General features: G+C 61.3%; 46 protein-coding genes and 1 pseudogene (2 of these 47 only partly in view). 26 read left to right on the top strand and 21 right to left on the bottom strand.

Features of this window, described 5'->3' with window-relative positions; genetic code table 11:
• Nucleotides 1-643 carry the start of a sigma-54-dependent transcriptional regulator gene (locus tag M8Q45_RS04795; protein WP_249873778.1) on the bottom strand. 917 nt of this gene lie to the left of the window's left edge, so only the first 643 of its 1,560 coding nucleotides appear in the window; it begins with the start codon at nt 641-643; its stop codon lies beyond the left edge, outside the window.
• Nucleotides 644-1,075: 432 nt separating this feature from the next.
• Here M8Q45_RS04795 and phhA point away from each other — a divergent pair, with 432 nt between their 5' ends.
• The 3 genes from phhA (at nt 1,076) to M8Q45_RS04780 (ending at nt 3,510) form a co-directional block, all read left to right on the top strand.
• Nucleotides 1,076-1,861 carry a phenylalanine 4-monooxygenase gene (gene phhA / locus M8Q45_RS04790; protein ID WP_249873777.1) on the top strand — a complete coding sequence of 262 codons (786 nt, stop codon included), beginning with the start codon at nt 1,076-1,078 and terminating at the stop codon, nt 1,859-1,861.
• A 99-nt stretch (nt 1,862-1,960) separates the two neighbouring features.
• Entirely contained in the window at nt 1,961-2,317 is a 357-nt protein-coding gene (locus M8Q45_RS04785; protein WP_030141118.1) for a 4a-hydroxytetrahydrobiopterin dehydratase, read from the top strand.
• Nucleotides 2,317-3,510, top strand: a complete 1,194-nt coding sequence (locus M8Q45_RS04780; RefSeq protein ID WP_249873776.1) for an amino acid aminotransferase — start codon at nt 2,317-2,319, stop codon at nt 3,508-3,510. Before M8Q45_RS04785 ends, M8Q45_RS04780 begins: the two co-directional genes overlap by 1 nt.
• A 163-nt stretch (nt 3,511-3,673) precedes the next feature.
• On the opposite strand, the gene M8Q45_RS04775 is transcribed toward M8Q45_RS04780, so the two are convergent.
• Nucleotides 3,674-4,237: an NAD(P)H nitroreductase gene (locus M8Q45_RS04775; RefSeq protein ID WP_249873775.1), complete on the bottom strand. Its 564-nt coding sequence runs from the start codon at nt 4,235-4,237 to the stop codon at nt 3,674-3,676.
• A 154-nt stretch (nt 4,238-4,391) separates the two neighbouring features.
• On the opposite strand from M8Q45_RS04775, the gene M8Q45_RS04770 reads away from it, so the two are divergent.
• Nucleotides 4,392-5,846: a TrkH family potassium uptake protein gene (locus M8Q45_RS04770; protein ID WP_249873774.1), complete on the top strand. Its 1,455-nt coding sequence runs from the start codon at nt 4,392-4,394 to the stop codon at nt 5,844-5,846.
• On the opposite strand, the gene M8Q45_RS04765 is transcribed toward M8Q45_RS04770, so the two are convergent.
• Complete coding sequence (locus M8Q45_RS04765; protein ID WP_249873773.1) at nt 5,803-6,858, bottom strand: AraC family transcriptional regulator; 1,056 nt, start codon at nt 6,856-6,858, stop codon at nt 5,803-5,805. The two genes, M8Q45_RS04770 and M8Q45_RS04765, sit on opposite strands and share 44 nt — an antisense overlap.
• Nucleotides 6,859-7,174: 316 nt before the next feature.
• On the opposite strand from M8Q45_RS04765, the gene M8Q45_RS04760 reads away from it, so the two are divergent.
• Nucleotides 7,175-7,486, top strand: coding sequence for an Mpo1-like protein (locus M8Q45_RS04760; RefSeq protein ID WP_249873772.1), 312 nt, complete (start codon nt 7,175-7,177; stop codon nt 7,484-7,486).
• A gap of 11 nt (nt 7,487-7,497) precedes the next feature.
• Complete coding sequence (locus M8Q45_RS04755) at nt 7,498-8,088, top strand: HD domain-containing protein (RefSeq protein WP_249873771.1); 591 nt, start codon at nt 7,498-7,500, stop codon at nt 8,086-8,088.
• A 128-nt stretch (nt 8,089-8,216) separates the two neighbouring features.
• Here M8Q45_RS04755 and M8Q45_RS04750 read toward each other — a convergent pair whose 3' ends face one another.
• Complete coding sequence (locus tag M8Q45_RS04750; RefSeq protein WP_249873770.1) at nt 8,217-9,032, bottom strand: UDP-2,3-diacylglucosamine diphosphatase; 816 nt, start codon at nt 9,030-9,032, stop codon at nt 8,217-8,219.
• 135 nt (nt 9,033-9,167) lie between these two features.
• Between M8Q45_RS04750 and M8Q45_RS04745 the strand changes: the two genes are divergently transcribed.
• Together M8Q45_RS04745 and M8Q45_RS04740 are read left to right on the top strand one after the other, a co-directional pair.
• Nucleotides 9,168-9,917, top strand: a complete 750-nt coding sequence (locus M8Q45_RS04745) for a helix-turn-helix transcriptional regulator (RefSeq protein ID WP_249873769.1) — start codon at nt 9,168-9,170, stop codon at nt 9,915-9,917.
• A 92-nt stretch (nt 9,918-10,009) separates the two neighbouring features.
• Nucleotides 10,010-10,900, top strand: coding sequence for a DMT family transporter (locus M8Q45_RS04740; RefSeq protein WP_249873768.1), 891 nt, complete (start codon nt 10,010-10,012; stop codon nt 10,898-10,900).
• Between the two features lie 6 nt (nt 10,901-10,906).
• Here M8Q45_RS04740 and M8Q45_RS04735 read toward each other — a convergent pair whose 3' ends face one another.
• Nucleotides 10,907-11,194 (bottom strand): Rdx family protein, encoded by a 288-nt coding sequence (locus M8Q45_RS04735; RefSeq protein WP_030141128.1) that lies wholly within the window; start codon nt 11,192-11,194, stop codon nt 10,907-10,909.
• A 71-nt stretch (nt 11,195-11,265) separates the two neighbouring features.
• Here M8Q45_RS04735 and M8Q45_RS04730 point away from each other — a divergent pair, with 71 nt between their 5' ends.
• On the top strand, nt 11,266-13,467 hold the full coding sequence (locus M8Q45_RS04730) for a patatin-like phospholipase family protein (protein ID WP_249873767.1): 2,202 nt from the start codon (nt 11,266-11,268) through the stop codon (nt 13,465-13,467).
• A gap of 136 nt (nt 13,468-13,603) precedes the next feature.
• Here M8Q45_RS04730 and M8Q45_RS04725 read toward each other — a convergent pair whose 3' ends face one another.
• The 3 genes from M8Q45_RS04725 to recQ form a co-directional block, all read right to left on the bottom strand.
• Nucleotides 13,604-15,586 carry a FimV/HubP family polar landmark protein gene (locus M8Q45_RS04725; protein WP_249873766.1) on the bottom strand — a complete coding sequence of 661 codons (1,983 nt, stop codon included), beginning with the start codon at nt 15,584-15,586 and terminating at the stop codon, nt 13,604-13,606.
• Nucleotides 15,587-15,697: 111 nt separating this feature from the next.
• Nucleotides 15,698-16,132: a MarR family transcriptional regulator gene (locus M8Q45_RS04720; protein ID WP_030141131.1), complete on the bottom strand. Its 435-nt coding sequence runs from the start codon at nt 16,130-16,132 to the stop codon at nt 15,698-15,700.
• 117 nt (nt 16,133-16,249) lie between these two features.
• Nucleotides 16,250-18,376 carry a DNA helicase RecQ gene (gene recQ, locus M8Q45_RS04715; protein ID WP_249873765.1) on the bottom strand — a complete coding sequence of 709 codons (2,127 nt, stop codon included), beginning with the start codon at nt 18,374-18,376 and terminating at the stop codon, nt 16,250-16,252.
• A 414-nt stretch (nt 18,377-18,790) separates the two neighbouring features.
• Between recQ and M8Q45_RS04710 the strand changes: the two genes are divergently transcribed.
• The gene (locus M8Q45_RS04710; RefSeq protein WP_249873764.1) at nt 18,791-19,378 is read left to right on the top strand and encodes a UPF0149 family protein; all 588 of its coding nucleotides are present in this window, start codon (nt 18,791-18,793) and stop codon (nt 19,376-19,378) included.
• Between the two features lie 8 nt (nt 19,379-19,386).
• Nucleotides 19,387-19,782 (top strand): YbaN family protein, encoded by a 396-nt coding sequence (locus M8Q45_RS04705; RefSeq protein WP_249873763.1) that lies wholly within the window; start codon nt 19,387-19,389, stop codon nt 19,780-19,782.
• A 485-nt stretch (nt 19,783-20,267) separates the two neighbouring features.
• Here the strand turns inward: M8Q45_RS04705 and M8Q45_RS04700 are convergent, their stop codons facing one another.
• Nucleotides 20,268-27,380: a retention module-containing protein gene (locus tag M8Q45_RS04700; protein ID WP_249873762.1), complete on the bottom strand. Its 7,113-nt coding sequence runs from the start codon at nt 27,378-27,380 to the stop codon at nt 20,268-20,270.
• A gap of 453 nt (nt 27,381-27,833) precedes the next feature.
• Between M8Q45_RS04700 and M8Q45_RS04695 the strand changes: the two genes are divergently transcribed.
• The 3 genes from M8Q45_RS04695 to M8Q45_RS04685 all read left to right on the top strand — a co-directional run bounded on the left by M8Q45_RS04695 (nt 27,834) and on the right by M8Q45_RS04685 (nt 32,948).
• Nucleotides 27,834-29,192, top strand: coding sequence for a TolC family outer membrane protein (locus M8Q45_RS04695; protein ID WP_249873761.1), 1,359 nt, complete (start codon nt 27,834-27,836; stop codon nt 29,190-29,192).
• A 19-nt stretch (nt 29,193-29,211) separates the two neighbouring features.
• On the top strand, nt 29,212-31,371 hold the full coding sequence (locus tag M8Q45_RS04690; RefSeq protein ID WP_249873760.1) for a type I secretion system permease/ATPase: 2,160 nt from the start codon (nt 29,212-29,214) through the stop codon (nt 31,369-31,371).
• A 212-nt stretch (nt 31,372-31,583) separates the two neighbouring features.
• Nucleotides 31,584-32,948: an HlyD family type I secretion periplasmic adaptor subunit gene (locus tag M8Q45_RS04685; RefSeq protein ID WP_249873759.1), complete on the top strand. Its 1,365-nt coding sequence runs from the start codon at nt 31,584-31,586 to the stop codon at nt 32,946-32,948.
• 149 nt (nt 32,949-33,097) lie between these two features.
• Here M8Q45_RS04685 and M8Q45_RS04680 read toward each other — a convergent pair whose 3' ends face one another.
• A complete protein-coding gene (locus M8Q45_RS04680; protein WP_249873758.1) occupies nt 33,098-33,694 on the bottom strand; it encodes a tRNA-uridine aminocarboxypropyltransferase in 597 nt (198 codons plus the stop codon).
• A 2-nt stretch (nt 33,695-33,696) separates the two neighbouring features.
• Nucleotides 33,697-34,590, bottom strand: a complete 894-nt coding sequence (locus tag M8Q45_RS04675) for a LysR family transcriptional regulator (protein WP_249873757.1) — start codon at nt 34,588-34,590, stop codon at nt 33,697-33,699.
• Nucleotides 34,591-34,979: 389 nt separating this feature from the next.
• Here M8Q45_RS04675 and speB point away from each other — a divergent pair, with 389 nt between their 5' ends.
• The 4 genes from speB (at nt 34,980) to M8Q45_RS04655 (ending at nt 39,556) form a co-directional block, all read left to right on the top strand.
• The gene (speB, locus tag M8Q45_RS04670) at nt 34,980-35,930 is read left to right on the top strand and encodes an agmatinase (RefSeq protein WP_249873756.1); all 951 of its coding nucleotides are present in this window, start codon (nt 34,980-34,982) and stop codon (nt 35,928-35,930) included.
• A 9-nt stretch (nt 35,931-35,939) separates the two neighbouring features.
• Complete coding sequence (locus M8Q45_RS04665; protein WP_249873755.1) at nt 35,940-36,347, top strand: YybH family protein; 408 nt, start codon at nt 35,940-35,942, stop codon at nt 36,345-36,347.
• A 51-nt stretch (nt 36,348-36,398) separates the two neighbouring features.
• Nucleotides 36,399-37,904 (top strand): purine-cytosine permease family protein, encoded by a 1,506-nt coding sequence (locus M8Q45_RS04660; RefSeq protein WP_249877264.1) that lies wholly within the window; start codon nt 36,399-36,401, stop codon nt 37,902-37,904.
• Nucleotides 37,905-38,167: 263 nt separating this feature from the next.
• Nucleotides 38,168-39,556 carry a sodium:solute symporter family protein gene (locus M8Q45_RS04655; protein WP_249873754.1) on the top strand — a complete coding sequence of 463 codons (1,389 nt, stop codon included), beginning with the start codon at nt 38,168-38,170 and terminating at the stop codon, nt 39,554-39,556.
• Nucleotides 39,557-39,797: 241 nt separating this feature from the next.
• On the opposite strand, the gene M8Q45_RS28370 is transcribed toward M8Q45_RS04655, so the two are convergent.
• Nucleotides 39,798-39,926, bottom strand: a complete 129-nt coding sequence (locus M8Q45_RS28370; RefSeq protein ID WP_256222727.1) for a PA1414 family protein — start codon at nt 39,924-39,926, stop codon at nt 39,798-39,800.
• A gap of 138 nt (nt 39,927-40,064) precedes the next feature.
• Nucleotides 40,065-40,958, bottom strand: a complete 894-nt coding sequence (gene ptrR / locus M8Q45_RS04650) for a putrescine utilization regulator PtrR (protein ID WP_249873753.1) — start codon at nt 40,956-40,958, stop codon at nt 40,065-40,067.
• A 103-nt stretch (nt 40,959-41,061) separates the two neighbouring features.
• Between ptrR and M8Q45_RS04645 the strand changes: the two genes are divergently transcribed.
• On the top strand, nt 41,062-42,234 hold the full coding sequence (locus M8Q45_RS04645; RefSeq protein WP_249873752.1) for an MFS transporter: 1,173 nt from the start codon (nt 41,062-41,064) through the stop codon (nt 42,232-42,234).
• On the opposite strand, the gene M8Q45_RS04640 is transcribed toward M8Q45_RS04645, so the two are convergent.
• Nucleotides 42,235-43,689, bottom strand: a complete 1,455-nt coding sequence (locus M8Q45_RS04640) for an NCS1 family nucleobase:cation symporter-1 (RefSeq protein WP_249873751.1) — start codon at nt 43,687-43,689, stop codon at nt 42,235-42,237.
• Nucleotides 43,690-44,092: 403 nt separating this feature from the next.
• A complete protein-coding gene (locus M8Q45_RS04635; RefSeq protein WP_181287474.1) occupies nt 44,093-44,929 on the bottom strand; it encodes a CvfB family protein in 837 nt (278 codons plus the stop codon).
• Between the two features lie 330 nt (nt 44,930-45,259).
• Between M8Q45_RS04635 and M8Q45_RS04630 the strand changes: the two genes are divergently transcribed.
• From M8Q45_RS04630 to M8Q45_RS04620, 3 genes are all read left to right on the top strand, one after another.
• Nucleotides 45,260-45,448: a PFL_1563 family small protein gene (locus tag M8Q45_RS04630; RefSeq protein WP_018607615.1), complete on the top strand. Its 189-nt coding sequence runs from the start codon at nt 45,260-45,262 to the stop codon at nt 45,446-45,448.
• Nucleotides 45,449-45,645: 197 nt separating this feature from the next.
• Nucleotides 45,646-46,356 carry a TorF family putative porin gene (locus M8Q45_RS04625; RefSeq protein ID WP_249873750.1) on the top strand — a complete coding sequence of 237 codons (711 nt, stop codon included), beginning with the start codon at nt 45,646-45,648 and terminating at the stop codon, nt 46,354-46,356.
• A 225-nt stretch (nt 46,357-46,581) separates the two neighbouring features.
• Nucleotides 46,582-47,448: a DUF6279 family lipoprotein gene (locus M8Q45_RS04620; protein ID WP_249873749.1), complete on the top strand. Its 867-nt coding sequence runs from the start codon at nt 46,582-46,584 to the stop codon at nt 47,446-47,448.
• A gap of 124 nt (nt 47,449-47,572) precedes the next feature.
• Here the strand turns inward: M8Q45_RS04620 and M8Q45_RS04615 are convergent, their stop codons facing one another.
• The gene (locus M8Q45_RS04615) at nt 47,573-47,965 is read right to left on the bottom strand and encodes a hypothetical protein (RefSeq protein WP_030141150.1); all 393 of its coding nucleotides are present in this window, start codon (nt 47,963-47,965) and stop codon (nt 47,573-47,575) included.
• A 189-nt stretch (nt 47,966-48,154) separates the two neighbouring features.
• Here M8Q45_RS04615 and M8Q45_RS04610 point away from each other — a divergent pair, with 189 nt between their 5' ends.
• Nucleotides 48,155-48,886, top strand: coding sequence for a DUF899 domain-containing protein (locus M8Q45_RS04610; protein WP_249873748.1), 732 nt, complete (start codon nt 48,155-48,157; stop codon nt 48,884-48,886).
• Nucleotides 48,887-48,985: 99 nt separating this feature from the next.
• On the opposite strand, the pseudogene M8Q45_RS04605 reads toward M8Q45_RS04610, so the two are convergent.
• Nucleotides 48,986-49,266: pseudogene (locus tag M8Q45_RS04605) on the bottom strand (HigA family addiction module antitoxin).
• Between the two features lie 678 nt (nt 49,267-49,944).
• Between M8Q45_RS04605 and M8Q45_RS04600 the strand changes: the two are divergent.
• The gene (locus M8Q45_RS04600; RefSeq protein ID WP_249873747.1) at nt 49,945-50,217 is read left to right on the top strand and encodes a hypothetical protein; all 273 of its coding nucleotides are present in this window, start codon (nt 49,945-49,947) and stop codon (nt 50,215-50,217) included.
• A gap of 301 nt (nt 50,218-50,518) precedes the next feature.
• Here M8Q45_RS04600 and M8Q45_RS04595 read toward each other — a convergent pair whose 3' ends face one another.
• A complete protein-coding gene (locus tag M8Q45_RS04595; RefSeq protein WP_249873746.1) occupies nt 50,519-51,682 on the bottom strand; it encodes an RHS repeat-associated core domain-containing protein in 1,164 nt (387 codons plus the stop codon).
• Nucleotides 51,683-52,489: 807 nt separating this feature from the next.
• Here M8Q45_RS04595 and M8Q45_RS04585 point away from each other — a divergent pair.
• Nucleotides 52,490-52,765: a hypothetical protein gene (locus M8Q45_RS04585; protein WP_249873745.1), complete on the top strand. Its 276-nt coding sequence runs from the start codon at nt 52,490-52,492 to the stop codon at nt 52,763-52,765.
• A 219-nt stretch (nt 52,766-52,984) separates the two neighbouring features.
• Here the strand turns inward: M8Q45_RS04585 and M8Q45_RS04580 are convergent, their stop codons facing one another.
• Nucleotides 52,985-54,331 (bottom strand): DEAD/DEAH box helicase, encoded by a 1,347-nt coding sequence (locus M8Q45_RS04580; protein WP_249873744.1) that lies wholly within the window; start codon nt 54,329-54,331, stop codon nt 52,985-52,987.
• A 191-nt stretch (nt 54,332-54,522) separates the two neighbouring features.
• Between M8Q45_RS04580 and M8Q45_RS04575 the strand changes: the two genes are divergently transcribed.
• Nucleotides 54,523-55,821: a mechanosensitive ion channel family protein gene (locus tag M8Q45_RS04575; RefSeq protein ID WP_249873743.1), complete on the top strand. Its 1,299-nt coding sequence runs from the start codon at nt 54,523-54,525 to the stop codon at nt 55,819-55,821.
• Nucleotides 55,822-55,944: 123 nt separating this feature from the next.
• On the opposite strand, the gene M8Q45_RS04570 is transcribed toward M8Q45_RS04575, so the two are convergent.
• Together M8Q45_RS04570 and M8Q45_RS04565 are read right to left on the bottom strand one after the other, a co-directional pair.
• On the bottom strand, nt 55,945-56,811 hold the full coding sequence (locus tag M8Q45_RS04570) for a carboxylate/amino acid/amine transporter (protein ID WP_249873742.1): 867 nt from the start codon (nt 56,809-56,811) through the stop codon (nt 55,945-55,947).
• A 339-nt stretch (nt 56,812-57,150) separates the two neighbouring features.
• Nucleotides 57,151-57,671: the 3' portion of an FMN-dependent NADH-azoreductase gene (locus M8Q45_RS04565; protein WP_249873741.1), read on the bottom strand. 79 nt of this gene lie beyond the right edge of the window; 521 of the gene's 600 nt are visible here — the last part of the coding sequence; its start codon lies off the right edge, out of view; it ends in the stop codon at nt 57,151-57,153.

Here is a 57,671-nt window from a genome sequence, read left to right as displayed (position 1 = left end):
CCATCACTTTTGAACTCTGGAAGATACTGTCGAAGCCGCGCAGTTCCTGCTTGCGCACGTTGTAGATGCGTTCGCCGACCCGATCAGCGCGGTGCAGGGTCAACACCGCGCCGGCCATGGCCTCGCTGTCGTCATGCTCCGATTGCAGCGGCGCGATGTCGGCCAGGAACACATCGCCCTTGACCTTGACCCGCAGCCCATTGATCCGCGACTGGTTGGCGCGCACCAGCTCCGGCAGGTCGAAATCCTCGGCGTAGCGGGACAACGGGATTCCCGGCACCTCGTCCACCCGCACCCCGAGCAACTGCGCCGCCGCCCGGTTGGCCGCGACGATGGAGCCGCCCATGTCGATCGACAACACCGGGAACTCCAGGGCGCCGAGCAAGGCGTTGAGCTCCATGTGCCGACGCTCGCTGGGCATAAGGCCTACGCGCTTGACGCCAAACACCCCGGCAATGCCTTCGAATTTCGGACGCAACGCCTGGAACTGGATGTTGATCAGGTTCGGGCAATGCAGGTAGATCGCGTTGCCATGCTCGCCCCCCACTTCACCCCGGGCGACGTTGATGCCGTATTCCACCAGCAGGTTGAGGATGTCCCGCAGGATGCCGATGCGGTTCTGGCAATGGACTTTGATGCGCATAAGAGGCCCGATGTTTGTTGGAAATTCGTAGCGAGGTTGCTTCCGCCCGTAGGCGCTGCCGAACGAAGCGAGGCTGCGATCTTTTCGCAGACAGTTAAATCTCAAGCGAAAAGATCAAGATCAAAAGATCGCAGCCTTCGGCAGCTCCTACACGGTGCGGACCGGTTGCTCGCCATGAGGTTTTTTTTGCATGGCGACGGAAATAATCGTCAAGATTATGTGACAGTTGTAGGAAGTTTCCCAAGCGAAAATGCCTGAGACGGCGTGACACCTCGCGAAACGTAACGAAAACTTTACGATATGAGCCCTGGCGCACCGCCGGTCCTCGGAAGGGCCTGCTGCGAACACCTCTGCTTCGGGTTATCTCTAATGCATCGCTGGACATAACAACAAACAAGTCATCCCCCTGAGGGAAATCAGCAGGAGAGCAGCATGAAGCAGACGCAGTACGTGGCCCGCGAGCCCGATGCGCAGGGTTTTATCCACTACACCGCTGAAGAACATGCGGTGTGGAACACGCTGATCACCCGCCAGCTCAAAGTCCTCGAGGGCCGTGCGTGCCAGGAATACCTGGACGGCATCGACAAGCTGGGCCTGCCCCACGACCGCATTCCGCAGCTGGGGGAAATCAACAAAGTCCTCGGCGAAACTACGGGCTGGCAGGTTGCCCGGGTGCCGGCGCTGATCCCCTTCCAGACGTTCTTCGAGTTGCTCGCCAGCAAGCAGTTTCCGGTCGCGACGTTTATTCGCACCCGTGAAGAACTGGATTACCTGCAAGAGCCGGACATTTTCCATGAGATCTTTGGCCATTGCCCGCTGCTGACCAACCCCTGGTTCGCTGAATTTACCCACACCTACGGCAAACTCGGCCTACAGGCATCCAAGGAAGAGCGTGTCTATCTCGCTCGCCTGTATTGGATGACCATCGAATTCGGCCTGGTCGAAACCTCGCAAGGCCGGCGCATCTACGGCGGCGGCATTCTTTCGTCGCCCAAGGAAACCGTGTACTGCCTGTCGGACGAGCCGGAGCACCAGGCCTTCGACCCGCTGGAAGCCATGCGCACGCCGTATCGCATCGACATCCTGCAGCCGGTGTATTTCGTGTTGCCTGAACTCAAGCGCCTGTTCGACCTGGCCCACGAAGACATCATGGGGATGGTCAAGCGCGGCCGGGAACTGGGCCTGCACGCGCCAAAATTTCCACCGAAAGCGGCGTGAACCGCCATTTTTGATCTCAATTGAGTCTGTTGCACGACACGGCTTTGCTTTAGCGTGGGTGCATCGACGTTTTTCAAATATTCGATCCGGGAACACACCATGAACACTCTGAACCAAGCCCACTGCGAAGCCTGCCGCGCCGATGCACCGCAAGTCAGCGACGAAGAACTGCCGGTACTGATCAAGCAGATCCCGGACTGGAACATCGAAGTTCGCGACGGCGTCATGCAGCTGGAAAAAGTTTTCCTGTTCAAGAATTTCAAGCACGCCCTGGCGTTCACCAATGCGGTCGGTGAGATCTCCGAGGCCGAGGGGCACCACCCAGGCCTGCTCACCGAGTGGGGCAAAGTCACCGTCACCTGGTGGAGCCACTCCATCAAGGGCCTGCACCGCAACGACTTCATCATGGCCGCTCGCACCGACGAAGTGGCCAAGACCGCCGAGGGCCGCAAGTAATGCATTTCGATGCCATCGGCCGGGTGCCCGGCGACCCGATCCTCGGCCTGATGGAGGCCTACGGGGCGGACAGCAACCCTGGCAAGTTCGACCTGGGCGTAGGCGTCTATAAGGATGCCCAGGGCCTGACGCCCATTCTGCAGTCGGTGAAACAGGCCGAGCAGCGACTGGTGGATCGCCAGGTCACCAAGACCTACATCGGTGGTCATGGCGACGCCGCGTTCGGCCAGTTGATCAACGCACTGGTCCTGGGGGCGGACTCACCGCTGATCGCCGACAAACGCGCCGGCGCCACCCAGACCCCGGGCGGCACCGGCGCCCTTCGCTTGAGTGCCGACTTCATTGCCCAATGCCTGCCGGGCCGTGGCGTCTGGTTGAGCAACCCGACCTGGCCGATCCACGAAACCATCTTCGCCACGGCCGGCGTCAAGGCCAGCCATTACCCTTATGTAGGCGCTGATAACCGCCTGGATTTCGAGGCCATGCTGGCAACCTTGGGCCAGGTGCCGAAGGGTGACGTGGTGTTGCTGCATGCCTGCTGCCACAACCCGACCGGCTTCGACCTGTCCCACGACCAATGGCGCCAAGTGCTGGACGTGGTGCGCAGCCGCGACCTGCTGCCATTGATCGATTTAGCCTACCAAGGCTTTGGCGATGGGCTGGAGCAGGACGCCTGGGCCGTGCGGTTGTTTGCCGAAGCGTTGCCCGAAGTGCTGGTCACCAGCTCCTGTTCGAAGAACTTCGGCCTGTACCGCGACCGAACCGGTGCGCTGATCGTCTGCGCCCGCGATGCCGAAAAACTGACGGACATTCGCAGTCAATTGGCCAACATCGCCCGCAACCTGTGGTCGACGCCGCCGGATCATGGCGCGGCGGTGGTGGCGACAATCCTCGGCAATCCGGAACTCAAGGGTTTATGGGCCGACGAAGTGGAAGCCATGCGCCTGCGCATCGCGCAACTGCGCAGCGGGCTGCTGGAAGCGCTCGAACCCCACGGGTTGCGTGAGCGCTTTGCCCATATCGGCGTGCAGCGGGGAATGTTCTCCTACACCGGCCTTGCCCCGGAACAGGTCCGGCACCTGCGCGAGCGCCACAGCGTCTACATGGTCGGCACCGGCCGGGCCAACGTGGCGGGTATCGATGCCACGCGCCTGGATGCGCTGGCGGTGGCGATTGCGGATGTTTGCAAGTAATCGGAGCACACGTTGTAGGAGCTGGCGAAGCCTGCGATCTTTTGATCTTGATCTTGATCTTGATCTTGATCTTTCGCTCACGACTCAATGAGCAGAGGAAAGATCGCAGCCTCGTTGCACTCGGCAGCTCCTACGCAGCTCCTACGCAGCTTCTACGCAGCGCCTACAGGCCTGTCCACTCCCGGACAAACAGCCCGATATCTTCCTGCGGCGCCGTGCGCGCCTCTTTCTGCGGGGTACCCAGGTAGAGGAAGCCAATCACCTCTTCGCCTTCTTCAAGTCCCAGCCCCCTGGCCACATGCGGCGAGTAAGCCAGTTCACCCGTGCGCCAGACCCCGCCGATTCCCTGGGCATAAGCCGCCAGGAGGATGCCATGGGCCGCGCAGCCGGCCGCCAGCAGCTGCTCGGATTTCGGAATCTTGAAATGGTCCTGCAGGCGGGCGATCACCACCACGACCAGAGGCGCGCGCAACGGGCCGTTAAGCGCCTTTTCCACCACGGCTTCGGCCACCAGCGGGTCGTTGAAGCGTGCCGCTTCGGCCAGCAGTTCACCCATGCGATGGCGCGCCTGCCCTTCGACTGTCAGGAAACGCCATGGCCGCAACTGACCATGGTCGGGCGCACGCATCGCGGCGGCGAACATCACTTCGCGCTGCTCCGGCGTGGGCGCCGGGTCCACCAGGCGCGGGACGGAAACACGGTTGAGCAAAGCGTCGAGAGCCTGCATCGGCCACCTCCTGGAAAAAATGTTCGGCTATTCTAGGGCTTGTACCGCCAGTTCGTTAGTTCAAATTCAGTTACAAGCGACACCGGACGCCGGTTTACATGCCACCTGTCGCAGGTAGAATGGCGCCCTTTCCTCTTCAGCCCGAGCGGACTTCATGGCGTTGCCGACCCTGCGGATCATTGGTTTCATCATCGGCATCTTCCTGATCACCCTGGCGATCTTCATGGTCGTGCCGATGGCGACGCTGCTGGTCTTCGAACGCACCAGCGACCTGCCCTCGTTCCTCTGGTCGAGCATGATCACGTTTGTCGCCGGCCTGGCCCTGATCCTTCCCGGACGCCCGGAACACGTGCACCTGCGCCCCCGGGACATGTACCTGCTGACCGTCAGCAGTTGGCTGGTGGTGTGTGTCTTCGCCGCGCTGCCCTTTTTGCTGACCCAACACATCAGTTACACGGATTCATTCTTCGAAAGCATGTCGGGGATTACCGCCACCGGAGCGACGGTATTGAGCGGCCTGGACACGATGTCGCCGGGCATCCTGATGTGGCGCTCGTTGCTTCACTGGCTCGGCGGTATCGGCTTTATCGGCATGGCCGTGGCGATCCTGCCGCTGTTGCGCATCGGTGGCATGCGGCTGTTCCAGACGGAATCGTCCGACCGCTCGGAAAAAGTCATGCCGCGCTCGCACATGGTGGCGCGACTGATCGTGGCGTCCTACGTGGGCATCACCATCCTCGGCACCCTGGCGCTCTGGTGGGCCGGGATGAGCCTGTTCGATGCGATCAACCATTCGATGTCGGCGATTTCCACCGGTGGTTTCTCCACCTCGGACCTGTCCCTGGCCAAATGGACCCAGCCAGCGGTGCACTGGGTCGCGATCGTCATCATGATCCTCGGCAGCCTGCCGTTCGCCTTGTACGTTTCGATGCTGCGAGGCAATCGCCGGGCGCTGATCAAGGACCAGCAAGTCCAGGGGCTGATCGGCGTGCTGCTGATTACCTGGCTGGTGCTTGGCACCTGGTATTGGGCGACCACCGACCTGCATTGGCTCGACGCGCTGCGACACGTGGCGCTGAACGTGACATCCATTGTCACCACCACCGGTTTCGCCCTGGGGGACTACAGCCTGTGGGGCAATTTCTCGCTGATGCTGTTCTTCTACCTGGGATTCGTCGGCGGCTGCTCGGGCTCGACCGCCGGCGGGATCAAGATTTTCCGTTTCCAGGTTGCCTATATCCTGCTCCGGGCCAACCTTAATCAACTGATTCACCCGCGTGCGGTGATCAAGCAGAAGTACAACGGCCATCGCCTCGACGAAGAAATCGTGCGGTCGATCCTGACCTTTTCGTTCTTCTTCGCCATCACCATCTGTGTGATCGCCTTGCTGCTGTCCCTGTTGGGCGTGGAGTGGATGACGGCGTTGACCGGCGCGGCGAGCACGGTCTCTGGCGTCGGCCCGGGGCTCGGCGAGACCATCGGCCCGGCCGGCAACTTTGCCCCGCTGCCGGACGCGGCCAAGTGGATTCTCTCGGCTGGCATGCTGCTGGGCCGATTGGAGATCATTACGGTGTTCGTGCTGTGTATTCCGGCGTTCTGGCGTCACTGACCGGCTTGGCCACGCCCCGTGCCCGGTATTCGCCGGGCGTGGTACCAAACCAACGGCGGAAGGCCCGAAAAAAGTTGCTCGGGTCGGCAAACCCCAACAGATAAGCGATTTCCAGCAAGGTCATGCCCGGCTGCGCCAGGTATTGCTCGGCCAGCTCGCGCCGGGTGTCGTCCAGCAGACTCTGGAAGCTGGTGCCCTCTTCCTGCAACCGCCGCTGCAAGGTGCGTTGCGACAGGTGCAGCGTCTGCGCCACCACGTCACGCTTGGGCTCGCCCTGGGGCAGCAGCCGACACAGCACTTGGCGCGCCTGGTGAGTCACGCGACTGCCGGAGAACCGCGCCAGGTATTCCCCCGCAAACCGGTCATGGAGCAGCGCCATGGCCTCGTTGGCGGTGGGCAACGGCGCCTCCATGTCGCCACGCTGGAAAATCAGCGCGTCGCAGGAAGCATCGAACACCAACGGCGCGCCAAAGGCGCGTTGATAAGGTGCAACGTCAACAGGTTCGGCGCCCTGGAACAGAACCTTCACCGGATGCAAGGGCCGTCCGGTCAGCCAGTTGCACAGGGCCAGCGCGCAGGCCAGCGACGCTTCGGCGCTTTGCCGGGTCGGAGGCAGATGATCGCCATGGACCGTCAGGATCAACCCGTAGCCTTCTTCCAAGCGACGGAAGCTCAGGTCTGCACTTTCGGCAATGATCCGCTGATAACGCACTAGCCGCTGGAACCCTTCGGCCAGCGTCCGACTGGACATCAACGCGTAGCCGACCACATGGAACGATGCCGGGCGCACCACCTTGCCCAGGTTCAGGCCGATGGCCGGGTTGCCCGACAACTCCACCGCCAATTGCCAGAGCCGCGTCATCGAGTCTTGGGGGAAACGCGCGTCGGGATCGTCCAGCGCCTCGAAATCCAGCCCCAATTGCTTGAACAGCGCCCGACAGTCCAGGCCGTCCATTTCCAACGCCTTGACAATCCCCATCGCCCAGCTTGAAGAAGTGGTTCGTTCGCTCATGACGTTTACTTGCATGACGAGCCGCAGGGTACGGCTGGATTTGCGAAGGATATCAGTGTCCTGTCTTATGAATACGTTCCTTTTTGACGAGTGGCTGTTGTCGTCAGGCAAGGCGCCGCGACAAGTCATAGCCCGCTATGGCGAGGAGCGGCAACGCAGCATGGCGGCAACAGACCCCGTCCAAAAGGAACAGTATTTGTAAGACAGGACACTAGAGTGGCGCTGATTGTCACTGGCTGTTGCGAATGACCGCTCTAAACTCAGATCCGATGCCGCTGAAACATCGGTTCACAACAAAACCAAAGAGCCTGCAATCTTGGAAAACACCAAACGATTCAACACCTTCGCCGAGTTCTACCCGTATTACCTCAGCGAACATCGCAACAGCACCTGCCGACGCTTGCATTTCATCGGCACCTCGCTGGTCATCCTGGTTCTCGCCCTGGCCCTGGTCATCGGCGCCTGGTGGCTGTGGGTCGCCTTGCCAGTGGCCGGCTATGGTTTCGCCTGGGTCGGGCACTTTTTCTTCGAGAAAAACCGTCCTGCCACTTTCCAACATCCGTTCTACAGCCTGCTCGGTGACTTCGTCATGTACCGCGACATGCTGCTGGGCAAGGTGGCGTTCTAGGAGGATTGCCGGTGGACGCTCACGCACGTTTCACTCACATGCAGGACGGGACCCGGGAAGACTGGGCGATCATTGCGGAGGACTTCAGCGCCTACGCGCGGCAGTTGCCGGGGCGGGTTCTCGCCCATCTGAAATTGCTCGACGGCGATTTTGGCGGGTTCCCGGTGGATCGCCTGACCCACTCCCTGCAAACCGCCACCCGCGCCTGCCGCGACGGGCGGGACGAGGAGTACGTGGTCTGCGCCCTGCTCCACGACATCGGTGACACACTGGGCAGCTACAACCACCCGGACATCGCCGCGGCGATCCTCAAGCCGTTCGTCAGCGCCGAAAACCTGTGGATGGTGGAGAAACACGGGATTTTCCAGGGTTATTATTTTTTCCATCACCTGGGCATGGATCGGCACCTGCGCGAGCAGTTTTCCGAACATCCGCAGTACCAGGCGACCATTGATTTCTGCGCAAAATACGATGCCGCGGCGTTCGATCCCGAGTACGACACGCTGCCGCTGAGTTTCTTCGAGCCGATGCTGGAAAGGGTCTTTGCCGCGCCGAAGCAATCGATCTACAAGGCGGCGATGGCGGAGCAGCCGGCCCTGTAGAAGCTGCGGAGCTGCCGTAGGAGCTGCCGTAGGAGCTGCCGAGTGCAACGAGGCTGCGATCTTTTCCCTGACGCTTGAGTCTCAAGCGAAAGATCAAAAGATCGCAGCCTCGTTGCACTCGGCAGCTCCTACGCAGGTTCGGCGACTTTGAGTGTTTTCAATTGCGCCTCCCGCGCCTGGGCGTCCGCCAGACGATACAACTCGATCGTTCCGTCCCAATGCTCGATCAGCGCGGTGCAGGATTCGACCCAGTCGCCGCAGTTGAGGTATTCCACTTCGCCGACCTGACGGATCTCGGCATGGTGGATGTGCCCGCACACCACGCCATGCAGTTCTCGCTTCACACATTCATGGGCGATGGCTTCTTCAAAGTCGCTGATGAAACTGACGGCGGTCTTGACCTTGTGCTTGAGGTACGCCGACAGCGACCAATAGCCATAGCCATAACGGGCCCGCCAGTGATTGAGCCAGCGGTTCAGCGTCAGCGTGAATTCGTAGGCCGAATCCCCGAGGAACGCCAGCCAACGGTGATAACGGGTGATCACATCGAACTGATCGCCATGAATCACCAGCAGATGCCGGCCGTCGGCGGTCACATGCACCGCTTCGTCCACCAGTTGGATATTACCGAGGATCAGCTTCGAATAACGCCGCAGGAATTCGTCATGGTTGCCGGTGACATAGATCACCTCGGTGCCACGCTTGCTCATGGTCAGCAAGCGGCGAATGACGTTGGTGTGGGCCTGGGGCCAATACATGCCGCCACGCAGCTTCCAGCCGTCGATGATATCGCCCACCAGGTAGATCTTGTCGGCGTGGTAGCCCTTGAGAAAGTGCGACAGGTGCTCGGCCTGGCAATCCCGGGTGCCCAGGTGCACATCGGAAATCCACAGGGTGCGAACACGCTGCTTGCGGCTGGGTCTGGCGAGCTCGGCGCTGGTCATTGGGCAACCCTCTGATCGTTTTCACCACAGTGCACCCCAGCGGTTAATGCCCCATGACAACAATAAGTCGATTGCATGACAGCGCGAGGCGCCGCGCCCTCGGTGTAGACTGACCGCCAGCCACGGGAGACTGCGATGAGACCGATCCTCACGCTACGCCACTACAGCCACGACCTGATTGACCACAGCCACGACCACGCGCAACTGGTGTTTGGCTTGTCCGGCGCGCTGGACTTCGAAGTCGAAGGGCGTGGCAGCCAGGTGGTGCAGCAGAGTTTCGTGGTCGTGCCGGCGGGCGCCCATCATGCGTGCGGCAGCCCACAGGGCAGCCGCTGCCTGGTGCTGGACGTGCCGGACGATGAGTGGGTCGGGCAATGCCTGGGCGATCATGCCGACGCGAGCCGTCGCTTGCTCGACAGCAATACTCGCCTGCTCCTGGATGCAGGGCAAAGCCAGTTGGTCAGTTGGCTGGCCGGCAGCCCGGTGCACGACCCGGTGATCGCCCAGCAAGGCGCGGTATTGTTGCTCGCCAGCCTCAACGGCGGGCGCCAGGAAACCACCGGTGGCCGACGCCTGCCCTATGCCGCACTCAACGCCCATATCGATCAATATGCCGCCTACCCGCTGCAAGTCGCGGACCTGGCGCAGGTCGCCGGGCTTTCCAGTGCGCGCCTGCATGCCCGTTTCGTCGCCGAATGCGGGCAGACGCCGATGGAGTACATCCGCAGCCGCCGATTGCACAAGGCCGTGGCGTTGCTGCGTGACTCGCACCTGCCGATCGGCGAAATCGCCCAACGGGTTGGCTACAGTTCGCAGAGCGCCTTTGCCGCGGCCGTGTTGCGCGAATTCGGCGTCTCGCCGGGCAAGCTTCGGCGGCCACGCTAGTCTCGCGCTAAAAATCGCTAGGATCGCGACAGACAAAAACGGCTGGCGACGGGCTTAATAGCCAAACGTCCAACCGTTGAACAAGGATTGCAATGACACCCCGTACCGCCCTCGGCGCCCTGCACATCGGCGCACTCATGTTCGGCCTGACCGGCGTCTTCGGCAAACTCGCCGCTGCCTCGCCCGCCGTGATCGTGTTTGGCCGCGCGGTATTCGCCGTGCTGGCCCTGGCGGCGTTTGCCCGATTCGCCAGCCCTACCCGCTGGCAAAAACTCCAGGGCCGGGACCTGCGCCGGTTGCTGCTGGGCGGCCTCTTGCTGACCGGGCACTGGGTGAGTTTCTTCATTTCAGTGAAAGTCGCCGGCGTCGCGATCGCCACGCTGGGATTCGCCAGTTTCCCGGCCTTCACCGTACTGCTCGAAGGGTTGGTTTTCCGCGAACGAATCCGCGCCAACGAAATCCTCCTGGTGGTCCTGGTGAGCATCGGCCTGGTACTCGTCACGCCAACCTTCGACCTGGCCAGCGGCGCCACCACCGGCCTGCTCTGGGCGGTGGCCTCGGGGCTGTTGTTCTCACTGTTGTCGCTGACCAATCGCGCCGGCTCCGCCCGTGTACCACCGGTACAGGTCGCGCTGTGCCAGAACGTCGTGGTCGGCCTCTGCCTGTTGCCGATGGCTGCGCCGCAACTGAGCGACGTTCGCCCCCTCGACTGGTTGTGGATCGGCCTGCTGGGCGTGTTCTGCACCGGCCTGGCCCACAGCCTGTTCGTCGCCAGCCTGGCGGTGATCAAAGCCCGCACCGCCGCCGTGGTGTTCGCCATGGAGCCGGTCTACGGCATCACCATCGCCTGGCTGCTGTTCGATGAAAACCCGACGCTGCGCATGTTGCTCGGTGGCGTGCTGATCATCGTTGCGATCGTGGTGTCGAGCCAACTGGACGGCACGAAGCAATCCAGCGCCGGCGCCCAGGCACCGTCCCACTGATCCCGTTCATTGAATTCTGTCGTTGTGCCCCAGGTCGCGCGCCGGGTCGATCTGGTCACGGACCCGCTGCTTGAGCACCTTGGCTTCGGGGAATCCGCCGTCGGCCTTGCGCTCCCAGATCTGCGTGCCATCGCAGCCAATATGAAAAACCCCACCGGTGCCCGGCACCAGGGACACCTTGCCGAGGTCGTCGCCGAATGTGCTGAGCAGTTCCTGGGCCAGCCAGGCGGCTCGCAACAGCCATTGGCACTGGGTGCAGTAAGTGATGATGATTTCCGGTTTGTGTGCGCTCATTGCGGCTGAACTCCTGGTTCCAAAGGCGTCGTTATACTACTCGCCTTTGATCGCCCGCTCCGAGATCGACCATGCGCCGCCTGCTGCCTTGCCTGCTTCTTTTGCTATTGCCCTTGCTCGGCCATGCCAACGAGCCCGCCGTTGAGACACCGCGCCCGAAGATCGGCCTGGTACTGTCCGGTGGCGCGGCCCGTGGCCTGGCCCACATCGGCGTACTCAAGGCCCTGGAAGAACAAGGCATCAAGATCGATGCCATTGCCGGCACCAGCATGGGCGCAGTCATCGGCGGGCTCTATGCCTCGGGCTACAAGATCGATGAACTGGAGAAGCTCGCCCTGGACATCGATTGGCAGCAAGCCCTGTCCGATGCCCCGCCGCGCAAGGACGTGCCCTTTCGGCGCAAGCAGGACGACCGGGATTTCCTGGTAAAACAGAAACTGAGCTTTCGCGACGACGGCAGCCTCGGCCTGCCGCTGGGAGTGATCCAGGGACAGAATCTTGCCCTGCTCCTGGAAAGCCTGCTGGCCCACGCCAGTGACACCCGGGATTTCGACAAACTGCCGATCCCCTTCCGCGCCGTGGCAACCGACATCGCCACCGGCGAAAAAGTCGTGTTTCGCAAAGGCCATCTCCCCAAGGTCATCCGCGCCAGCATGTCGATCCCCGCCGTATTCGCCCCGGTGGAACTGGACGGTCGCCTGCTGGTGGACGGCGGCATGGCCGACAACATCCCCCTGGACGTGGCTCGGGAAATGGGCGTGGACGTGGCCATCGTAGTCGACATCGGCACACCGCTGCGCACCCGCAAGCAACTGGTCACAGTGCTGGATGTGCTGAACCAGTCGACGACACTCATGACACGACGCAACTCCGAAGAGCAGTTGGCCACGTTGGGAAAAGAAGACGTGTTGATCCAACCGGCCCTGGCAAGCTTCGGTTCCACCGACTTCGGTCGGGCGCAGGAAATTGTCGACGCCGGTTACCGCGCCACACGGATACTCGAAGCGCGCCTGGCGCACTTGCGGCCCGCCGAGCCGACCGACGCCGTGCTGATGGCGGCGCGTACACCCAGCGAGCGCACTCCGATCATCACCGCGATCCGGGTGGAAAACGATTCTAAAGTCGGCGATGACGTGATCCGCTATTACATTCGCCAACAGATCGGCGAACCGCTGGACTTGGGCCGCCTGCAGACCGACATGGGCACGCTGTACGGCCTGGATTACTTCGAGCAGGTGCAATACCGCGTCGTGCACAAAGGCGCGGACAACACGCTGGTGATCAATGCCCGAGGCAGACGCACCGGCACTGATTACTTGCGCGTGGGATTGAGCCTGTCGGACGACATGCGCGGTGACAGCGCGTTCAACCTCGGCGCCAGTTACCGGGTCAACGGGATCAATCGCCTGGGCGCCGAATGGCTGACCCGGGCGCAGATCGGCGACAAACAGGAGCTGTACAGCGAGTTCTATCAGCCGCTGGACGTCGGCTCACGCTACTTCATCGCGCCTTACGGGGAGTTCGAATCACGTAACGTCGAGTCGATCCTCGATAACGATCCGGTGGCCCAATATCGGGTCGAGCGCTATGGCTTCGGTCTGAACCTGGGTCGCCAGATCGGCAACAGCGGAGAGATCCGCTTCGGGGTTGGCCAGGCGTGGGGCAAGGCGGACGTGCGTATTGGCGATCACGACCAGCCCAGCGAAAACTTCAACGAAGGCTTCTACGAGCTCAAGTATTCGTTCGACTCCCTCGACAGCGTCTACTTCCCCCATGAAGGTGAAGACATCGGCCTGTCATGGCGCCAATACGAACCTGGCCTGGGGTCCGATCAACGCTATCGCCAGTGGGAATTCAAGCTGGACAAGGCCCTGAGCAGCGGCCCGGACACCTTCATCCTGGGCGGGCGCTACGGTCGAACGCTGGACACGGCCGAAGTCGTGACCTCCAGTTTCGTGCTCGGCGGCGCGCGGCAGTTGTCAGGTTTTCGCGAAGATGGGATATCCGGCCAGAACATGAGCCTGATGCGCGCCGTGTATTACCGCCGGCTCACGCCTCGGGCCTACCTGCCGTTGGACTTTCCGCTGTACATCGGCGGCTCGCTGGAGCGCGGCCGGGCGTGGAACAACGACAACGAGTTCGACAGTGGCTACATCAACGCCGCCAGTGTCTTCCTGGGTTTCGACACCCCGTTGGGGCCATTGAATTTCAGCTACGGCTTCAACGATGACGGTGAGCAGGCGGTGTACTTGAACCTGGGGCAGACGTTCTAAGCCCTGCACCTAGCCCTATGTGGGAGCGAGCCTGCTCGCGAAGGCAGAGTGTCAGTCGATGAATATTTTGAAGGTGATGGCCTCTTCGCGAGCAGGCTCGCTCCCACAGGGAATCTGCGTCAGCCTCGCAATCGCCTCAACGAATCCCGGCCAACAAGACCCGGGCGGTTTCCCTGAGCGGTTCATCGCCCTCTTGCAACAACTCTTCCAGCAAGGTGATGGCGCTCTTCAGGTCGCCTTCATCGATGCAATTCTGCGCTTCTTCCAGCTTTTCCGAATGCTCCGACGCCTGCAGCTCGAAGGAGACAGGTTCGAGGGACAGCGACTCGAACTCAGGCTCAACGGACAGCGGTTCCAGTTCCAGCGCCTGCTCTTCGTCGGCAAACCCATCGAGGAAATCATCATCCAGCGACTCGGTTTCCAACGGTGCGCCCCATTGCAGGTCCGGTTCGTCGAAGCCTGATAGCGCCAGCGTGTCGGCACGGGTAGACGGCGGCGTTCCGGGTGCAGGAGCCGCCGACGGATCATCGGCCAGGTCCCAACTGTTCTCCAGGGAGAGCCCGTCCAGGTTCAACTCGAACTCATCACTGGGCGCGGCAACAGGTTCGGGGGCGAGCATTGGAACCGGGGGCTCCGGGGGCTCCGGGGGGGTCTCCATCGGGGCGTTAACCATGGCGATCTTGGGGTAGCGCTTGCGCGTTTCCTCCAGCGTCTGGTGATCGACGCCTTGGGCCAAGAGGTGGTTCTCCTGGGCCTGGAAGCCGATGACATCGCCCTGCTTGCCGAGCACATCCAACAACTTGAGCCCCAGGTCGGTACGCTCCGGCTCGGCCAGCAATGCCGCGCGCAGCAGGCCGGCAGCTTCGGTGAAACGACCATAGGTCAGGTAGATTCCCACGCCTTCGAGCACGTCTCCCAGAGGAGCATCACCGTTGTTGAACGACGCGGCGCCTTCGGGGGGCTCGACGTCGGCGCTCTCCATATAGGTGTCGGTGTTGTCGTCCAGGGCCAGGTCGGGACGGGCGGCCAATGGCACCGGGTCCGCCGTCTCCTGCTGTTGCCGATGACGCAGGAACAGCAAAAGCGCCAGCAACCCGAGCATTCCCGCCAATCCACCCACCCACAGCCAGTCGATGCCTTCGGTTTCCGCCACTGGCGCCGCCTCGACTGTCGGTGCGGGCTCGGTGGGTTCGGTGGATTCGGCAGGTTCAGGGGCAAGTTCCGAGGTCATCGCAGGTGGCGAGGCCTGGGTCAGTTGCGCTTGAAGCTCGCTGATCTGCTGGCGTTGCCCAGCGATTTCCTGATCCTGGGCCTGGATCCGAGCCTGCAATTGTTCGATGGTCTGCTGTTGCTGCTGGCTTTGCAGCACGCTGGCGGCCAATTGCTCGGTATTGCTGTCGACCGCGGCAGGAGCCGGGGTGGCAGGTTTTTGGGCAGGCGCTGGCAAGATGGCCGAATCAGGCAGCAACAAGCGCTGGCCGATGGAAAGTCGTTCGCTGCCAGGGTTCAGCGCCTGAATCCCCTGCATCAATTCATTGACCGACGCATTGCTGCCCGCATCATGCAGACGCTTGGCGATCACCCAGGGATTGTCGCCCTGCACGACGGTGTAGCGCTTGCCCTGTGTCGCCGGGGGCGGCTTGATGGCGGGTGTCGCCTCGGCCGAGCTGGAGGGTTCGTCGACGGTCGGCACCAGGCCTGGCGTACCGGGCGGATCGATCAGCACGGTGTATTCGCGCAACAGGCGCCCGTTGGGCTGGTTGAGCTGTACGAGGAAGTTGAGAAACGGTTCCTCCACCGGTTTGCTGGAAGTCACCCGGATGAAACTGCGTCCGCCCCGCAGCACGGGGGTGAAGCGCAGGTTGTTGAGAAAAAAAACGCGCTCCACCCCGGCACGGCTGAAGTCGTCCGGACTCGCCAGGCTGGCGGAAAGATCACCCTCGCTGAGTCCCGCCGCATCAACCAGGGCGATATCGGCGCGCAACGGTTGGTTCAAGGCGGAATGAAGCGTGATTTCCCCGAGCCCCAGCGCCGACGCCAAGGCTGGAAACCCCAGGGCACCCACGACGACCGACACGTTGATCCAACTGCGCAACGTGGACTGCAAACTTTCAAGCATGGGTATCCCTTTGATCAACGACCTGTGCGAAACGCTTCCAATACGATCGCTTAGTACTGGTTATAGTTCGCTAACCGCCGAATCTCAAAAGTCTGGCGTCAGGGATATGCCTCAGGATCTTTCCAGGTTGGCCAGGATCGTGCCGTGGACCCGCATGCAAACGCGCATATCCGCTTCGTCGACGCCTTCGAACAATTCCCGGCGCAACTGCGTGGCAATGGTTTCGATTTGTTCGATCAGCGGCAATGCCGGCGCGCACAGTACGATCTTCTTGGCGCGCCGGTCCTCGGCCACGGCCTGGCGTTGAACCAGGCCCTGGGTTTCCAGGCTGTCGAGCAAACGGGCCAGGGTCGGGCCTTCGACCGCAACGCTCTGGGCCAGCTCCCGTTGGGTCGGGGCCTGTTCGAAACGGGCCAGGTGCAGCAGCACCAGCCAACGCGCCTGGGACAGGCCCAGCCCGGCGAGGCGACGGTCCAGCTCAGCGCGCCAGCCACGGGACATCTGCGCCAGTTGCATGCCAAAACGGTGTTGATCGGTCAAAGGCATAAAAAACTCATCAGATCTGAAATAGAGAAAAACTAATTATTAGTCAGCTAAGCATGACCTTCGGATTCAAGCAAGGCTCGCGCTGTAGTGAATCGTTAAAGGAGCGTAACTATTTGATCAGACTTCAAATTCCGATTGCAGTGCGGCCCTGACGCAATACAGGACCCCTTCCGGAACCCGCCCTGCGAACAACGCGGCGACTTCCGATACGGGAGGCAGCTCGCCTTCCCCATCGAGAAACGCATCCTGGACCTCGCCCATCAGTTCTTCAGGCAGGTCCAGCGCTTGCTCCAACGAAAGCTGTTGTTGACCAATGGCCTCGGCCAGCATCGTGTAGACGTTCTTTTCCGAGCACTGCAATTGACTGGCAATCTGCAGCGGGGTCATGCCGGCCCGCGCCAGGGTGATGAGTTCATGGCGAACATCGGCCACCGCCGGCGGGGTCTCGGCTTCGCCGCCCAGCACCTGGAGGAAGGCCTCGCCATAACGCTCCAGCTTGCGCGCACCGACGCCGCTGACCCGGGCCATCTCCGCCAGGGAGGTCGGTTGGCTGCGGAGCATTTCCAGCAAAGTGGAATCGGGAAAGATGACGTACGGCGGCACGCCGTGTTCCTCGGCCAGCTTGCGGCGCAGGGCGCGCAACGCTTCCCACTGATCGCGCTCTTCGCCGCGCACCAGTTGGCTGGCCTGGCTCTTGCTGCTCTTGACCGCGGTCGCCGGCTTGAGGTCGCGGCGCAGCTCCAGGGTGACTTCGCCCTTGAGCAAGGGCCGGCACGTCGCACTCAGGCGCAGGCCGCCGTAGCCTTCGAGGTCGATGTCCGCCAGGCCGCGCGCCACCAACTGCCGGAACAACGAGCGCCATTCGCTCTCGCTGCGGGCCTTGCCCACGCCAAACACAGACAGGTGCTGGTGGCCGAAGCTGCGGACTTTCTCGTTGTCCTTGCCCAGCAACACATCCACCAGATGCCCGACGCCGTAGCGCTGGCCCGTGCGATAAATCGCCGACAACGCCTGGCGGGCCGGCTCCGTGGCGTCCCAGGTTTCCACGCCATCGACGCAATTGTCGCAATGGCCGCAGGGCTGGGGCATGTCTTCGTCGAAATAGGCCAGCAAGGTCTGGCGACGGCAGCGGGTCTCTTCGCACAGCGACAGCATGGCGTCGAGCTTGTGCTGCTCCAGGCGCTTGTGCCGCTCATCGCCCTCGGAGTTCTGCAACATCTGCTTGAGCATCACCACGTCTTGCAGGCCGTAGGCCATCCAGGCATCGGCAGGCAAGCCGTCACGACCGGCACGCCCGGTTTCCTGGTAATAGGCTTCCAGGGACTTGGGCAAGTCCAAGTGGGCGACAAAGCGCACGTTGGGCTTGTCGATACCCATGCCGAACGCCACGGTGGCGACCATGATCAGGCCTTCCTCATTGAGGAAGCGCTTCTGGTGATAGGCCCGCAAATCGTTGGGCAGGCCCGCGTGGTAAGGCAATGCAGGAAACCCCTGTTCGCTGAGGAACGCCGCCACTTCCTCGACTTTCTTGCGCGACAGGCAATAGACAATGCCCGCGTCGCTGCGGCGCTCGGCAAGGAACGCCAGCAACTGCTTGCGCGGTTGCTCCTTGGGCACGATGCGGTAGAAAATGTTCGGACGGTCAAAACTGGAAAGGAACCGCTCGGCGTCCTGCAGGTGCAGTCGATCGACGATTTCTTCGCGGGTACGCTTGTCGGCCGTGGCGGTCAGGGCGATACGCGGGACGTCGGGGAACAATTCGGCCAACTGCCCCAATTGCAGGTATTCACGACGGAAATCATGGCCCCATTGGGACACGCAGTGGGCTTCGTCGATGGCAAACAGGGCGATTTCCAGGCTCTGCAAAAACGCCAGCATGCGTGGCTGCACGAGGCGTTCCGGCGCCAGGTAAAGCATCTTCACCTCGCCACGCTTGATCCTCGCGGCCAGGTCCCGTTGCTGCTCGGCGCTCAAGGTGGAGTTCAGCGCCGCAGCGGCGACCCCGAGTTCTTCAAGGGTGGCGACCTGGTCGTCCATCAAGGCGATCAGCGGCGAAACCACCACCGCCAGGCCGTTGCGCAACAGGGCCGGCACCTGGAAGCACAGCGACTTGCCGCCGCCGGTGGGCATGAGCACCAGGGCATCGCCACCGCTGGCCACGCGCTCAATAATGGCACCCTGGCGGCCACGGAAACTGTCGTAGCCGAAGATGTCCTTGAGAACGCGTTGAGCCTGTTCGAGCATAGAAACTCCAAAATCACCGAAACATCCCTGCAAGGCTGGTTCAGAATCACAAACGTTGCACCGGCAAATCGTAAGTGCGCGTTTCCAACCGACCGCAGGGCATCACAAAACGCGGCAGTATACCCGAGGGCTTCGTTGCGAAGGGGGCTGCTGACGGGAGGTGAGCAATCAGGCGACTGCACGCCATGGGATGTAGAGCTGCCGAGTGCAACGAGGCTGCGATCTTTCCCCAGCCAATTGCATCCAAAGCGAACGACCAACAGATAAGATCAAAAGATCGCAGCCTTCGGCAGCTCCTACAGGTATCACGACCCGTCCGTGCACCCAAGTCGAGGCAAATCCACCACGCGGCTGGCCTGCCCGCTCAAGAAGGCCTAGAATTCCCGCATTGTTTATTCCCCAAGGTAGCCCGTAATGTCCTTCGCTGAGCAACTGACCCGCCTGCAAGTCTTCCTCGACGCCGATGAGCTGCACGACGAGGCGCTGGATTACGTGGCCGCTCATGGCTATCTGACCGCCCTGTCCATCTGCTCCGAGCCAGTGCCGGACCGTGAGTGGATCGACGCCCTGTTCGCCGAAGAGCCACATTACAGCGACGAAGCCCAGCGCGCTGAAATCGAAGCCACGCTGGTTGGCCTCAAGGCCCACATCGCCCGCCAACTGGCTTCCGACGAAGAATTCGAATTGCCGTGCGAGCTGGACCTGGGCGACGACCCGGACGACTCGGAACTGCGCGGCTGGTGCATCGGCTTCATGGAAGGCGTGTTCCTGCGCGAAGCCGCCTGGTTCGAGACCGCGGAAGAAGAAGTCAGCGAAATGCTGTTGCCGATCATGGTCGGTTCGGGCCTGTTCGACGAGCAACCGGAGTTTTCGGACATCGCCGCCGACGCGAACCTGATGGACGACATGATCGTGCAGATCCCCGAAGCGCTGACCGCCCTGTATCTGCTGTGCAACGCCCCGGACGAGAAACCGGCGATCCTCAAGCCTCGCCACCACTGAGTGACCGGGTGCCCTCGCCAATCGGCAAGCGCCCGCTGATCCTGCGTTACGCTCTGCTGGCCATCGGCTGGCTGAGCGTAGTGCTGGGGGTCATCGGCATCTTCGTTCCCGTCCTTCCCACCACGCCCTTCCTGCTCCTGGCCGCCGCGTGCTTCGCCCGCAGCTCGCCGCGCTTCTACCAATGGCTGGTCGAACACCCCCGCCTCGGCCCGTGGATCAAAGACTACCTCAGCGGCAACGGCATTCCCCTCAAGGGCAAGGTCTACGCCATCGGTTTGATGTGGGCCAGCATCCTGTTTTCCTGCTATCTGGTGCCACTGCCGTGGGCGCGGGGGTTCATGCTGACCAGCGCGGTGCTGGTGACGGTCTATATCCTCAGGCAGAAAACCCTGCGCAAGCCTTGACCGGCGTCTCGCCGCGCTCCCGCCCCGCTCAACCGCTGGTCCAAAACCTGTCAGCACCTGTCAAACCTGACAGTAGCCAGCCCGGCGTCGCCAAGGTCCAATGTCTTCATTCCGTCATGTTTTACCCCAGAGAGCCGTCTTCGCGAGGAGCGTGGTCATGCCAGGCCCATCAATTCCTTTTATACCCTTCGCCTCTCCAGACAATCGGGCAACGCTTTACGAGCTTCGCGAATCCGAGCGACTGCCGGTCATGACCGATACCCTGCGCGCCACCCTACCCTGTCCGAAACTCGCGGAAGCCGACCCTGCAGATGTGCTCGACCCTGCCGTGCCTGTTCCCATGGGGAGCGAGCCTGCTTGCGAAAACGTCGGCACACACGACATTACAGTCGACTGCCCCACCGCTATCGCGAGCAGGCTCGCTCCACAGCGGATACAGCAGACAAAACCCGGCACATCACCGGGTTTTGTCATTTCAGCTCACCTCACACCGTGTCCACCTTCAGCGAATGATCATTGAGCATCCCATTGATGATCGTCGCAGTGTCCGCACCACCGATCATTCCCCCCGACCCCGGCGTAACACCGTAATGGCTGGCAAGATCGACGCCGGCCAGGTCAATGGTCTGGTTCGGCGTGGCGCCGGCGGTGCTGCTGACGTCGATGCTGGTAATGACCGATGCGCCGGTGCCGGTGACAGTGAAGTGCAGGTAATCGTCCAGGGACGCTGCGCTGCCGTTTTCGCCCAGTAGCAGTTGGGACAGGTCGAGTTTGTCGAGGCCCGGGGTGAAGTCGGTAATGACGTCGTGGCCGCTGTTGCCCGCCTGCCACTGGAAGGTGTCGGCGCCGCTGCCGCCAGTGAGGATGTTGTTTCCGAGGCCGCCGATCAGGATGTCATCGCCGCCACCGCCATTGAGCACGTCATGGCCAAGCCCGCCATCGATGCGATTGCCCGCGCTGTTGCCGGTCAGATTGTCGTTGAAGTTCGAGCCGACGAGGTTTTCGATGCTGGCCAGGGTATCCGTCCCGGCCCCCAGGGTATTTTGCGCGGCCAGCAAGCCGAGGTTCACGGTTACGCCTGCGCTGGCATGGGCGTAGCTGGCAGTGTCGTTGCCGGTGCCACCGTCGAGCAGGTCATTGCCGCTGCCGCTGTAGAGCACGTCATTGCCCGCCTCGCCATGCAAGGCATTGTTGCCCGTCCCCGCGCTGAGGATGTCATTGCCATCGCCGGCGTTGAGCACGTTGTCGCCGTTGCCGGCCAGCAACACATCGTCCGCCGCCGTCCCTGCCAGGGTGTGGCCCGCCTGATAGCTGATGTCGACCGCAGCACTGTCGCTGCCGCCGTGGTTGTCGCTGGCGGTGTAGGTGCCGTGATAATCCGTCGTGCTGTCCTGGGCGCCGGCGTAATTGACCGTCATGGTCAGTTGATAGCTTTCCGAGCCATTGACGTTACCGTTGCCAGGGTTGGGGATGTTGGTGATGTGGATCTGATAGTTGCCATCCGCCGCGGCAGTGAACGAGGCGCCGTCGTTGATGGCGACGAAAGGCCCGCCGTTCAGGGAATACTCCATGGCGACGCGACCGGTGGCGAGGTTGTGGTCCAAGGTCAGGGTTTCGCCTTGCTTGAGGCTGATGTTGAGCCGGTCTTCATCGTTGGTGTTGTTATTCGACACCGCCCCCAGCGCGCCACTGACCACCAGCATCGCCGTCATGCTCGCGGCGTTGGCGACGAAGGCACTGCGGTCGAGGTTGATCGATTGGACATTGTTGCCGGTAAAGCTGGCGGTGCCGGTAGTGCCGGTGAAGTCCCCACCCTTGGCGGCCCAGCCCGTATTGAAACCGGTGGGCGTAGCCGTGAGCGGATCGCCATTGGCGTCGCTGTCGTTGCCCAGCAGCAACTCCCCAGGCACCACGATATTGCCCGACAACACGTTGGTGATGATGTTGTCGGCGACCGCCACGGGCGCACTGTTGGGCACGACGTTGATCACCAGGCTGGAACCGGCCAGGTCGCCGTCGTTGTCGCTGACGGTGTAGCCGATGTGCTCGGTGATCAAGGCGCTGGTGGTGGTCTGCGAGGTGTAGCTGAACGCACCGGTGTCGAGATTCACCACCAGCGTGCCGTCATGGTCGGTGGCGATGCTCACGGTGTTGGTCGCGGTGTTGAACGTGCCGTGGTTCGCCCCGCCGCCGGCGGTCAGCGCACCTTGGCCGCCATTGGCGTCCGGGTTGTAGCTGTAGGTCGTGCCGTCCACCACCAGGCTTTTGATGAAACCTCCATCGGCGCCGAACGAACCACCCTCGCCCAACAGGTTGCCGGTGACGGGCACGCCTTGGACAGTGCCGGAAAGCACCGAGCTGAGCTGGTTGAGATCGGTCACTACGACCGCGTTGGTATTGGTGTGGCTACTGCCGTCGTAGGCCAGTGGGTCGAGATGGGCATTGCTGACGCCGCTGCCCAGGCCGATGGCGTAGTTCTTGATGCCGTTGGCGTCGAGGAAGGCTTTCCACGCCACCTCGTCCGCCGTGCCGATTTCGCCCAAGGTCGGCTTGCCGTCCGAGAAGAAATAGCCAACGTTCTGTGCGTCGGTCAGTTGGCCGGGAGTTGCGAACGCAGTCTGCGCCATCGCCACGGCCGCATCGTAATTGGTGTCTCCATGGGCGATCAGCGTGGAGATCAGCGTCTTGGCAGTCGCTACGTCCACCCAGACGGTGCTCTGGTCGGTGGCGCTGCCGCTGAAGGTCACGAGCTGGACTTTCACGTCGCCCATGTCGTCGTATTGGTCGAGCAAGGCGTTGATCGCCTGTTTGGCCAAGTCCATGCGCGACAGTCCCGGCACGCCTGAATCGTCTTTCATGCTGCCGGAGACGTCGAGCACGATCAGCAGGTTCGTATCGACTTCCATAGCAGTGACCGAGCGTTCGGACGCGATAGCCTTGGGCACGTCGTCAACGATGCTGACCACCAGGTTGCCGGTGGTGCTGTTGCCCAGGGCGTCGGTGGCCTGATACGTGAAGCTTTCATTCAGTACATTCGGGCCATCGTTGGCATGGGGCGAGGTTGTCGCCGGTGACGTCAGTGTGTAGGTGTAGGAACCGTCGGGGTTGAGCAACAACTGGCCGTGGGTGCCGGTGGCGTCGCCCAGCAGCGTGAACGTCACGGCGCCGGTGGCACCGCTGACCGAACCCACCAGGGTGCCGCTGGCGGTTTCGCCGGTGGAACCCGGCTCACTGCCCGTCGCGGTACCGGGGGCCAGGTCCTGGCCATCCTGTTTCAGGTCCAGGGCTTTTTCATAGACGGTGACGTCATGATCGGTTTCCGCGACCAGGCAACTGTTGTGCACATCGATGGTGACGGTCGTGGTGCTTTCATCACCGTCGGCGTCGCGCACGGTGTAGGTGAACACATCGGTGGCGCCCGCTTCGCCCACGGAGCCGGGGTTGCTGTGATAGACCGCGTTGCCATTGGCATCCAGGGTCAGGTAGCCATACGTGCCATTGATCTGTGTGTTCAAGCCGCCAGTGACCGGGTTGGACGTATCGCCGCCGGCCCGCACACCTACCACTGCGCCACCGTCGGCGCCAAGCACGTCGTTGTCCAACACATTGCCGCTGACCGTCCCACCCTCCACCACCGCAGCGCTATCGCAATGTGCCTGGGGCACGTCGTCGACGATGTTGATGACGATGGTGCTGGTGACGGTGTTGCCGAGTGAATCGGTGGCCTCATAGGTGAAACTTTCGCTCAGCACGTTCGGACCGTCGTTGGCGGCGGGCGAAGTGGAGGCTGGCGAGGTCAGGGTGTAGGTGTAGGAGCCATCGGGGTTGAGGAGCAGTTGACCGTAGGCACCCGTGGCATTGCCGACGAGGGCGAAGGTGACGGCGCCAATGGCGCCGGTGACCGCATCCACGAGGCTGCCCGTGGCGGTTTCGCCGGTGGCGCCCGGGTCGCTGCCGGTGACGGTGCCGGGGGCCAGGTCTTGGCCGTCCTGGTTCAGGTCGAGCGCGCTTTCATGCACGCTGATTTCATGATCCGGCGCAGCGACGAAACAACTGGCGTGCACATCGATGGTGATGGTCGTGGTGCTTTCATCGCCATCGGCGTCGCGCACGGTGTAGGTGAACACGTCGGTGGCGCCCGGTGCACTCACGGCGTTCGGATTGCTGTGATAGACCGCATTGCCGTTGGTGTCCAGCGTCAGGTAACCGTAGGCGCCGTTGATCTGCATGTCGAGGCCGCCGATGGCCGACGTGGATGTATCGCCGCCAGCACGAACGCCAACCACCGCGCCGCTCGCGGCGGGCCCGTCGGCACCGCCCTCGTCGTTGTTCAGCACGTTGCCACTGACGGTGCCGCCCTCGTCCACCGAGGCGAAGTCCGCGTGGGCCGTGGGCAAGTCATCAACGATATTCACGTCCAGATTGCCCGTGGCGGTGGTGCCGTTGTCGTCGGTGACCACCACCGGGAATTGCTCGCCCAAACTGTTGGCGCCGCTCGCGTTCGGATGGGCTTCGTTGTCGAGCAAGGTGTAGCTGTAGCTGACCACGCCCGTCGCGGCGTTGAAGCCGGTCACGGTCAAGGTGTTGCCCAGCGCCGTGGTGATCGATTGCGGGAAGCCGGCGGCCACGCCACCGCTGACCACGGTGATGCCGCCGACGCTGAGGGTTTGCACGCCGTCCAGCGCGGTCACGGTGAAGGTGCCGCTTTGCGTCAGTGCCGGAGCGTCCGGGCTGCTGCCGTCGCTGAGGTTTTTTTCCTGCACCGTCAGCTCGCCGCCTTCGGTGTCCAAGCCGCTGATGATCACTGGATCGTCGTTGTTGTGGACTTGCAGCACCAGGTTGGCAGTGCTGGTGTCGCCGTCGGCGTCGGTCAGGGTGTAGGCGAAGGTTTCGGTGCCGCTGCCGCCGCCGTGCAGGCCTTTGAAATCGGCGTCGGAGGTATTGAGCGTGTAGGTGTAGGAGCCGTCGGCGTTGAGCACCAGCGTGCCGTAGGTACCGGTGAAGGTGCCGGGGGTAATCGGGCCGGACGCCACGTGATCGGCGCCTTGGGTGTCGTTGGTCAGCACGCTGCCGGTCAGGGTCAGGTTGCTTTCCGAGGCGGTGCCGGCGTTGCTGTCGTCCACGGCCTTGGGCAGGTCATCGACGATGTTCACGTCCAGATTGCCCGTGGCGGTGGTGCCGTTGTCGTCGGTGACCACCACCGGGAATTGCTCGCCCAGGCTGTTGGCGCCGTTCGCGTTCGGATGGGCTTCGTTGTCGAGCAAGGTGTAGCTGTAGCTGACCACGCCCGTCGCGGCGTTGAAGCCGGTCACGGTCAAGGTGTTGCCCAGCGCCGTGGTGATCGATTGCGGGAAGCCCGCGGCCACGCCACCGCTGACCACGGTGATGCCGCCGACGCTGAGGGTTTGCACGCCGTCCAGCGCGGTCACGGTGAAGGTGCCGCTTTGCGTCAGTGCCGGAGCGTCCGGGCTGCTGCCGTCGCTGAGGTTTTTCTCCTGCACCGTCAGCTCGCCGCCTTCGGTGTCCAAGCCGCTGATGATCACTGGATCGTCGTTGTTGTGGACTTGCAGCACCAGGTTGGCAGTGCTGGTGTCGCCGTCGGCGTCGGTCAGGGTGTAGGCGAAGGTTTCCGTGCCGTTGCCGCCGCCGTGCAGGCCTTTGAAATCGGCGTCGGAGGTATTGAGCGTGTAGGTGTAGGAACCGTCGGCGTTGAGCACCAGCGTGCCGTAGGTACCGGTGAAGGTGCCGGGGGTAATCGGGCCGGACGCCACGTGATCGGCGCCTTGGGTGTCGTTGGTCAGCACGCTGCCGGTCAGGGTCAGGTTGCTTTCCGAGGCGGTGCCGGCGTTGCTGTCGTCCACGGCCTTGGGCAGGTCATCGACGATGTTCACGTCCAGATTGCCCGTGGCGGTGGTGCCGTTGTCGTCGGTGACCACCACCGGGAATTGCTCGCCCAAACTGTTGGCGCCGCTCGCGTTCGGATGGGCTTCGTTGTCGAGCAAGGTGTAGCTGTAGCTGACCACGCCCGTCGCGGCGTTGAAGCCGGTCACGGTCAAGGTGTTGCCCAGCGCCGTGGTGATCGATTGCGGGAAGCCGGCGGCCACGCCACCGCTGACCACGGTGATGCCGCCGACGCTGAGGGTTTGCACGCCGTCCAGCGCGGTCACGGTGAAGGTGCCGCTTTGCGTCAGTGCCGGAGCGTCCGGGCTGCTGCCGTCGCTGAGGTTTTTCTCCTGCACCGTCAGCTCGCCGCCTTCGGTGTCCAGGCCGGTGATGATCACTGGATCGTCGTTGTTGTGGACTTGCAGCACCAGGTTGGCAGTGCTGGTGTCGCCGTCGGCGTCGGTCAGGGTGTAGGCGAAGGTTTCGGTGCCGTTGCCGCCGCCGTGCAACGCGACGAACTGCGGATCGCTGGTGTCCAGCGTGTAGGTGTAGGTGCCGTTGGGATTGAGCACCAGGGTGCCATAGGTACCTGTGAAAGTGCCGCCAATGATCGGCCCGCTGTCGGGGCCGGTGGGAATTCGGTCAGCGCCCTGGTGGTCGTTGGGCAAGACATTGCCCGTGAGCGTGACAAGGGTTTCCGATGCCGTGCTGGCGTGGCTGTCGTCGATCGCCTGGGGCACGTCGTCGGTGATGTTGACGTCCAGGGTTCCGTTGGCGGTGTCGCCATCGGTGTCGACGGCCACCACTGGGAATTGCTCGCTGATGCTGTTGGCACCGCCACCCGCCGGATGGGTTTCGTTGTCGTTCAAGGTGTAGCTGTAGCTGACGACGCCCGTGGCCGGGTCATAGCCTGTGACGGTCAGGGTGTTGCCCAAGGGCGAGGTGACGGATTGTGGGAAACCTGCGGGCACGCCGCCGGTAATCACATTGATGCCACCGATGCTCAGGCTGCTCAGCCCGTCGGGCGCAGAAATCGTGAACGTACCGCTTTGCACCAGCGCGCCTGGATTGCTGGCGGTACCGTCGGCGAGGTTGGCTTCATTGGCGGTCAGTTCGCCGCCGTTCACGGTCAGGCCATCCAGGGTGACAGGGTTGTCCGGGGTCTCGGGCGTTACGGGGGGGACAGTGCCGTCGTCGTTATTATCCGGATCGGCCGCCAATTCCAGTTGGGGAAACTCCGGAATCCCGTTGAACCCCGCCGTGGGAAAGCCGATCTGCGGGTCGACTTCTCCACCCACCTCCTCCAACAGCACAAAGCTGTGACCGCCACCCAAGGCTCCCGCCGCGCTGGCGTTGCCGGGCCCCGCCGCGGTGGCTTCGCCCGCCTGGGTCGGGTCGGCGCCGGCGGCGATGGCTTGCTGCAGTTTTTGCACATCGGTCAGTTGCGCGTCGCTCGGCGCTGCGGTTTCAGGCGTGTCGACATGCGGCGCCTGGTTAGCCAGCAATTGCGGGGTCAGGGTCAGGTCGCTGCCGCGCCCCAACGTCAATTCATGGCCGTTCTGTAGATGCACGGCCACTGCACCATCGGCCCCGGTGACCAAGTGCTCGCCGGCATACAAACGATCGCCTTCGACCAATGGGCGTCGCACCCCACCAGCGGCCTCCGCGAAAACCTGCCCTACCACCTTGCTGACGGTACCGATGAGCGCTGCCATGTGCATTCCCTCTGTTTGCCAACCGTGGTCGGCACCTGTCTGGGTGAAGAAGTCATTTTCAAGTCGACCGTCAGAATCTGGAAAATCTGCCAGCTTTCACGGGGCCTGGCGACGCTAGCGCTTCGCCATAACGACAAAAAACCGTCACACTGAATCGCCCCGTTTTTCAACTTTTTTGCTGTTCTTCACGTCGTTTCAAAATTTGAATGGAACTTTTTATTGACGTCTTAAAACCGTCAGAACCCGTAAATACAAAGGCTCTTGCTCTGAACAATGTGCCGGTTTTTTTTAACGACATAAGTTTTTTTCGAAATAAGCGTTATGAGAAATTCTTCTTAGGTTTTCCGCAGGATGTTCTTAGCTGTGTTGTTACAAGGTTGAAACGGTTTTGATCTTTTAAACGTCAATTTTCTGGCGACAACGAAGCACAACAGACCTCAGGAGATACACCCCATGCGCGTTCTTACACCCCTCTGCAGCGCGGTTTTGCTGGCCATGGCCTGTTCTTCTCAGGCGCAGGCGATGTCGTTGACCGAAGCCATCCAGAGCACCATCGCGACGCACCCCGAATTGGCGCAACGGGTGGACAGCCGCCTGTCGGCCAATGAAGACGTCAAAGTGGCAAGAGGGGGCTTTTTTCCATCAGTGGATCTGAACGCCGGATACGGTCGCGGCTACAGCGACAACACCAATACCCGGGCGCTGGGCAACCATCACACGAACATCCTGACCTACACCCAGTCGGAGCTGCGCCTGCGGCAGATGATCTTCGACGGATTCAACACCGCCAATGAAGTCGAACGCACCCAGGGCGTGGTCAATTCCCGGGCCTATTACGCCCAGGGCACCGCGCAAGACCTGGCCCTGCGCACCATCGAGGTCTACCTGGAAGTCCTCAAGCGCCGCGAGCTGCTGACCCTGGCCAAGAACAACTTGCAGGCGCACCTGCGGGTCAACGACCAGATCGGCCTGCGCACCGAGCGCGGGGTGGGTAGCACCGCCGACTCCGATCAGTCCAATGCCCGTCGGGCCCTGGCGGAAAACAACTACGACACCGCCCAGGTCGACCTGGCCGACGCCGAGGCGAATTTCTATAGCGTGGTCGGGCGCATGCCCGATGAGTTGGAAACACCGCCGTCCACCAAAGGCGAAATCCCCGCCGAACTGCGCGAAGCCCAGCAAAGCATGGTGGATAACAACCCGTACCTGAAATCGGCCCAGGCCGACATCCAGTCCGCCGAAAGCCAATATGAAGTGGCGAAATCGCCGTTCTATCCGCGCTTCGACGCCGAGGCCGCCGTGGGTGCCAACAACAACATCGGCGGCGAAGAAGGTCACGACAACAATTGGCGGCTGGGCGTGGTGATGAACTACAACCTGTTCCGCGGCGGCAGCGACAAGGCGCGGCTGGCGTCCAACGCGCACCAGATCAACCAGGCCATGGACATCCGCAACAACGCCCTGCGCCAGCTCAACGAAGACACCCGCCTGGCCTGGAACGCCATGCTCAACGCGCGCAAGCAGACCCCGACGGCCCGCGAGTACGCCGACACCACCGCCCGCGTGCGCGCCGCGTATCAGGATCAGTTCGGCCTCGGCCAACGCACCCTGCTTGACCTGCTCGACAGCGAAAACGAGCTGTACAACGCCAACCGTCGCTACACCGAGGTGCGCTACACCGAGGAATATTCGATGTACCGGGTGCTGGCGAACATGGGCCTGCTGCTGCACAAGCAACGGATCGTGCTGCCGGCCGATGCGGTCGCGCAGACCGAAGTCAAGAATCAGGCACGGCTGCCGGAACTGAAGTAATCCCGTGGGAGCGACCGATTTGACCAGCATGGAACCCAGCACCCCGAGCGCCGACCCGCGCTTGAACTTCGATGATCCCTTGCTGGACGGCTTGTTGATCCTCTGCAAACTCCATGGCGCGACCGTCAGCCGCGCCAGCCTCAGCGCCGGGCTTCCTATGGCGCACCAACGCTTGAGCCTGGACCTGCTGCCGCGTGCAGCGGCCCGGGCCAGTTTGCAGGCGCGGTTGTTGCGTCGCGACCTGGCGGACATCTCGGCGCTGAATTTGCCGGTGATGCTGATCCTCGCCGGGGGCCGCTGCGCAATATTGCGGCGCTGGGGCGAGGACGGTCGCGCGCTGATCCTGCCCAGCGAGGCCGATGGCGGCGAACAATGGGTCAGTCGCGAGGAACTGACCACCGACTACAGCGGCCAGGCCTTGTTCGCCCGGCCGCGTCACGAACTCGAAGACCTGCGCGCGCCCCTGGTGCCACGGGTCGAAGCGTGGTTTCGCGACACCTTGAAACTGTCGCGCTGGCTGTACAGCGACGCGATCCTGGCGAGTTTCCTGATCAACCTGCTGGGGCTGATGGTGCCGCTGTTCGTCATGCAGACCTACGACCGCGTAGTGCCGAACCAGGCGACATCAACGCTATGGGTGCTGGCCGTGGGGCTGCTGATCGGCACCGGTTTCGAACTGGTGTTGCGGGTCGTGCGCGCTCACCTGCTGGACACCGCCGGCAAGAAGACCGATGTGATTCTCTCGGCGACCCTGTTCGAACGCATCACCGGCATGGCGATGAAGGCCAAGCCTGTGACCATCGGCGGTTTCGCCCAGAGCATCCATGACTTCCAGGGGCTGCGTGAATTTCTTACCGCCGTCACCCTCACCAGTCTGATCGACCTGCCCTTCGCCCTGCTGATGCTGGTGGTGATCGGCCTGCTGGGTGGATGGCTAGTGGTCATTCCCGTGGTGGCGTTTCCAATCACCATTGTCTTCGCCATGATCATCCAGGCGCGCCTGCGCGACACCGTGCAAAAAAGCCTGGCCCTGGGCGCCCAACGCCAGGCCCTGCTGATCGAAACCCTCGGCGGCCTGGAAACCCTCAAGGCCTGCAGCGCCGAAAGCGAGCGCCAGCATCAATGGGAAAGCACCCACGGCGCCCTCACCCGCCTCGACAGTCATGCGCGCAACCTCTCGGCGCTGGCGACCAACGGCACCTTGTTCCTGCAACAACTTGCCGGCATGACGACCATTGTCGCCGGCGTCTACAGCATCATCGCCGGCAACCTCAGCGTCGGAGCGCTGGTGGCGACCTACATGCTCGGCAGCCGGGTCCTCGCGCCGCTGGGCCAGATCGCCGGGCTGATCACCCGTTACCAGCAGGCCCAGCTCACCATGCGCAGCACCGATGCCCTGATGGCCTTGCCCCAGGAGCGCGATGCCAAGCAGCGGCCCCTTGATCGCACCCAATTGCAGGGTGCGCTGGAGGTGAGCGGCGTGACCTTCCACTACAACGGCCAGAGCACCCCGGCGCTGGCGAACGTCAGTTTCAGCCTCAAGCCGGGTGAACGGGTCGGGATCATCGGCCGCAGCGGCTCGGGCAAAAGCACCCTGGCGCGGCTGGTGATGGGGTTCTATGCGCCGGAGGAAGGCCAGTTACTGCTGGACGGCCTGGACCTGCGGCAACTGGACGTCGCCGACTTGCGCCAACAGATCGGCTACGTCGCCCATGACCTGCCGCTGCTCGCCGGCAGCCTGCGCGACAACCTCACCCTCGGCGCCCGCTACATCAGCGACGCGCGCATGCTCGAAGTGGCGGAACTGACCGGTGTCACCGAACTGGCGCGCCAGCATCCGCAGGGCTTTGATCGTCCGGTGGGTGAGCGCGGGCAGTTGCTGTCCGGCGGCCAGCGCCAGGCCGTGTTGCTGGCCCGGGCCTTGTTGCTCGACCCGCCGATCCTGCTGCTGGACGAACCCACCAGCGCCATGGACAACAGCAGCGAAGACGTCCTGCGGCAGAAACTTCATACCCACGTACAGGGCAAGACCGTGCTACTGGTCACCCATCGCACCTCGATGCTCAGCCTGGTGGATCGGTTGGTGGTGCTGGATAACGGCCGGATCGTGGCGGACGGGCCGAAGGACGCGGTGATCGAGGCGTTGCGCAAAGGGCGGGTGGGCTCCGCGGCGGTATAAAAACCAGCGAGGAAGCTGCGTAGGAGCTGCGTAGGAGCTGCGTAGGAGCTGCCGAGTGCAACGAGGCTGCGATCTTTCCCCTGACACTTGAGTCCCAAGCGAAAGATCAAAACATCGCAGGCTTCGCCAGCTCCTACAGAACCCGGCGGGGCAAGCTCCCTCGCCAAAAAAGCAGTACTGATGAACCTTTATTAATCGACGGGTACCGCCCCATGTCTGCTCAAACACCCGATTCAGCCGCCCGAAGCTACTTCGGCAGTTTCAGCAAAAGCGCCGAAAGCGAGTTCATGCCGGAAACCGCCGGCGCCACGCTGCAGGATTCGCCCCGCCGCTCGCGCGTTACCGTGTGGCTGGCCGCCGGGCTGATCATCAGCGGGTTGGTCTGGGCCAAACTGGCAGTGTTGCAGGAAGTCACCACCGGCGAAGGCAAGGCGATTCCGTCGAGCAAGATCCAGGTAATCCAGAACCTCGAAGGCGGCATCGTCACCGAGATTTTCGTGCGCGAAGGCCAGATGGTGAACAAGGGCGACACCCTGCTGCGCCTGGACGACACGCGGTTCCTGTCGAACAAGGGCGAGAGCGAGGCGGATCGTTATGCGTTGATGGCCCAGGTTGAACGTTTATCGGCAGAGGCCGAAGGACGGCCCTTGCAGTTGTCCACCGAAGTGACCGGCAAGGCGCCGCAGGTGGCCGAGGACGAGCGCGCGCTCTATGAGCAACGCCAGCGGCGCCTGGCCAGCGAGCAGCGGACGCTGACCGAACAGCTGCGGCAGAAAACCCAGGAACTCGCAGAGTTTCGCTCCAAGCAAGGCCAGTTCAGCTCGGCGCTGGCCTTGCTGCAAGAAGAAATGAACATGTCGGCACCGCTGGTGCGCACCGGGGCGGTTTCACCCGTCGAAATCCTGCGGCTCAAGCGCAGCGCGGTGGAAATCCGCGGCTCGCTCAACGCCACGACGCTGGCGATCCCTCGGGCCGAATCAGCGATCAACGAGATCAAGAGCAAGATCGACGAATCGGAACAGACCTTCCGCTCGGATGCCGCGAAAGACCTCAACGAGAAACGCACCGAGCTGTCAAAAATCACCGCCACGAGCATCGCCATCGACGACCGCGTGACCCGCACCACCGTGGTCTCGCCGGTGCACGGGGTGATCAAGCAATTGAAGGTCAACACCATCGGCGGCGTGGTCCAACCCGGCAGCGACATGATCGAGATCGTGCCCCTGGAGGACAACCTGCTGATCGAAGCCAAGGTCAGACCGCAAGACGTGGCCTTCCTGCACCCGGGCCAGAAAGCCATGGTCAAGTTCAGTGCCTACGACTACACGATCTATGGCGGACTCAGCGCCAAGCTCGAACTGATCGGCGCCGACACCATCACCGATGACAAGGGCAACAGTTTCTATCTGATCCAGGTACGCACCGACAAGAACCATTTGGGCGGGGATGCGAAACCGCTGCTGATCATCCCGGGCATGGTGGCGACGGTGGATATCATCACTGGGGAGAAAAGTGTCTTGGATTACCTGCTCAAGCCCGTGTTGAAAGCGCGGACCGAGGCGATGCGCGAGCGGTAGGCTTTGGCTGGGATCTTCGGTGGCTGGGCTATCGCCATCGCGAGCAAGCTCGCTCCCACATTGGATTTGTGGTGACCACTAACCTTGAGTGCACTGAAGATCAACTGTGGGAGCGAGCTTGCTCGCGATGGCGTCAGCGAGGACAACCATTATTTCCCAGCATGGTTACGCCGAAACGTCTCCTCCCCCATCGCCGCAATCTGCCCCTCGATCAACGCCTCGAACGGCCTCAGCAACGGCTCGAAGCTCACCGGCGCCTCCAGGACCTGCAACGCCTGGACAATCGCCTCCACCGTCGACAACGCCCCCGGCCCTGGCGCCTTGCGCAAGCGGTAGCGGGACACGCCGCCATCAACCAACGTCACCCTCGGCAGCGCTGCCAGCAACGGGTTGAGGTGCAGGATCTTGCGCGCCTTGCGCCAGGTGCCGTCGGGCACGACCAACAGCAGCGGCTCATCGGACGCGCCATAGGTCTGGATTGGCTGTGCATCGTCAGCGGGAAACAACAACCGCGCCTGGTAACCCGGTTGGTTGAGCAGCCGGGGCAAATCCTCGAACACCTCGCCCACGATCAACTCGGCATTCGTCAGCCCCAACGCCGCCAGCCGCGCGGTGTTCAAGGCATGGTTCACTTCGCTGGGATGCTGCAACAGCAGAACGCGGGTACGGCTGTCGAGGCTGGGGATCAACGGGCACAGGCAGTGGCTTTGCGGCCTGAGGCAACGCGGGCATTGGATTCTGGACATGGTCACGCCTGGTTCAGTTGAGCTTTGAGCAGATCACGGAAGGTCTGGATCAGCGGCTCGCGGCTGCGGCCACGGCGCACGATCATCGAAAACGGCGCCTGATAACCAAACGTTGCCGGCAGCAACACGCGCAAATCGCCCTTGTCCACCCAGGCCTGGGCGTAATGCTCGGGCAGATAACCGATGTAGGCGCCCGACAGTACCAGGATCAACTGCGCCTCCATGCTCTCCACCGTTGCCGCACTGTGCTTGAAACCATGGCGGGCCAATTCGGCCTGGCTCCAGTAACCGCGCCCGACCATGCGCTGCTGGGTGATGACTGGTTCGGGGATGCGCCGTTCGGTGAACAGGGGATGGCGGTTGCTGCAATACAACCAGTGCTGCTCGCGATACAGCGGCATGTAGACCAGTCCGCTCATGCGCGTGGAAAACGCGCCGATGGCCAGGTCCAGGCGGTTGTCCTGGACGCCGAGTTGCAGTTCATACGGGCTCAGGACCGACAGGTGCAGATGCACCGCCGGATGTTCCTGGCTGTACGCACCGATGGCTTCGGCGAAGGGCAAGGCCTTGTCGCTGACGGTGGAGTCGATCACCCCCAGGTTCAACGTACCGCGCAACTCGCCCTTGAGGGCGGCGGCGTACTGCTCGAAGCCTTCGAGCTCGCCCAACAGGCGCAAGGTTTCCTGATGGAACAACTCGCCCTTGCTGGTCAGGCTGAACCCGCCCCGGCCGCGATGACAGAGCACCAGGCCCAGGGCCGATTCGAGCTGGCTCATGTAGGTGCTGATGGCCGACGTGGACAGGTTGAGCTCGTGCTGGGCATTGGCGAAGCCCTGGTGCCGGACCACGCTGACAAAAATGCGCAGCAGCTTCAGGTCGGGTAGAGCGTTGGCCATTGGGGTCTCCGAATTACTCAGGGCTTGGTAGCGCTCTTGTGGCGAGGGAGCTTGCTCCCGCTCGGCTCTGTAGGAGCTGTGTAGGAGCTGCCGAGCGAAGCGAGGCTGCGATCTCTCCCCAGGCCCTTGAGTCTCAAGCGAACGATCAAGATCAAAAGATCGTCCGAACGCGGCCCGAGGCTTCGCCAGCTCCTACAGAGCCCAGCGGGAGCAAGCTCCCTCGCCACAGGGGCATGTCCCCCAGGATTGCGCTGATGCGAAGTCTATCGCCCCGCCCGCCATTAGTTTAGAAAAATCTGAACTAAGTATTTGCCGCCAGCGATTCTTCACGGCAACGGCTTTTCGCAGAATCGGCCCCTGATAAATAAAACAACGATGAGGCCCTACCCGTGGACAAGATTCTTCACCAACCACTGGGCGGCAACGAAATGCCGCGCTTCGGCGGCATCGCCACCATGATGCGACTCCCCCATTTGCAAACCGCTGCCGGCCTCGACGCGGCCTTCGTCGGCGTGCCGCTGGACATCGGCACCTCCCTGCGCGCCGGCACCCGTTTCGGGCCGCGGGAGATCCGCGCCGAATCCGTGATGATCCGCCCCTACAACATGGCCACCGGCGCCGCGCCGTTCGACTCGCTGTCGGTGGCGGACATCGGTGACGTGGCGATCAACACCTTCAACCTGCTGGACGCGGTACGGATCATCGAAGCGTCGTACCACAAGATTCTCGAACACAACGTCATCCCCCTGACCCTCGGCGGTGATCACACCATCACCCTGCCGATCCTGCGGGCGATCCACAAGAAACACGGCAAGGTCGGCCTCGTGCACATCGACGCCCATGCCGACGTGAACGACCATATGTTCGGCGAGAAAATCGCCCACGGCACCACCTTCCGCCGCGCCGTGGAGGAAGGCCTGCTCGATTGCGACCGCGTGGTGCAGATCGGCCTGCGCGCCCAGGGCTATACCGCCGAGGATTTCAATTGGAGTCGCAACCAGGGCTTTCGCGTTGTCCAGGCCGAAGAGTGCTGGCACAAATCCCTGGCCCCGCTGATGGCTGAAGTCCGCGAGAAAGTCGGCGGCGGCCCGGTGTACCTGAGCTTCGACATCGACGGCATCGACCCGGCCTGGGCGCCGGGCACCGGCACCCCGGAAATCGGTGGATTGACCACTATCCAGGCAATTGAAATCGTCCGTGGCTGCCAGGGCCTCGACCTGGTCGGTTGCGATCTGGTAGAAGTTTCGCCGCCCTACGACACCACCGGCAACACCTCGCTGTTGGGCGCCAACCTGCTGTACGAGATGCTCTGCGTACTGCCTGGCGTGGTCCATCGCTGAGGCGCCGCCATGAGCCATCGAGACCCGATTCTCAAGGCCGCCGCTGAGCTGGTGTCGGCCTTCGCCCGCAATGACCGCGACGCCTATTTTGGCGCGTTCACGACCGATGCGAGTTTTGTGTTCCACACCCTCGAACGGCCCCTGCTGTCGCGCGATGCCTACCGGGCGTTGTGGGATCGCTGGCGGTCCGAGGATGGCTTCGAGGTGTTGAGCTGCACCTCGCGCAACGCCTTCGTCAGCCTGCAAGGGGACGTGGCGATTTTCATCCATGACGTGGCCACCGAGCTGCGCATGCAAGGGGAGCTTCACTTTAGCCAGGAGCGCGAAACCATTGTGTTTCGCCAAGAACAACAAGGCCTATGGCTGGCCTGTCATGAACATTTGTCCGCAATGCCGGAAGGGCTGCCACCCCCTTAGCCAAGCAGGCGACGTTCACGCACGATGAACGCGCCTCGATGATCGGAGCAGATCATGCATAACAATAACGATAAAAGCCTTACGCAGATTGAAACCAACGGGGTCGAGCAGATCCCGGACCATGAACGAACCGCCGGCCCGGGTGATCTGTTTCGACTGATCTTCGGCGGCGCCAACACCTTTGCCACCGCCGTGCTCGGCAGTTTCCCGGTGCTGTTCGGCCTATCCTTCCAGGCCGGGGTCTGGGCGATCGTCCTGGGCGTGTTGGTCGGTTCGATCATCCTCGCGCCGATGGGCCTGTTCGGCCCGCTCAACGGCACCAACAACGCGGTGTCTTCCGGTGCGCATTTCGGCGTGCACGGGCGAATCGTCGGCTCGTTCCTGTCGCTGCTGACCGCCATCGCGTTTTTCTCGCTGTCGGTATGGAGTTCGGGCGATGCCTTGATCGGCGGCGCCAAGCGACTGGTCGGCGTGCCGGAAACCGACCTGAGCCTGGGCCTGGCCTACGGCCTGTTCGCCCTGTTGGTGTTGACGGTGTGCATCTACGGCTTTCGCTTCATGCTGTGGGTCAATCGCATCGCCGTGTGGGCCGCCAGCCTGTTGTTCCTGCTGGGCATCTTCGCCTTCGCGCCAAGCTTCGACAGCCAGTTCGCCGGCACCGTCGCCCTCGGCCAACCGGGCTTCTACGCCGCCTTCATCGGCGCGGCGCTGGTCGCAATGAGCAACCCGATTTCCTTCGGGGCCTTCCTGGGTGACTGGTCGCGCTACATTCCGCGCAACACGCCCAAGCCGCGCATCATGCTGGCCGTGATCGCCGCGCAACTGGCGACCTTGATCCCGTTCCTGTTCGGCCTCGCCACGGCCACCATCGTCGCGATCAAGGCGCCGGACTACATCGCGGCCAACAACTACGTGGGTGGGCTGCTCGCGGTTTCGCCGGGCTGGTTCTTCCTGCCGGTGTGCCTGATCGCGGTGATTGGCGGCATGTCCACCGGCACCACCTCGCTCTATGGCACCGGGCTGGACATGTCCAGCGTGTTCCCACGGCTGCTGTCGCGGGTCAAGGCAACGCTGCTGATCGGCGTGCTGTCGATTGCCTTCATCTTCATCGGTCGCTTCGCGGCGAACCTGGTGCAGAGCGTGTCGACCTTCGCCGTGCTGATCATCACCTGCACCACGCCGTGGATGGTGATCATGATCATCGGCCTGCTGGTGCGTCGTGGCTTCTACTGCCCGGATGACCTGCAGGTGTTCACCCGCGGCGAAACCGGCGGACGCTACTGGTTCAGCCACGGCTGGAACTGGCGTGGCCTGGGCGCGTGGATTCCCAGCGCATTGGTCGGCCTGTGCTTCGTCAACCTGCCTGGGCAGTTCGTCGGCCCGCTAGGGGAATTGGCCGGTGGGATCGACATCAGCCTGCCGGTGACCCTGGGGCTGGCGTCGGTGGTGTACCTGGTGTTGCTGGGGCTGTTTCCGGAACCGGCGGCGGTGTATGGGCCGCAGGATCCGCGGAGCACTGATCCGCTCACCCCGTCAGAACTGCGGCAGACCGCCTGACTGACCGATTCCCGTGGCGAGGGAGCTTGCTCCCGCTGGGTTGCGTCCGTAGGAGCCGTGCAGGAGCTGTGTAGGAGCTGTGTAGGAGCTGCCGAGTGCAACGAGGCTGCGATCTTTCCCAACACACTTGAGTCCCAGATCGCAGGCTTCGCCAGCTCCTACAGAGTCGAGCGGGAGCAAGCTCCCTCGCCACAAAAGCTCGTTCGCCAGGGACAGCAGCACTTCATCCCGTACATAAAAAAGACAATCGGAGACACGCCATCATGGCCTTGGATTTAATCGTCGTTCTCATCTACGCCACCGGCATGATCGCCCTCGGCTGGTACGGCATGCGCCGCGCCAAGACCCGTGACGACTACCTCGTCGCCGGGCGTAACCTCGGCCCGGGCTTTTACCTGGGCACCATGGCCGCCACCGTGCTCGGCGGCGCCTCGACCATCGGCACCGTGCGCCTGGGCTATGTCCATGGCATTTCCGGATTCTGGCTGTGCGGCGCCATCGGCCTGGGCATCGTCGGGCTGAGCCTGTTCCTCGCCAAGCCGTTGCTCAAGCTCAAGATCTACACCGTGACCCAGGTGCTGGAGCGCCGCTACAACCCGGCCGCGCGCCACGCCAGCGCACTGATCATGCTGGTCTACGCGCTGATGATCGGCGCCACGTCGACCATCGCCATCGGCACGGTCATGCAGGTGCTGTTCGGCCTGCCCTTCTGGGTGTCGATCCTGGTGGGCGGCGGCGTGGTGGTGCTGTATTCCACCATCGGCGGCATGTGGTCGCTGACCCTGACCGACATCGTGCAGTTCCTGATCATGACCATCGGCCTGGTGTTCTTGCTGATGCCGATGTCCATCAGTGACGCCGGTGGCTGGGACGCGATGGTGGCGGCCTTGCCGGCGCGCTATTTCGATTTCACCGCGATTGGCTGGGACACCATCGTCACGTACTTCCTGATCTACTTTTTCGGCATCTTCATCGGCCAGGACATCTGGCAGCGGGTATTCACCGCCCGCAGCGAAGGCGTGGCCAAAGTCGCCGGCACCGCCGCCGGCCTGTACTGCGTGCTCTACGGCCTGGCCGGTGCGCTGATCGGCATGGCGGCCAAGGTGTTGCTGCCGGACCTGGAAAACGTCAACAACGCCTTTGCAAGCGTGGTGCAACACAGCTTGCCCAACGGGATCCGCGGCCTGGTGATCGCCGCGGCCCTCGCGGCGCTGATGTCCACCGCAGCGGCGGGACTGCTGGCGGCCTCGACCACCGTCGTCCAGGACCTCCTGCCGCGTCTGCGCCAGGGGCGTGAAAGCGGCAACGGCGACGTCCATGAAAACCGCATCGCGACCCTGCTGCTGGGCGCCGTGGTCCTGGCAATCGCCCTGGTGGTCAGTGACGTCATCAGCGCCCTGACCCTGGCCTACAACCTGCTGGTGGGCGGCATGCTGATCCCGCTGATCGGCGCCATCTACTGGAAACGCGCGACCACCGCGGGCGCGATCAGCAGCATGTCGCTGGGCTTCGTGACGGCACTGTTCTTCATGTTCAAGGATGGGCTGGACGCGAATACGCCGATCTACTACAGCCTGAGCGTGGCATTGGTGAGTTTCGTGGTGGTGAGTTTGCTGTCGCCAAGGTCGAATGTGGTGGCCAAGGCGGCTTGATCGGTATGGCACAGCGTCACCGCCCGGTAGGAGCTGTCGAGTGCAACGAGGCTGCGATCTTTCCTCAGACGCTTGAATCTCAAGCGAACGATCAAAAGATCGCAGGCTTCGCCAGCTCCTACAGCACCCAGCGAGAGCTCCCTCGCCACAGGGACTCACTCCGCCAATAAAAAGATCGCAGTTCCGGGCCATCTCGATTGAAATGGTCCGGAACTGCGATCTCTCCAAATTCCTGGTGGGTTTACCGGCGGCGCGGCTGGCGGCGACGTTGCTCGTCGTCAGTGCGGATCGGTATCGGCTGCATGGGCGGCTCGATCAGGCCAAGCGCGACACCCAGGTCATGAAGCCAGTTCTGGATTTTCTCTTTCATCGTGGTGCCCCCTCAGGTGGTGCGAGCGGCAGATTTCTGTGGCCCCTTCGCACTGATAATAGTCCGAAGTCCTGTTCAATGCTCGTTACAGATTGCAATGATCTGTTACTGAATTGATCCAAATCCCAGGTGGTGAGTTCAAGCCGATTGCGCCGGGATCATTGGCGTACGCGGCCAGGCTTGTTGTTGCAATTCGATCCAGGCGTTCAGGTTGGCGCCGACCATGCCTTTGCGCCACATCAACCACGTCGTCGCACTGGCAAACGGCTCGGCCAGCGGATGCACCATGACACGTTCGCGCCCCGGCAGGCTGGCGAGCATCGACTCGGACATCAGCGCCACCCCGGAGCCGGCAATCACACAGGCCAACATTCCCTGGTATGACTCGATCTCCATCGCCCGGCCCATGGTTGCATGGTCGTGGGCGAACCAGGCTTCCAGGCGCATCCGATAGGAACAGCCACGCCGGAAAGTGAACACCGCACGGCCCTGCACATCCAGCGCACTGCGCACCGGCAGATGATCGGTCTCAGTGATCAACACCAACCGCTCGTCGCACAACGGCACGCCATCCAACCCCGCCAGTTCCAGCGGGCCGTCCACCAGCGCCGCATCGAGGCGATTGGTGAGCAGGCCTTCAAGCAACTCCCCACTCGGCCCCGATTGCACTTGCAGGTTCACCGCCGGATAAGCCCGGTGATAAGCCGCCAGCAGGTCCGGCAAATGCGTCGCCGCCGTGCTGTACATCGTGCCCAGGACAAAATCCCCGGCCGGCTGGCCGCCCTGCACCGCCGCGTGAGCTTCGTCATGTAAGGCGAACAGCTTGGTCGCATAGTCCAACAGGACTTTTCCCGCGGGCGACAACTGCAAACGCTGACGCTCCCTTAGGAAAAGATCCACGCCCAACTGCTCTTCGAGCTGCTTGAGCCGGGTCGACAGGTTCGATGGCACCCGGTGCAGACGCTCGGCGGCCCGAGTGATGGAACCCTCTTCGGCCACCGCTTGGAAAATTCGTAACTGGCTGAACTCCACGACCTTCTCCAAAAACGAACAAGTTGCTCACTATTATTCATTTTTAATGAAAGTCAATCGGTTCTAGCCTGACGGTCAATCACCTCGACACCGGAGATCGACCATGTCGCCCTTGATTCGCCTCCTCGCCAGCTTCATTGCCCTGATGATGGCCATGGGCATTGGCCGCTTCGCCCTTACACCGCAGTTACCTCATTTGATCGGCGAAGGTCAGGTGGACTTGACCGCCGCCGGTCTGATCGCCGCCGCCAACTACCTGGGATATTTACTCGGCGCGCTCGACGCGATGTTCGCGCGGCGTCCGGAGCAGGTACGCCGGCGTTTATTTGCAGGCCTTTGGCTGTGTGTGCTGCTGACCCTCGCGTCGTACTGGGCCTGGGGCTTCTGGGCGCACCTGGCGTTGCGCTTCGGCACGGGCGTGGCGAGCGCCTGGGTGATGGTGATGATTACCGCCCTGAGCCAACCCTTGGCTGCGGCGACGGGCCGCCCACGGCTGGGCGCACTGGTATTCGCCGGACCCGGTTTGGGGATTTTTCTGACCGGCTTGCTGGCGCTTGGCTCGAACCTGTTGGGCCAGACATCCGACATCTTGTGGCTGGTATACGCCGGGGCGGCGCTGTTGATGTTGCTGGTGATCCTGCCGGCCCTGCCGAAACCCGTGCCTGCGGCCACTGTTGCAGCGCCAGCCGCCGTGACCTGCAACCGCGGCATCGCCCGGCTCTGCGTGGTCTACGCCTTATATGGCGTGGGCTACATCATTCCGGCGACCTTCCTGTCGCAGATGGCTTCCGCCCAGTTCCACGGGCAATGGCAGGCCGACCTGTTCTGGCCTTGCTTCGGCCTGGCCGCCGCCATCGGCGTGCTGTTGGTGAGCCTGCGCAAGCCCGACCCGAACACCACCAGCCGATGGCTGATGGCGACCTTGTGGCTGCAAGCCGCTGGCGTGTTTGCCTGCCTGCTGGGCAGCGGCGCGGGATTGGCGCTGGGCGTGATCCTGTGTGGCACGCCGTTCCTGGCTTGCATGCAATTGATGGTGCTGCGCTCCCGTGAACTGGCGCCCCATGCCATCCAGCGCAACATCGGTCTACTGACCGCATGTTTCGCCATCGGCCAGCTCAGCGGACCGTTGCTGGCGGCGCTGAGCAGCCATTTCAGTGGCGGCTTGCAACCCGCGCTGATCATTGCCGGCAGTGGCCTGGTGCTGGCGGGCGGCCTGTTGCTGCGGCCTGCCAACCGAAGCGCGGCGAAGCACTGCGCCCAAACTGTCCTGCGTTGATCAGGCCTGGCCGGCCGGGTTCAACGATGTGTTCAGTTGTGGGAAAGGTTCGCGTCGCGCCAAGGCGAAATACAACACACCGCCGAGGAAGCAGCCGGTGAACCAGGCAAAGTTGGCCATCGGTTGGAGAAACGACGTGAACGTGATCGCCACGCCCATCAGCGTCGCCGGGATCAACGCCTTCACCGCTGTCCAGTTGATACCCCCGCTGTAGTAATAACGCCCAGTCGGGCCGTCGTTGAACAGCGAATCGACATCGATCTGCTGCTTCTTGATCAGGTAGTAATCCACCAGCAGGATGCCAAACAACGGGCCGATGAACGCCGCCAGGACGTCCAGGGTGTAGTGGATCACTTCAGGGTTGTTGAACAGATTCCACGGCGTGATGAAAATCGAAGCCACCGCCGCAATCATGCCGCCGGCGCGCCAACTGATCTTGCTCGGCGCGACGTTGGCGAAGTCGAAGGCCGGGGACACGAAGTTGGCGACGATGTTGATGCCGATCGTCGCGGTGACGAAGGCAAAGGCGCCCAGCAGGACGGCGACGTTGTTGTCGATGCGCGCCACGGTGACGATCGGATCGTGGAGCATCTCACCGAACACCGGCAACGTGCCGGAAACAATCACCACGGTGACCAGGGAGAACGCGAGGAAATTCACCGGCAAGCCCCAGAAGTTTCCACGACGTACGTCGGACATGCTCCGGCAGTACCGACTGAAATCGCCGAAATTCAAGGTCGGACCCGAAAAGTAGGACACCACCAGGGCCGTCGCCACGATCACTTGGCCGAATGCCTGCCAACCCGATAAGGATTTTTCCGCCAGGGTAAAACTGATGTTGCTCCAACCGGCCTTCCAGACAATCCAACCGGCCAGCAGGAACATCACGGCGTACACCACCGGCCCAGCCCAATCGATGAAACGACGGATCGACTCCATGCCGGTCCAGAACACCAGCGCCTGGACGAACCACAGGCTGAGGAAACCGAACCAGCCCAGGTAGGACAAGCCGGCAAAATGAGGTGTCGCGTAGGCTTCCATCGAAGGAAAAAACCGCAGGACTACGATGATCAGCGCACTTGACGCCAGATACGTCTGGATCCCATACCAGGCCACCGCGATCAGCCCGCGAATCACCGCCGGGATATTTGCCCCGAACACGCCGAATGCCAGCCGGCAAATGACCGGATAAGGCACCGCCGCCTGTTGACTCGGCTTCGCGACCAGATTGGCGATCAATTGCACGATGCAAATCCCGCCGAGCAACGCGATCAGCACCTGCCAACTCGCCAGGCCCAGGGCGAACAGGCTGGCGGCAAACACATAGCCGCCGACGCTGTGCACATCGCTCATCCAGAACGCGAAGATGTTGTACCAATTCCATTTCTGCGGCAGCGGGCCCAGGTCTTCGTTATAGAGGCGGGGGCTGTAGCCGTTGGGCAATTGCTCGGACATTGCGGGGCTCCTTTGGGTGCCGCCGTGCCCCCGAGTTGATTGTCCACCACACTGCGCACGGGAGCCGGCATGGTTTGTATACGGGTTGCTACGCAGAATGCGTGCCATAGGCGCTGGATGCGAGACAAACCGTGGTTTGCGGAGCAGGAAGAAGCCTGGCGAGCACAGGCAAACGCCCACGAACGGGGCGTAGATGCGTGGTTAAGGTGCAATATTTTTGTATACAGCGATGATTTGTGGCGAGGGGATTTATCCCCGCTGGGCTTTGTAGGAGCTGTCGAGCGAAGCGAGGCTGCGATCTTTCCAACGCCCATTGAGTCGAAAGATCGCAGGCTTCGCCAGCGCCTGCAGGGGCCAGCTCCCTCGCCACAGTGTGGCTATAGGGCCGGGATTCTGCGTTTGGTCAAGTCAGCTCAATACGATCAGCATGAATGACAATCTGCCCATTCTTGTACAGCGCACCAATGGCCTTCTTGAAGTTGCCCTTGCTCACGCCAAACAGACTGCTGATCAACACCGGGTCGCTCTTGTCGCTGACCGGCAGCGTGCCGTTGTTCTCACGCAACTTGGCGAGGATCTTCGCGTTGAGGCTGGTGGCCGCTTCCTGACCCACCGGCTGCAAACTCAAGCTGATCTTGCCGTCCGGACGGATTTCCTTGATGAAACCCTTTTCCTGTTTGCCGGCGCGCATGAACTTGAAGATTTCGTTCTTGTGGATCAAGCCCCAGTGCTTGTTATTGATGATCGCCTTGAAGCCCATGTCGGTGGCTTCGGCAACCAGCAAATCGACTTCCTGCCCAGGCGTGTAGTTGGCCGGCGTCTTGTCCAGATAACGATCCAACCGCGCGGTGGCGGTGATGCGGCGGGTGTGCTTGTCGAGGTAGACGTGTACCACGCAGTACTCGCCCGCCGTCAGTTGGCGTTTTTCTTCGGAATACGGCAGCAGCAGGTCCTTTGGCAGGCCCCAGTCCAGGAACACGCCAATGCTGTTGACTTCAACCACTTTCAGGCTGGCGAATTCCCCAACCTGGACTTTCGGTTTTTCCGTGGTGGCGATCAGTTTGTCGTCGCTGTCCAGATAAATGAAAACATTGAGCCAGTCTTCATCTTCACTGGGAATATCCTTGGGGATATAACGGTTGGGCAGGAGGATTTCACCGTCCGCGCCGCCGTCCAGGTATAAACCGAAGTTGGTGTGTTTAACCACTTGCAAACTGTTGTAGCGCCCGACTAAAGCCATTTCCAAATACCCTCATTGCGTGGGCGGCATTCTACCCGGTTTTGCGGTGCGATTCGTGACGTTGAAGGATCTGCCCATCTAGGCCTTGATTTTCAAGGGTTTTCGCCTTTGACAAGGCCATTCGTCAGACGGCGAAGGGGTCGAGCCGTGCCGCTTCAGCTTTGAATAAAAGGCACGGTTGTTATTTAAAAACAGTGGCTTAGCAGTAATAAACAGGCATGCATCGGCCGATATTCAGACCTTGGCGAAAATAATCCAAGGGGATATTTGCCAAGCAATTGTCAAGTATTTCCTGTACGATGCCTGGCCCAATTAATTATCCATAGGTTAATGGCCGTCATGCGCGTAAAAGCATCCAACAGCAAAGCAAAGCCAGCTCCAGCCGTTGAAACCAGCGAGTCGATCAACGACCAGATCGCTGCGTTCCTCAAGTCCGGCGGTGAAATCCAGCAGATTGCCAAAGGTGTCAGCGGCCAGACCTTCGGTCCGTCCAAGCAGATCAGCCTGGGCAAGAAGTAATCCCCCGCGTCACCTGGTCCCAAAGCGCTTTGAATCCCGAAGCGCTTGGGCTGGAACCCCTCTCCTGAAATCCATTCCCGCAGAAATCGACGAACGGCCATCGCTGCCGAACATTCGCCGGTATGCTTGCACCTCTCTAACTCAAGCGTTCCAGCTTGGTTACGGTTCCCTGCTCCTCGCTATTCATGGAGTGAAGCATGCGCATTCCTATTGTCCTGCTGACGTTCAGCCTGCTCGCTTGCCCCTTTGCCTATGGGCAGGTATTCCAGCGCGAGCTCGGTGACTTCGACCTCAAGCTCGGCACCACCCCCAGCCGCAGCATGGCCCAAGGCCTGGTCACACCGTCGAGCACCGGCTCGTTCCACGGCGGCCTGGACCTGAGCCACGACAGTGGCTGGTACGTCGGACAATGGTCACCCAGTGCCGGCTACTCCGCCGACCTTGAAGTCGATTCCTACATGGGCTTCAAACACCCTTTCGACCAGACCCTGGGCTACGAAGTCGGCCTGATCCACTACAGCTACCCCACCGTCGACACCCTCGACAGCCAGGAATTCTACGGCGGCCTGACCATCCTCGGCAGCCGCTTCGGTGCGGCGTTGAGCAACGACCCGGACAAACAGAACAGCACCCTGTTTGCCGACCTCGGTGGCAACGTGCCCTTCGGCATCGGCATCAGCGCCAAATACACCACCCACCAACTCAATACTCCAGTCTCGGTGGAAGATGGTTATGTAGGCAGTTTCAGTGACTGGTCGCTGAAAATTTCCCGTCCGTGGCGAGGCATCGACCTGGACCTGATCTACAGCGACTCAAGCCTCAGCGGTAGCAGCTGTTCGGCGTACTCCGGCCACAACAGCGAATGCGATAGCCTGTTGACCCTGAAGATGGCCCATCCTTTTTACTAGGCTTTGTACGAAAAATGCCTGCGCGACGATCATGCTACGTTGAAAACAGGCTCGGAATGCTCATTGACAACCAGTCAACTGCGCTTCCTCGCCTGTTTTCGCCTTGCCTGATCGCCGCTCGGCGACTTTTCGTACAAAGCCTAAGCGTTACTTATTCAATCGGCTGAACTGCCGCGCGCCTGCCATGTTCAAACAAAGCACCTCCGCTTTCGCAAGGACTCGCTCATGTCGCGCTGGTTAACACGCACCGCCATGTTCCTCGCCCTGCTGCTGACACTCACCGCTTGCAGCCGTGTCGGCCTGGCCTACCGCAACCTCGACCTGATCATTCCCTGGACACTCAACGATTACCTGGAGATCAACGGTCAGCAAAAAGACTGGTTCGACGATCGCCTCAAGGAGCACTTGAGCTGGCATTGCACCACGCAATTGCCCGGCTACCTGGACTGGCTCGACCGCCTGAAGACCATGGTGCAGACCAACCAGGTGACTGATGAAGCCTTGCAGCAGCGTACCCGCGAGGCCAAGGCCGCGATCGCCGAGACCGCCCGGGCGATCACACCTTCGGCCATCGAATTGCTGCAGGGCCTGAGCGACGAGCAGGTTGCCGACATGGACGCCGCGTTCGTCAAGGACCAGCGCAAGCGGCAGCGTGAATACCTCAAGCCGACCTTGGACCAGCAGATCAAGGAGCGCGCCGAGCGCATGGAGAAACGCCTCAACGACTGGATCGGCCCGATCAACGACGCACAGCGCCAGCGGGTGTTGGCTTGGTCCACCGCCCTGGGCGACCAGAACCAGCAATGGATCGCCAACCGCGCCCACTGGCAAAACCAGTTCAGCGAAGCCGTCGCCCAGCGCCACAGCCCGGACTTCCCGAAACGCATCGAACAACTGTTGGTCAACCGCGAGAGCCTATGGACGCCCGCTTACCGCGAGGCCTACAACAAAACCGAAGCCCAGGCCCGCAGCCTGCTGGTGGACCTGATGGCCAACAGCACCCCGGCGCAGCGTGAACGGTTGTTGCAGAAGATCGATGGGGTGAAGAAGGATTTCAGTGATCTGAAATGCTTGAAGACGGCGCGCTCGTAAAACCACTGTAGATCCAATGTGGGAGCGAGCTTGCTCGCGATAATGGCTGAACAGGCAACACATCAGTTGAATGTCAGACCGCTATCGCGAGCAAGCTCGCTCCCACAGGGTTCAGCGCAGACCATCAGGCAATCTGCGCCTTAGAAGCCAGATCATCAAAGGTAAACTCATCCAGCGCATCTTCCTGCTCATCCAACACCTGGCGCGGATGATCATTGCCCGGAATGCTGCTGTCGATCAGGCTCAACAACCGCGAGCCGCGAGGCGTCAGCACGAAATTCTCGCCGTTGCCGCCCTCCTCCTCTGGCCGGGGCTCGATATACCCACGCTCCAGCAGTAATTTTTCGTACTCCCCGGCGACCGCTTTCAGATGATCGAGGTTCTCGATTTCCTCGCCCTGAGCCGCCTTTTCCGCCGCGTGCTGCTCCGCATAAGGCCGAGGGGTGAAACTGTGGCCGGCGCCGTTCTGCACTTCGTGGAGCAACCGTTCGATCAAGTCCCAGTTATAAGTCGTCATCCTGGTCCATCCTCTAAAGCTTGAGAGAGAGATGCCTACCTAACGTGTGACCGAAGCGGTTCAGCGCCGTTCAGCCGGGTTTTCGACCGCCCTTATCCACAAGCCGACCAACGGTTTGTCGAATCCGCCGCCAGCCAAACGACTAACCGTTGCAATCGTCGGTAAAATCCATCCCTGAGGAGAAGCCCCATGAACATCGAGCACCTTCCGGTCGTCTCGCGTGAAGAATGGCTCGCCGCCCGCCGCGAACACCTGGCCCACGAAAAAGCCTTCACCCGCGAACGAGACAAACTCAGCGCCGAACGCCGCGCCCTGCCCTGGGTAAAAATCGACAAACCCTACCGCTTCCAAGGTCCCCACGGCGAACTGAGCCTGGCCGACCTGTTCGGCGGCCGCAGCCAACTGATCATCTACCACTTCATGTTCGGCCCCGGCTGGGCCGAAGGCTGCCAAGGCTGCTCGTTCCTGTCCGATCATATCGACGGCGCCAACCAACACCTGGCCCACCACGACGTCGCCGTGGTCGCCGTCTCCCGCGCCCCCTTCGCCGAATTCCAACCCTTCAAACGCCGCATGGGCTGGGCCTTCGACTGGGTTTCATCCGAGGGCTGCGACTTCAACTACGACTTCGGCGTCAGCTTCAAAGCCGAAGACAGCGCCGCCGGAAAAGCCACCTACAACTACGAAAGAACCGACACCGCCGAAGGCGAACTCCCAGGCCTCAGCGTCTTCTATCGCAACGAAGCCGGCGACATCTTCCACACCTACTCCACCTACGCCCGCGGCCTCGACATCCTGGTCGGCACCTACAACTACCTCGACCTGACGCCCAAGGGCCGCAACGAAGACGAAATCATGGACTGGGTGCGACATCACGATAAATACGAAGAGGCCAAGCCCCATAGTTGCTGCCACAGCTGATACGTCAGCCCGTCCAGTCGAGCGACGTGGCGAGGGAGCTTGCTCCCGCTCGGCTGCGTAGCAGTCGCCTTCTGTGTCCGCGGGCACCAACAGGATGGCTTAGGCGAAAGCGAGCTTCTTAACTACAACAAATCAACGTGCTGACGAGCCACCCAGAGATCGTAAGCATCCTGCATCGCCAGCCAACTCTCCGGCGAGCGGCCAAATACTACAGACAACCGCATCGCCATTTCGGGCGACACGGGGCTAGTGCCCTTCAAGACACCGTTCAGTGCCGAGGGGGCTACATCGAGTTTTTCTGCCAGCTCACGGCTGCTGATGCCGTTCGGCTCTAGATAAGTCTCAGTAATGAACACCCCGGGATGGGGAGGGTTGTGCATGTTAATCAGCTCGGCGCGGTGGAAGAAGTCCTCGTCTAGCGGAGGTATATCGCTGGTATCGATGTCCGAGTCGTTCATCTTGAGCAGGCGCTCCCAATCGGTTTTCGATGTTTCCGACATAACGTATGCCTTCTAGTAGCTATCGGGTGGAGACATGCAGACCTCATCGCCTCGCCGTACGGTGCAGCCAATCACGTCAACCACATACTGATCAGACCTAAGGTTCGACGCGGCGCCCCTCTGACCAAAGAGACTACTGTCGAAACCGTCATTCTGAAATCAGACACGTCCCGTATAGAAGTACGAAGGATCCCGCTCGAAGGTTGAAACTTCCTACAAACGGACAGATGACAAAACAGCTCGTAATGGAAGAAACGAGGACTTATCCGCATCCCAACGGACGCTAAGAGGCCAAGCCCTGCGGCCACTGATGCGGATAAGCACAATCTTCAAGCCGAGCACCGCCCCGTGGCGAGGGAGCTTGCTCCCGCTCGACTGCACAGCAGTCGCTTGCTTTAAGCCGACAAATGCTAGGCCAAACGTCCTACACAAAGCTCGGAAAGCGGTGTCTTGTGGCACTAGAGCGGGCCAGCCTATAGTCCCTCGTCGCTCAAAAAGACGACCGGGTTTGGCGACTCGCATCAACAGAGAGGCTCATCAACTTCCGAGGCTCTTGCTATGACCAGATACATGCCCATCACTGGCGTCGACTGCACGCCTGCCACCCTGCTCATCGACACCGAAGCTCCACTCGACGTCCTCTTCGAAACCGCCGATTACCGCATCCGCACCGTGACCCAACTGCTGGAAAACATCGCATTTCGCTCGGACATCAGTTCCGATACGGTGGTGCTATCCGACTTCTGCAAAATGCTGACGATATCGCTGCGCGATGGGTGTGATGTGATGGATGTGATTGGGCGAAGATTGCGGGCGCAGGCTGCGGAGTAATGAAAACGGGCGACTTGCGAGTCGCCCGTTTCGCATTCGCAAATCGAATCAGAGGTCAGGGACACTCGTAACGGGAATACACTGCTGAGGCTGCGTGGTGTCATAGACATGCAGCTCACAGCCCTCCCCAACAAATTGAAACTCTGCCAGATGAAAAAGGATGAAAAAGGGGACAAATTTATTTTACAAACCCAAAACTCAGCCCCAGCTCGAAAAATAAATTGCCCCCTTTCTCACTTCCTCAACCGTGACGTAAAATTAATGAGCTAAATATTGCAGCATAGAAGATAGAGGGCTGCTATTAAGGATTATTGAATTGACTGTAAGTAACAGAGTGGAAGTTCGGATCTGAAATAATTCTGTTACTACTCAATCTGATTTGTTGTTTTTTTATGACAAGCATCCCCCAACTGTATGTATAACTTCCATCCGCATTGAGCAGAAGGTCAGGGGATTTTCGTAAATATTCTCTTTTGAATATGGTTGTGCCTGGGGATGTAAGTACTTTTCCAACGTAACCTTTCACTGGTTTACCCGTTAGCTGTGCCAGGCGCGCGGCGAAGGAGTTGGAATTTCCATTAGCTGAGAAACAGATTAATAAACGAATTTTATCGGAGTCGATGAAGTTAACTCCGGCCTTAGTTCCTGCGTCGTATAAATCATCAGGAGATAGAGCTTCGCGCGCCGAGCCGATTCGGTGATAGCCATTCTTCGATGAAGACGGAGACCCATGTGCAAGAATATTAAGTCGTTTAGCCCCCCGATGGAGGTCTTCAAAACTGAAGATATCTTCGTTGATAGGGCGAATATTCTCCATTTTTCCCGGTTGCACCGCTAGCTTTTGAGCGCCAACGTTCATCTTGCTGACAGCACGGGTTCTGGTTATTGTTCGGGTAACTCCCGGCAGAACCTTGAATAGATTCTTGATAGGCTGAGGAGTATGTCCAGTGAGGTCTAGGAAGTTCAAGGGATCTATACTGTATGCATACGCATTCAATCCACCCTCCCCAAACGGACTCCAACTATCCGGGCTGTTAAAGCGCATCAATACCGGGTTAAACGCCCGATAACCATTGCCCAGCAAATAATGCCCGGTCACCGGGTCAGGGCGCTCGCCATTGAATCCCAGTAGGCTAAGCAAGCCATCTTCCGGTGCACGATGGCCGTAAGGTGTGTAAGTGAAGGGATAAAGCTGCACTGCATCGAGTACGTTCAACACCGAACGTTGCTGGTCGGTGGTCAGCAGGGCGGTGTTCACGACGTTGCCCTGGCGCTGTTGCTGCGCCAATAGCAGGTCGTCGTGCTGAAACACCGTGCGCTGTACCTGGCCCTGGATTTCTGTGGTCAGGCGGTTTCTCAGATAAAACCGCTGGGTGTTCGCCTGCATCGAGGGCGCGCAGTTGACCAGGCGATCCAGCGCGTCGTAATGATAGTGACAGAGCAGGTTTTTGTGGTTCGTTGGCATGAAGGTGTGTTCCCTGGAAGGACCGTCGAAGCAGGCCTTCACTCTTGCGCAATTGGCCAATGCTGCCTACTAGCAGAACTGCTAGGAATACTCTGAAATAGCCAGATTTTTTGGCAAAAAAGCAAAAAGCGGCAAAAAGGGAACAGATTTGAATGGCACTTACTTAACGGCTAACTAGCTGATACGCCTGCAAAAAAAGAAAAAAGACTGGCCTTGGTCTACGGTGATAGTCGCGAACACACACCGATCAAGCAAGGACACAGCCCGATTGAATCGTAGACGCCAAATCGTCCGACATCAACAGCACCGTATGCGCCAGCACGCCACGAACAGCAATGCTCATGCTTTCTTCAAGCTGCTCACCGATCCAGAGCTATTGCGAGGTGAGTCTTGAACAATTTCCGGCTGATAGTTTTCAACCCAAACCATATAGCTTGGGTACTGCTGCTATAGTCCTCAAACGACGAACACACGAATAACACTGCACCCCAATCGCACCCGAAACCGACCCACCCGTAGCCTCGAACACATCCTTGCGATTCTCGATATGATCGGCGGCCAGGGTTAAGTCACCGCCGCTTTCAATCGAAGCACTCCAGTCATTGTCCCTTGAGCTGATCATTCATCTGAAATCAGACAGCTCCGGTACGGGGGTACGAAAGGTCCCGGGCTGAGCTGGAAACTTCCTACAAAACGGACAGCGATCGAACATCTGCCAAGCAGCAGACAAATCGCCAGCTAATGAACTTTCCCCTCACCCCGGGCCTCAACCCATTACCTGCCCAACAAGGAATATGAGGCCCTGCCATGAAAACCCTCATCAAACTCACCCTCGCCGCCACCCTCACCTGCGCCCTGCCCGCCTGGGCTACGTGCACGCCTGAAGAAGCCACCCTCAAGCGCGAGCAACTGGCAGACAAGGTCGCCAAGCTCACCGAGCAGGACCCGTCCAAGGCAAAGGAAATGAATGACGAACTGCAAGCCATGGATCTGGGGACTTCCAGCAAGGATCTGCCGGACAAGTGCCAGTTGATCGACAAGCGTCTGCAGGAGTTGGAAGAGGCGCAGAAGAAGGCGGAGTGATCGCGGGGTCAGGCATGACCAGCTTCTGTGGCGAGGGGATTTATCCCCGCTGGGCTGCGACCCCTCCCGATTAATCTGACATACCGAGTTACCAGATTTAGGGCCGCTTCGCGCCCCAGCGGGGATAAATCCCCTCGCCACGGGCGTCGTGTCAGATTCATCTGTGCATAAAAAAACCGGACCCAAGGTCCGGTTTTTTCATGCAGCGCTACCGCCAACTCACTCAGCCGCCGGCGCCTCTGGCTTGCGGCGCTTGAGCGGGGCCATGCCGTCCTTGCTGACCAGCGACGGGGCGTCGGTCTTCGGGCGGTTGGCGGTCTTGCGTTTGGTCGGGGCCTTGGCGCCGGTTTTCTTCTTGTCGCCCTTGGCGTCGACCTTTTTCTTTTTCACGCCAACGGCCTTGCCCGATGCCTTGACCTTCTTCGGCCCGCTGTAGGTGCCTTTGACTTCCTTGATGGTGCGGCGCTCGAAGCTCTGCTTGAGGTAGCGTTCGATGCTCGACATCAGGTTCCAGTCACCGTGGCAGATCAGCGAGATCGCCAGGCCGTCGTTGCCGGCACGGCCAGTACGGCCGATGCGGTGTACGTATTCGTCGCCGCTGCGGGGCATGTCGAAGTTGATGACCATGTCCAGGCCATCCACGTCCAGGCCACGGGCGGCGACGTCGGTGGCGACGAGGATTTTCACGCCACCCTGCTTCAGGCGGTCGATGGCCAGCTTGCGGTCCTTCTGGTCTTTCTCGCCGTGCAGCACGAACGCCTTGTATTCCTGGGCCACCAGGCGACCGTAGATGCGGTCGGCCATGGCCCGGGTGTTGGTGAAGACGATGGCTTTTTCGTAGGTCTCGTTGGCCAGCAGCCAGTTCACGATTTGCTCTTTGTGCTGGTTGTGGTCAGCGGTGATGATCTGCTGGTGGGTGGTGGAGTTCAGTTGGCTGACCGCGTTGAGCTGCAAATGCTCCGGGTTGTTCAGCACCTTGGCGATCATCTCGCGCAAGCCCGAACCGCCGGTGGTGGCAGAGAACAGCATGGTCTGCTGGCGGTTGACGCATTCGTCCACCAGGCGCTGCACATCTTCGGCAAAGCCCATGTCCAGCATGCGGTCGGCTTCGTCCAGCACCAGCACTTCGACTTCCTTGAGGTCGAGGTTGCCGGCGTTCAATTGCTCGATCATCCGCCCCGGGGTGCCGATCAGGATGTCCGGCACCTTGCGCAGCATGGCAGCCTGGACCTTGAAATCTTCGCCGCCGGTGATCAAGCCGGACTTGATGAAGGTGAACTGCGAGAAGCGCTCCACTTCCTTCAAGGTCTGCTGGGCCAGTTCCCGGGTCGGCAGCAGGATCAGGGTCTTGATGCTGACGCGGACCTTGGCCGGGCCGATCAGGCGGTTGAGGATCGGCAGCACGAACGCGGCGGTCTTGCCGCTGCCGGTTTGCGCCGTCACCCGCAGGTCACGCCCTTGGAGCGCGAGCGGAATAGCCGCTGCCTGCACCGGGGTTGGCTCGACAAATTTAAGCTCGGCCACGGCTTTGAGCAGGCGTTCGTGCAGGGCGAATTGGGAAAACACGGGTGCTACCTCGAAGAAATGCAAAAAAACAGCTGCATAGGGTAACGGTTTCGAGCGCGAAGGCCGAGTTTCTTTGTGCAAACGGCAGCAAATCGACGTGTTTTGATGACTGGATTCACGATCAACGGTCACTTCGCGGCGCTTAAATGCTCTAATTCGCCCCATCGCGCTCACAGAAGACCGTCTCGCCCATGGATATCAAACAACTCTGGCTCAACCTCCAGGATTTCTGGGGCGCCCTGGATCAACATCCGCTGCTGCATTCCGGCCTTGCGCTGGTGCTGCTGGTGACGATCGCATTGGTGCTCGGGCGCGTGGCGCGCTACCTGATCCTGCACGGCGCCAAGCTGATCGGCCGGCAACCGGCCCTGCACTGGGTCAACGACCTGCGCCAGAACAAAGTCTTTCATCGCCTGGCGCAGACGACGCCGTCGCTGATCATTCAGTCCTGCCTCCACCTGGTGCCGGGGCTGAGCAAGACCAGCACGGTTTTCCTGGGCAACGTCGCGCTGTCCTTCACCATCCTGTTCATGTTGCTCGCCATCAGTGCCCTGCTCAGCGCCCTGCTGGACGTCTACGCCCGCACCGAACACGCACGCACCCGCTCGATCAAGGGCTATGTGCAACTGACGAAAATGGTGCTGTATGTGTTCGGCGCGATCATCATCGTCGCCACGCTGATCGATCGTTCGCCGTTGTTGCTGCTGTCGGGCCTGGGTGCGATGTCGGCGGTGATCCTGTTGGTCTACAAGGACACGCTGCTGTCGTTCGTCGCCAGCGTGCAGTTGACCAGCAACGACATGCTGCGGGTCGGCGACTGGATCGAGATGCCGCAGGTGGGCGCCGACGGCGATGTGGTGGACATCACGCTGCACACGGTCAAGGTGCAGAACTTCGACAAGACCATCGTCTCGATCCCGACCTGGCGGTTGATGTCCGAGTCGTTCAAGAACTGGCGCGGCATGCAGCAATCCGGCGGACGACGGATCAAGCGCAGCCTGTTCATCGATGCCAGCGGCGTGCGTTTCCTGCATGACGACGAAGAGCAGCGCCTGTCCCAGGTTCGCCTGCTGACCGACTACATGGGCCGCAAACAGGCCGAGCTCAAGGCCTGGAACGAAGCCCAGGGCAACGTCGCGGCGATGTCGGCCAACCGTCGGCGGATGACCAACCTGGGCACTTTCCGCGCCTATGCCCTGGCCTATTTGAAAAGCCACCCGGAGATCCAGCCGAACATGACGTGCATGGTGCGCCAGCTACAGACCACCGCCCAGGGCATCCCGCTGGAAATCTACTGCTTCACCGGCACCACCGTGTGGGCCGACTACGAGCGCATCCAGGGGGATATTTTCGATTACCTGCTGGCGGTGATGCCGGAGTTCGGGTTGGGCTTGTACCAACAGCCGAGCGGCACGGATCTGCGGGCGGGGTTGCTGCCGGCGGTGCTGGGGGCGAGTCACCTGCCGGAGGCGCAGAAGCAGGTGGTCTAAAGCCAACCCCATCCCCCTGTGGGAGCGAGCTTGCTCGCGATAGCAGTGTGTCAGAAAAATAGATGCTGACTGATACTCCGCCATCGCGAGCAAGCTCGCTCCCACAGGGTTCATATTCAGGACTCAGGGTGAAAGCTTAGGTTGTCGTACCCCCAACCGACTGATCCACACCGCCGCCAATATCACCGACCCGCCCAGCAGCAACCGCCCCAGCGCCTCGTGCTGGTTCCAGATCAGCAGGTTCACCAGCAGCCCCACCGGCACGTGCAAGTTGTTCATCACCGCCAGCGTGCCGCCGTTGACCAGGCACGCGCCCTTGTTCCACCAGTACAGCCCCAACGCGGTGGAGACCAGGCCGAGGAAGACCAGCACGCCCCACTGCAACGGTGCTTCGGGCCAGAAATCAGCCTTGCCGAACAGCAGGAACGCCGGCAACGCCACCATCAGCGCGCCGAGGTAGAAATAACCAAAACGCCGGTAATGCGGCAGATCGCTGGGGTGACGCGCCACCAAATGCTTGTACAGCACCTGCCCGGCCGCGTAGGTGAAGTTGGCGAGTTGCAGGAGCAAGAAGCCCATGAAGAAGTCCGGGTTGATCCGGTCGTAGCGAATCACCGCCGCGCCGACCACAGCCACCAGTGCCGCGATCAGTGCCCAGGGATTGAAGCGCCGGTTGAGGGCGTCTTCGATCAAAGTCACGTGCAGCGGCGTGAGGATGGTAAATAGCAGCACTTCCGGCACCGTCAATACCCGGAAACTCAGGTAGAGGCAGACGTAGGTCACGCCGAACTGCAAGGCGCCAATCAACAGCATCCCGCGCCTGAACGATGGCTCGACCTGACGCCAGCGCGTCAGGGGAATGAACACCAGCCCCGCCAGCACGACCCGCACCAGCACCGCGAAATAACTGTCGACGTGCCCTGCAAGGTATTCGCCGATCAGGCTGAAGGAAAATGCCTGGATCAAGGTCACAAAAAGTAGATAGCCCATACCGCCCCTCGCTTTGAATGGCGGCGAAGATAGCGGGTTTTGGTGGTTGTCGCGACTCTCTCGACACGCAGGACCTTGTGGGAGCGAGCTTGCTCGCGATGGCGGCCGGCCAGTCAACATCTACATGGCTGATCCACCGCTATCGCGAGCAAGCTCGCTCCCACAGGGTCCTTGGAGCCCATCAAATCCCATACAAAAAAAAGCCCGATCTCGCTAAAGCGTTCAATCGGGCTGATGCACTCAGGAGCAAAAGTGCAAAGGGAGGTTCGATGCGCAAAACGGTTTGAAGGGAAGCGCCGAGTCACTAGACCACCCGGCGATTACCCGAGGATTAACGGTTCAGGCGACCTGGGAAAGCTTGGCGTTGGCCTGGTTCAACCCCTTCTCCTGGAAGTCGCCGCCCAGGTTCATGCCCTCGGCGTGGATGAAGGTCACGTCATGAATACCGATGAAACCCATGACCTGGCGAAGGTACGGTTCCTGGTGATCGGAAGCGCCACCAGCATGAATGCCGCCGCGTGCGGTGAGCACGAAGGCACGTTTACCGGTCAGCAGTCCCTGAGGGCCGGTGGGGGTGTACTTGAAGGTCACACCGGCACGCAGCACGTGGTCGAGCCAGGCTTTCAAGGTGCTGGGGATCGCGAAGTTGTACATCGGCGCGGCCATGACCAGTACGTCGGCAGCCAGCAGCTCTTCGGTCAGTTGGTTGGAGCGCTCCAACGACGCATTTTCGATGTCATTGCGCTGCTCGGCCGGCTTCATCCAGCCGCCCAGGAGGTTGGCATCCAGGTGCGGCACCGGATTGACGGCCAGGTCACGAACGGTGATTTCATCGGACGGATGCGCAGCTTTCCACTGGC

Origin of the sequence: Pseudomonas sp. T1.Ur (assembly GCF_023516725.1) — a bacterium.
Taxonomy (GTDB): domain Bacteria; phylum Pseudomonadota; class Gammaproteobacteria; order Pseudomonadales; family Pseudomonadaceae; genus Aquipseudomonas; species Aquipseudomonas alvandae.
The sequence above is the reverse complement of the archived record's forward strand: the minus strand, read 5'-3'. Positions and strand labels throughout refer to the sequence as shown.

Bases quoted from the DNA above. Each gene is read 5' to 3' on its own strand.
- M8Q45_RS04655 (WP_249873754.1), top strand. From the start codon at position 38,168: ATGGCCTTGGATTTAATCGTCGTTCTCATCTACGCCACCGGCATGATC.
- M8Q45_RS04695 (WP_249873761.1), top strand. From the start codon at position 27,834: ATGCGCGTTCTTACACCCCTCTGCAGCGCGGTTTTGCTGGCCATGGCC.
- M8Q45_RS04735 (WP_030141128.1), bottom strand. From the start codon at position 11,194: ATGAGCGCACACAAACCGGAAATCATCATCACTTACTGCACCCAGTGC.
- M8Q45_RS04775 (WP_249873775.1), bottom strand. From the start codon at position 4,237: ATGCAGGCTCTCGACGCTTTGCTCAACCGTGTTTCCGTCCCGCGCCTG.
- M8Q45_RS04720 (WP_030141131.1), bottom strand. From the start codon at position 16,132: ATGCCTTTGACCGATCAACACCGTTTTGGCATGCAACTGGCGCAGATG.
- M8Q45_RS04625 (WP_249873750.1), top strand. From the start codon at position 45,646: ATGCGCATTCCTATTGTCCTGCTGACGTTCAGCCTGCTCGCTTGCCCC.
- M8Q45_RS04620 (WP_249873749.1), top strand. From the start codon at position 46,582: ATGTCGCGCTGGTTAACACGCACCGCCATGTTCCTCGCCCTGCTGCTG.
- M8Q45_RS04770 (WP_249873774.1), top strand. From the start codon at position 4,392: ATGGCGTTGCCGACCCTGCGGATCATTGGTTTCATCATCGGCATCTTC.
- recQ (WP_249873765.1), bottom strand. From the start codon at position 18,376: ATGCTCGAACAGGCTCAACGCGTTCTCAAGGACATCTTCGGCTACGAC.
- M8Q45_RS04750 (WP_249873770.1), bottom strand. From the start codon at position 9,032: ATGACCAGCGCCGAGCTCGCCAGACCCAGCCGCAAGCAGCGTGTTCGC.
- M8Q45_RS04765 (WP_249873773.1), bottom strand. From the start codon at position 6,858: ATGAGCGAACGAACCACTTCTTCAAGCTGGGCGATGGGGATTGTCAAG.
- phhA (WP_249873777.1), top strand. From the start codon at position 1,076: ATGAAGCAGACGCAGTACGTGGCCCGCGAGCCCGATGCGCAGGGTTTT.
- M8Q45_RS04780 (WP_249873776.1), top strand. From the start codon at position 2,317: ATGCATTTCGATGCCATCGGCCGGGTGCCCGGCGACCCGATCCTCGGC.
- M8Q45_RS04600 (WP_249873747.1), top strand. From the start codon at position 49,945: ATGACCAGATACATGCCCATCACTGGCGTCGACTGCACGCCTGCCACC.
- M8Q45_RS04730 (WP_249873767.1), top strand. From the start codon at position 11,266: ATGCGCCGCCTGCTGCCTTGCCTGCTTCTTTTGCTATTGCCCTTGCTC.
- M8Q45_RS04675 (WP_249873757.1), bottom strand. From the start codon at position 34,590: ATGGCCAACGCTCTACCCGACCTGAAGCTGCTGCGCATTTTTGTCAGC.
- M8Q45_RS04640 (WP_249873751.1), bottom strand. From the start codon at position 43,689: ATGTCCGAGCAATTGCCCAACGGCTACAGCCCCCGCCTCTATAACGAA.
- M8Q45_RS04725 (WP_249873766.1), bottom strand. From the start codon at position 15,586: ATGCTTGAAAGTTTGCAGTCCACGTTGCGCAGTTGGATCAACGTGTCG.
- M8Q45_RS04615 (WP_030141150.1), bottom strand. From the start codon at position 47,965: ATGACGACTTATAACTGGGACTTGATCGAACGGTTGCTCCACGAAGTG.
- M8Q45_RS04745 (WP_249873769.1), top strand. From the start codon at position 9,168: ATGAGACCGATCCTCACGCTACGCCACTACAGCCACGACCTGATTGAC.
- M8Q45_RS04700 (WP_249873762.1), bottom strand. From the start codon at position 27,380: ATGGCAGCGCTCATCGGTACCGTCAGCAAGGTGGTAGGGCAGGTTTTC.
- M8Q45_RS04645 (WP_249873752.1), top strand. From the start codon at position 41,062: ATGTCGCCCTTGATTCGCCTCCTCGCCAGCTTCATTGCCCTGATGATG.
- M8Q45_RS04685 (WP_249873759.1), top strand. From the start codon at position 31,584: ATGTCTGCTCAAACACCCGATTCAGCCGCCCGAAGCTACTTCGGCAGT.
- M8Q45_RS28370 (WP_256222727.1), bottom strand. From the start codon at position 39,926: ATGAAAGAGAAAATCCAGAACTGGCTTCATGACCTGGGTGTCGCGCTT.
- M8Q45_RS04575 (WP_249873743.1), top strand. From the start codon at position 54,523: ATGGATATCAAACAACTCTGGCTCAACCTCCAGGATTTCTGGGGCGCC.
- M8Q45_RS04630 (WP_018607615.1), top strand. From the start codon at position 45,260: ATGGCCGTCATGCGCGTAAAAGCATCCAACAGCAAAGCAAAGCCAGCT.
- M8Q45_RS04610 (WP_249873748.1), top strand. From the start codon at position 48,155: ATGAACATCGAGCACCTTCCGGTCGTCTCGCGTGAAGAATGGCTCGCC.
- M8Q45_RS04740 (WP_249873768.1), top strand. From the start codon at position 10,010: ATGACACCCCGTACCGCCCTCGGCGCCCTGCACATCGGCGCACTCATG.
- M8Q45_RS04785 (WP_030141118.1), top strand. From the start codon at position 1,961: ATGAACACTCTGAACCAAGCCCACTGCGAAGCCTGCCGCGCCGATGCA.
- M8Q45_RS04710 (WP_249873764.1), top strand. From the start codon at position 18,791: ATGTCCTTCGCTGAGCAACTGACCCGCCTGCAAGTCTTCCTCGACGCC.
- M8Q45_RS04665 (WP_249873755.1), top strand. From the start codon at position 35,940: ATGAGCCATCGAGACCCGATTCTCAAGGCCGCCGCTGAGCTGGTGTCG.
- M8Q45_RS04635 (WP_181287474.1), bottom strand. From the start codon at position 44,929: ATGGCTTTAGTCGGGCGCTACAACAGTTTGCAAGTGGTTAAACACACC.
- M8Q45_RS04680 (WP_249873758.1), bottom strand. From the start codon at position 33,694: ATGTCCAGAATCCAATGCCCGCGTTGCCTCAGGCCGCAAAGCCACTGC.
- M8Q45_RS04585 (WP_249873745.1), top strand. From the start codon at position 52,490: ATGAAAACCCTCATCAAACTCACCCTCGCCGCCACCCTCACCTGCGCC.
- M8Q45_RS04595 (WP_249873746.1), bottom strand. From the start codon at position 51,682: ATGCCAACGAACCACAAAAACCTGCTCTGTCACTATCATTACGACGCG.
- M8Q45_RS04570 (WP_249873742.1), bottom strand. From the start codon at position 56,811: ATGGGCTATCTACTTTTTGTGACCTTGATCCAGGCATTTTCCTTCAGC.